We start from the raw sequence: 56,407 nt of genomic DNA on the forward strand, positions 1-56,407 counted from the left end.
TTCAGTGATGCCGTGTTCGCGGAAAAAGTCGTGGAACTGGGTCATTGCCATGCTGTTTTTTCGCCGTCACGCGGCGAACCTCCGGGTAAGGCCGGTTTCAGTCGTCAGCCGGCGTTCAGCTGACGACGGAAACGGGCCCGGTTTTGCAAGCCGGTGATACGCGCCGGAGCCGCTAGGCCACCGGGCGTATCCACTCAGACACGGCTTGCCTGGTAGCGCCGGCAGTCGTCGCCAAAGGCCTTGAACAGGCTCATCGACAAGGGGTTGCCGGCGTATTGCCACTCGGGATGCCATTGCACCGCGAGCGCAAATGCTTGCGCTTCCTTCACGGAAAACGCTTCAACCAGGCCATCGGGCGCGGTGGCTTCGGCGCGCAGGCCGTCGCCGAGGCGATCAACGCCCTGGTTGTGGATGGAATTGACGGGGTATTCAAGCAGGCCACTGACGCGGCGGATCACGCCGTCCTCAGCAAAATGCACCGGGTGTGCCGGGCCGTACTGCACTTCAATTGGCGCGCTGCTGTCTTCGCGGTGATCCATCTTGCCTGGCGTTTCGTGCACTTTCTGCAGCAGCGTGCCGCCATGCACCACGTTCATTTCCTGAAAGCCGCGGCAGATCGCAAACACCGGGATGCCACGCGCAATCGCCTGCTGCATCAGCGGCATGGCGGTCTTGTCGCGCGCGGTATCCAGCCCCTGCCCTTCCGGCAAGCTGGGACCGTTATAGAGTTGCGGGTCCACCATCGAGACCGAACCGGTGAACAGGAAGCCATCGACCATGTCGAGGATGGCCTCAAAATCCACCCGCTCGCCGAGCGCCGGCACCAGCAGCGCCATGCAGTCTGCACCGCCCATCACGGCGTCGATGTACTTCTCACCCACGCAGTGGAAGGGATGCAGGCCCAGTTGCTTGCGATCGGCCACCAGGGCCACGAGCGGTTTGCGTTTCATGATGCGGTTCTCAATAAACCGGCCCGCAAACGCGGGCCGTGGACTTCAGTTCAGGCTTCAGTTCAACAGGCTGTCTGCCGCTACATATTCATAGCCCAGGTCACGGGCGACGGCAGCATAGGTCACCTTGCCTTCACACACGTTCAAGCCATTACGCAGATGCGCGTCTGCCTTGAGCGCAGCCTTCCAGCCCTTGTTGGCAATGGCGACGGCATGCACCAGCGTGGCATTGGTGAGGGCAATGGTCGACGTACGCGCCACACCGCCCGGCATATTGGCCACGCAGTAATGGGTGATGCCATCGACTACATAGGTGGGTTCCTGATGCGTGGTGGCCTTCGAAGTCTCGAAGCAACCGCCCTGATCAATCGCCACATCCACCAGCACCGAGCCGGGCTTCATCAGCTTGAGTTGGTCGCGCGTCACCAGCTTGGGCGCCGCAGCACCCGGAATCAGCACCGCGCCGATCACGGCATCGGCCACCTTGAGTTCGTTTTCAATCGCATCCTGGGTGGAGTACAGCGTCTTGATGCGACCACCGAAGGCTTCATCGATTTCCTTCAGGCGCGGCAGCGAGCGATCCAGAATCGTCACGTCGGCGCCTAAACCGGCCGCCATACGCGCAGCGTGCGTACCTACCACACCACCGCCAATCACGGTGACATGGCCGGGCGCCACGCCAGGCACACCACCCAGCAGTACGCCCGAACCACCCTGCGACTTTTCCAGCGCGCGCGCGGCAGCCTGGATGGCCATGCGGCCTGCCACCTCGGACATGGGCGCCAGCAGCGGCAAGCCACCGCGTGCATCGGTAACCGTTTCGTAGGCAATTGCAATCGCCCCGCTCTTGACGAGGGCCGCGGTCTGCTCAGGATCGGGAGCGAGATGCAGATAGGTGTAGAGGATCTGGCCGGGGCGCAGCATGGCGCACTCAACCGGCTGGGGTTCCTTGACCTTGATGATCATATCGGCGCGCTTGAAGATCTCTTCGGCGCTGGCAATGATCTGCGCGCCGGCTGACACATATTGCTCATCGGGAAAACCGATGGCCGTACCGGCGTTGGTCTGCACCAGTACTTCGTGACCGTTGCGCTTGAGTTCCTTGACGCCCGCGGGCGTGAGGCCCACGCGGTACTCGTGATTCTTGATTTCCTTGGGTACGCCGATCAGCATGCTTGTCTCCGTATCCTTATATATGGATGTCTGGGCTGCTTTGGGGGACGCTGCACCGCCGTGATGCGTAAAACATTCTCAACGCACCACCGCCTTGCAATGTAAAACATATTAAACACCAGCCTCTTCATTTCACACAAGCCGCTTCGCTTGTGCGCTGCAATAAAAGCAATATCAAGGGGTTTGGGTCGTTTCCGGCGCATCCGGCATGACAAGACTGTATGATTTCGCCATCAGTATGTTTAGAATAATAGACACTCAAGCCTGCCACATTTAGCAAGGACAATGCCATGACGCTGGAAGTCAGCACCCGACTCAAGATCGTGCGAGAAAAGCACGGCCTGTCGCAGCGCGAGCTCGCCAAGCGTGCCGGCGTGACCAACAGCACCATCTCCCTGATCGAGCAGAACCGGGTCAGCCCGTCGATCTCCTCGCTCAAGAAAGTGCTCGACGGTGTACCCATGAGTCTGGCCGAGTTCTTCACGTTTGATATTGAAGAACCCGCCCGTCCGTCGCCTTTCTTCGGTACCGAGCAGATGCCCGATATCGGTGGCGATGGTGTGCGTCTATTGATGATTGGTCATGGCGTGCAGAATCGCCATATCACCATGCTGCGCGAGGTCTACGCGGTCGGCGCCGATACCGGCGCCGACATGCTGAGCCACACAGGCCAGGAAGTGGGCATCGTGGTGCAGGGCGAGATTGAGCTCACCGTGGGCGACCAGGCTCGCGTGCTCAAGCCCGGTGAAGGCTATTACTTTGACTCAAGCGTGCCGCACCGTTTCCGCAATCTGGGCAAGAGCGATGCCGAGCTGGTCAGCGCCAGCCTGGTCAGTCCGAGTTCGGCACCGAGTTTCTGATTCATCCCGATGCCGGCGCAACTCCGCGCCCGCACCAACCTCTGTATCTGATTGAGGGAGCCTCCCCATGAAGCGTTACGACAAGCTGTACATCAATGGCCAATGGGTCACACCCCATGGCAGCGGTTACACCCAGATCATCAACCCGGCCACGGAAGCGGCTTTTGCCGAGGTGGCCAATGCCGATCTCGATGATGTGAACGCCGCCTTCGCGGCCGCGCGCGCCGCCTTCCCGGCTTGGTCGCGCACCACAGCGGCCGAGCGCGCCGAGTGGATTCGCAAGCTGCATGCCGCGCTCGACAAGCGCAAGGACGAGCTCGCACTGGCAATTTCGCAGTCCATGGGCTGCCCGCTGGAGATCGCCAAGATCATTCAGGTGAACTGCGTGAAGGCCTTCGAGAAGTTCGCCGACCGGGCCTTCGAGATGGAGAAGGAAGTCCGCGTCAACAATTCGCTGGTGGTGCGCGAAGCGGCCGGCGTGTGCGCCTTCATCACGCCGTGGAACTACCCGCTGTACCAGCTGATCGGCAAGGTGGCGCCGGCGCTGGCCACAGGCTGCACCATGGTCATCAAGCCCTCGTCAGTCACGCCGCTGCAAGATCTGATCTTTGCGGAAGCGGTGGCCGAAATCGGCCTGCCGGCGGGCGTATTCAACCTGATTACGGGTCGTGGTGGCGTGCTGGGCGATGCGATGGTTACCCACCCTGAAGTGGATGTGGTGTCGTTCACTGGCTCCACCGCTACCGGCAAGCGCATCCAGAAGCTCGCGGCCGACAGCATCAAACGCGTGTGTCTGGAACTGGGCGGCAAGTCGCCGTTCATCATCACTGAAGACGCGCCGCTTGAAAAAGCCGTCACGTTCGGCGTGAAGGACGTGATGATCAACAGCGGCCAGACCTGCATTGCGCTGTCCCGCATGCTGGTGCCTGCCAGCCGCTATGAAGAAGCCGTACAGATCGCCAAGCGCGTGGCCGAAGGCCTCAAGGTGGGCGACCCGATGGACAAGGACACCTACATGGGTCCGATGAGTTCGATGGGCCAGCGCGATACGGTGCTGTCCTACATCCAGAAGGGTCTGGACGAAGGCGCCAAGCTGGTGACGGGTGGCCTGGATTACCCCGCTGGCATCAGCAAGGGCGCCTACGTGAAGCCGACCATCTTCCGTGACGTCAACAACAAGATGGCCATCGCCCAGGAAGAAATCTTCGGGCCGGTGATCTGCATGATTCCGTATTCGGACATCAACGAAGCCATCGCCATTGCCAACGACAGCATCTACGGCCTCTCCAGCGGCGTCTGGGCCGGCACGCAGGAGGCGGCGATTGCGATTGCCCGTCAGCTACGTACGGGTGGCTGCTATGTGAACGGTGGCGACTTCAACTACGACGCACCGCTGGGTGGCTACAAGCAATCGGGCAATGGCCGCGAGTGGGGCGACTTCGGGATTCACGAGTTTTACGAAATCAAATCCATGCAGCTGTAGTCGTGTGCAGCACCCCGCTAAGGCCGGCAATATGCCGGCCTTATTCATTGGAACCCCGTCACCCCGCCCGCCATGAAGAACCTGCAGACCACGCGGCTGCTGATCCGCCGCCTGACCCTTGCCGACGCTGGCTTCATGCTGGCACTGCTGAATACGCCATCGTGGTTACAGTTCATCGGCGACCGCGGCGTGCGCACACTGGCTGATGCAGAGCGCTACATCGCACAAGGGCCGATGGCCCAGTATGCCAGCCTGGGTTTCGGGTTCTGTGCCGTCGAGTCCACCGCAAGCGGCGAGGTCATGGGTATATGCGGATTGACTCAGCGCGATTACCTGGACGCGCCGGATATCGGCTTTGCTTTCCTGGATGATTACTGCGGCAAGGGCTATGGCTACGAGGCCGCCGCCGCGGTGTTAGAACATGCCTGGCGGGAACTGGGCCTGACGCGCATCCTGGCAACAACCCGGCTGGACAACCTGAACTCGCAGAAACTGCTGGTGAAGCTGGGCCTGCGTTTCAACCGTGTCATCCCCCACCCGGATGGCAACCGCGAATTGATGCTGTACACCATCGACAAACCCGCGCACTGAGCCCGCCTGCACCATCGTCGCGCAGCATGACCTGTGCGCACGCACCATCGCAGTGCCACGCTACAAGTGCAGTCTCACACGCAGCATGACAAACCGCTGATTTGTATCGGCATTTACTCTCTGGCACAGCCCTTGCAGTTGCACAGGCAAACCACTGCGGGATCTGCCTCATGCACGCGCTCACCCTCCCCGCCCACGGTCATTACGACGAGATGCTGCTGCAAAGCGGCGCACTCAGGCCGCATTACGCGCCGTTTGCCGCCTGGCTGCACGCGCAGACGCCGGAGGCGCTGGCCAAGAAGCGGGCTGAAGCGGACTTGTTGTTCCACAAGGTGGGCATCACCTTTGCCGTGTATGGCGATGAAGCGGGAGCCGAGCGGCTGATTCCGTTTGATACCGTGCCGCGCATCGTCCCCAGCGATGAATGGCGCATGCTCGAAGCCGGCCTGCGCCAGCGGGTAACGGCGCTGAACCGGTTCCTGAGGGACATCTACCACGATCACGAGATCATCAAAGCCGGGCTGATCCCTGCCGAGCAGGTGTTTGCCAACGCGCAATACCAGCCCGCCATGCAGGGGCTCGATCTGCCGCACGGCATCTACGCGCACATCACCGGCGTGGACCTGATACGCCATAGCGACGGCGGCTACTACGTGCTCGAAGACAATCTGCGTGTGCCCTCGGGCGTGAGCTACATGCTCGAAAACCGCAAGATGATGATGCGGCTCTTCCCCGAGCTGTTCGCGCGCTATCAGGTCGCCCCGGTAGCGCACTACCCGACCTTGCTGCTGAACACGCTGCGCCATGCCAGCGTGGCCGATAACCCCACGGTGGTGGTGCTCACGCCGGGGCCATTCAACTCGGCTTACTTCGAGCACGCCTTCCTGGCCCAACAGATGGGCGTGGAGCTGGTCGAGGGGCAGGATCTGTTCGTCAAGGACAATTACCTCTACATGCGCACCACCGTCGGCCCGCAGCGCGTAGATGTGATCTACCGCCGCATCGACGATGCCTTCCTCGACCCGCTGGCCTTCCGCGCCGATTCGATGCTGGGCGTGCCGGGGCTGCTGTCGGTCTACAAGGCGGGCAATGTGATTCTGGCCAATGCCATCGGTACCGGCGTGGCCGATGACAAGTCGATCTATCCCTATGTGCCCGACATGATCCGCTTCTACCTGGACGAGGAGCCCATCCTCCATAACGTGCCCACCTGGCAATGCCGCAAGCCCGAAGACCTTGATCATGTGCTGACCCATATGGCCGAGCTGGTAGTCAAGGAAGTCCACGGTGCGGGGGGCTACGGCATGCTGGTCGGGCCGTCGGCCACAGCGGCCGAGGTGGAGGCCTTCCGCGAGCGGGTGCGCGCCAATCCCGGCAACTACATCGCCCAACCCACGCTCTGTCTGTCGAGCTGCCCGACCTTTGTGGAGAGCGGCATCGCACCCCGGCATATCGATTTGCGCCCGTTTGTGCTCAGTGGCCGCGAGATCAGCATGGTGGCCGGCGGCCTGACACGGGTCGCGCTCAAGGCCGGATCGCTGGTGGTCAACTCATCGCAGGGCGGCGGCACCAAGGACACCTGGATACTGGAAGGTGCAGCATGAACACCCATGTGGATATCGAGATAGTCTCCGCCGCCAGCGGCCCGCTGCTGGTGCCCGAGCTGGCTGCCCTGCTGATTGATGTCGTGGAACACGACGCCAGCATCGGCTTTCTGGCGCCGCTGGGCATGGATGCAGCACGCCGCTACTGGCAGGGCGTGGTCGAAGAGTTGACGCACGGCAATCTGCGCATGTGGGTCGCGCGCGTCAACGGGCTGGTGGTGGGCACAGTGCAGCTTGATCCCTGCCCACGCGCCAATGGCCGCAACCGTGCCGAGGTCTGCAAGCTGATGGTGCATAGCGGCTCGCGCGGACAAGGCATTGCCAGCCTGCTGATGGCGGCACTCGAAGGCTGCGCGCGCAAGCTCGATCGCGGCCTGCTGTATCTGGATACCGAAGCCGGCTCACCGGCCGAGAAGCTGTATCAGTCGCTAGGTTACACGCGCGTGGGCACTGTCCCCGACTATGCCGCCAAGCCCGATGGCACGCTGATCGCCACGGCTTACTACTACAAGCAGCTGATCGATCGCAGCCTCAGCCCCATGCCGGGAGGAACCGTCTGATGCTGTCTCGCACCGCCTCGCAGCTCTACTGGATGAGCCGCTATCTGGAGCGCGCCGAGAACCTCGTGCGCATGCTCGATGTCACCCACTCGCTCTCGCTCCTGCCGCAATCGCGCGGCGCTGCTACCGAACTGGCCGCGCCGCTAGCCGTTACCGGCAGCCTCGATGCCTATCATCTCAAGCACGACAAACTGGCGGCCGACACCCTGTTCAACTTCATGGCGCTGGATCTGGACAACTCGGCCTCGGTGCTCAGCTGCCTCAAGTACGCGCGCGAGAACGCCCATGCGGTGCGCGGCCAGATCACGGCCGAGATGTGGGAAGCCATCAACAGTACCTGGCTCGAAGCGCGCGAGTTGCCGCGCCGCGGCATTCCCAGTGTGTCGAGCTTTTTTGACTGGGTGAAGGAGCGCTCGCATCTGTTTCGTGGCGCCACCTATGGCACCTTGCAACGCAACGATGCCTACTGCTTCATCCGTCTTGGCACCTTTATCGAACGGGCCGACAACACCGCGCGGCTGCTTGATGTGAAGTCGCAACTTATCTCCCCGGCACGCGACACCCTGATGCCGGTAGACGCCCCGGCCGAAAGCGCACCGGACTTCTATGCCTGGAGCGCGCTGCTGCGCTCATTGTCAGCGTTCGAGGCCTACCACGCCGTGTACCGCGACGCACTCGATGGCCGCCGTGTCACCGAACTCCTGATCCTGCGGGCCGATGTGCCCCGCAGCCTGCGCGCCTGCTGCGACGAGATCAACGCCATCCTGCCGCAGATCCAGTCGGTACACGGCGCCCGTGATGCCGGCCGCCATGTGAAGCAGCTCGCCGGCAAATTGGCGATCCAGATCGAATATGGCTCGGTGGACGAAATCTTCGATCTGGGTCTGCACGACTGGCTCACCGGCTTTCTGGAGCGCTCGGCACGCATCGGCGGCGCCATCCAGCAAGCCTATCTGGAGGCCGCATGACCGTACCCGTTTCAATCCGTCCTGCCAGCACCGACGATGCGGCGCAGATCACCGCGATCTACAACCCTTACGTGCTCGAAACCACCATCAGTTTCGAGGAGCAACCCGTCAGTGCCTCGGAGATGGTGTCGCGCATCCTGGCCGTGCAGGCGGAAGGCCTGCCCTGGCTGGTCGCCGAACAGGGTGGGCAGATCGTGGGCTATGCCTATGCCACACCCTGGCGGGGCCGGACGGCCTATCGCCACTCCGTTGAGACCACGGTCTACCTGACCCGTACGGTGTGTGGTCAGGGCGTAGGCAGGCGTCTGTACGAACAATTGCTAGCCACCCTGAGCGCGGGTGGCAAGCGCGCCGTCATCGGCGGAATCGCCCTGCCCAATGCGGCAAGCATCGCGCTCCATGAAGGGCTCGGCTTCAAGCCGGTGGCACGCTTTGAACAGGTGGGCTACAAGGCCGGTCGCTGGGTCGATGTGGGCTACTGGCAACTGTTGCTTGATGCCGCCTGAGCGAACCCGACCCATGCGCCTCGCCATCGAACACGACACCCATTACCGCTACGACAGCCCGGTGCGCCGCAGCATCCAGTACTTGCGGCTGACACCGCTGAGTTCAGCCCGCCAGCAGGTCTTGCAATGGCAACTGACCCTGCCCGCCAACGCCAGCGCCGGCATGGATGCCTACGGCAACACGCTCCATGTGCTCACGCTCGACCGCCCTCACAGCGAGATCCGCCTGCACGCCAGCGGCGTGGTAGAGACGCGCGACGGTGCCGCCCTGGCTGAGCCTGATAGCAGGCTGCCACCCGCCGTCTTCCTGCGCGACTCAGTCCTCACCCAGGCCGACGCCGCCCTCAGCGACTTCGCCCTGCCCTATGCCGGCAAACTCATCCGCTCGCGCCGCGAAGGCTTGCTGACCCTGATGGCGGCACTGGCAGCGCGCATGCCTTACACCCCGGGCAGCACCGACGCCGCCACACCGGCCAGCGCAGCGTTTGCCCGCGCCAGTGGCGTGTGCCAGGACCATGCCCAGGTTTTTGCTGCCTGCGCACGCAAGCTCGGTGTGCCGGCGCGTTATGTGAGCGGCTATCTGGCAGCGGATGCCGAGCATGTCGCGAGCCACGCCTGGACAGAAGTCTGGCTGGATGAGGGCTGGATCGGCATCGATGTCAGCAACCAGTGTCTGGCAGAGGCGCGTCACGTCAAACTGGCCATCGGGCTGGACTATCTGGATGCCTGCCCGGTGCGCGGCATGCGCGTCGGCGGCGGTAACGAGGCCATGCTGGCCGTGGCGCGCGTGGCCGCCAGCGAACAATGAACCCAGCCTTGCATACCGGCAAACCTGGCTTGCCGTACGCGCTCCCCGGCCTCGCCATGGACAGGCTACACTGCCGCATCCCTGTTTACGCGGCCGTCCTGCCATGACTTACTGCGTTGCCATGCGGCTCGATGCCGGCCTGATGTTTGCCTCGGATACCCGCACCAATGCGGGCGTGGATCACATTGCCAGTCACGGCAAAATGCATATTTTCGAGGTGCCGGGCCAACGCCTGATCGTGCTGCTGAGCGCCGGCAACCTGGCCACGACCCAGAGTGTGGTGAGCCTGCTGCGTCAGCGGCTAGGCAGGGATGCCGTCAACCTGCATAACGTTGCCACCCTTTACGACGCCGCCCAGCTGGTCGGCAGCACACTCAAGGAAGTCGTGGCGCGCGATGCCAGCGAGCAACAATCGCAAGGCGTGGATTTTGGTGCCAACTTCATTGTGGGCGGACAGATCCAGGGCGAGGCACCGCGGCTGTTCCATGTCTACCCGCAAGGCAACTTCATCGAAGCCTCGGGCGATACGCCTTACCTGCAGATCGGCGAATCCAAGTACGGCAAACCCATCATCGACCGCGTGATCCGCCCCGATACCCCGCTGGCAGAGGCCGCCAAATGCACGCTGATCTCCTTTGATTCGACAATACGCAGCAACCTGTCGGTCGGCCTGCCCATCGACATGCTGATCTACAACGCCGGCAGCTTTGCCCCAGCCAAGCCCCATCGCGTGGACGGTGACGACCCCTATTTCAACAAGTTGCGCAAAGGTTGGAGTGAAGGCCTGCGCCGCGTTTTCGCCAGACTCCCCGATGCAGACTGGTTTGATTGAGCGCTCCGCGCGCTGGGGCGCATCGCCAGGCAGGACGGCGCATCAGTACACTTTCTTGCACCGCCGTACTGGGAACAATACGCAACGTCCGTCGATCCATTTATCAGCGGCAGTCAATTATCTTCATCGCTTCGTTTTATATTGTTGACAGCCACACCGGGGGCGGGCCCGCACTCCGGTGGCATGGCCAAACACAGCGGGCCGTACTACCAGATCAACAACCCAGGAGAATTCGATGGTTGCAGTGCGCAAGCTGAAGCAGGCCCTGGCAGTAGCGGGTCTTTGCAGTGTTGCCGTGGCCGCCAGTGCTGCCGGCAAGCTCAATGTCTACAACTGGAACGATTACATCGCCGACGACACCATCGGCAATTTCCAGAAGAAGTTCGACGTCAAGGTGAAGTACGACGTCTACGACAGCAATGAGGTCCTGCAAGCCAAGCTGATGACGGGCCGCTCGGGCTACGACATCGTCGTGCCCTCGCTCGAATTCGCCGCCCGCCAGGTCAAGGCCGGCATCTACCAGAAGCTCGACAAGTCCAAGCTGCCGAACTACGTCAACCTCGACAAGACCATCCTCGAAAAGCTCAAGGTTGCCGATCCGACCAACGAGTATCTGGTGCCCTATATGTGGGGTACGACCGCTTTCGGTATCAACGTCGACAAGGTCAAGAAGGCCCTGGGCAATGAGCCCATGCCGGCCGATGCCTGGGAGCTGCTGTTCAACCCCAAGTACACCAGCAAGCTCAAAGGCTGCGGTATTTCCTACATGGATACGGGTAGCGACATCTACTCCATGGTGAACATCCACTTGGGCCGTGATGCCAACGACACCTCGGATGCGGCACTCAAGGCCGCCAACGAAGCGCTGGCCAAGGTGCGCAAGGACATCCGCGTGTTCAACTCCTCGCCGATCGATCTGCTCGCCAACGGTGACGTATGCGTGGCCATGGCTTTCAATGGCGACGTGTACATCGCCCGTGACCGCGCCGTCGAAGCCAAGAACGGCCAGAAGATTGACTATGTGGTTCCCGCCAAGGGCACCATCGTGTGGGTCGACAACATGGCTATCCCCAAGGATGCCAAGAACATCGAGAACGCCCACCACTGGATCAACACGATTCTTGACCCCAAGGTCGCGGCTGCCATTTCCAACAAGGTCAGCTACGCTAACCCCAACACCGCTGCCAAGCCTTTTGTTGACCCCGAACTGGCCAAGGACACCAAGGTGTTCCTGACACCGGAAGTACTGGCCAAGATGCAGGCCAAGATGCCGCTGGACACTGCTGCCCAGAAGCGCGTCAACAGCTACTTCAACAAGTTCAAGACCAACAAGAAGTAAGGCTTCTTGCGTAGTGAACAGCCGGTGACAAGGGGGCAGCGTGGCTGCCCCCTTGTCATGGCACTCCCGGCATTGCCGGACTCAAGGAGAACGCATGACTCATTACCGAATGCTGACACTGGCCCTGCTGGGCACCCTGTCACTGGCCGCCTCCGCCGCCGGCAAGCTCCATGTCTACAACTGGAATGACTACATTGCCGACGACACCGTCGCGAGCTTCGAGAAGCAATTCGACGTCAAGGTGAAGTATGAAACCTATGACAGCAACGAAGTGCTGCAGACCCGGCTGATGAGCGGGCGTACTGATTACGATATCGTGGTGCCCTCGCTGGAGTTCGTGCCACGGCAGATTGAAGCCGGCATTTACCAGAAGCTCGACAAGCGCAAGCTGCCCAACTACGTGCATCTGGACAAGCGCCTGCTGGCCAAGATGCAGTCCATCGATCCGGGCAATGCCTACATGATCCCCTATATGTGGGGCACCACCGCCTTTGCGATCAATGTGAACAAGGTACGTCAGGCACTGGGTAAGGAAGCCATGCCGGCGGATCGCTGGGAGCTGCTGTTCAACCCCAGGTACACCAGCAAACTGAAGCGCTGCGGGATCGCCTATATGGACACCGGCAGTGAGGTGTACGCGATGGTCAACCTGTATCTGGGGCGCAGCGCCAGTGATCTCTCGGATACCGCACTGCAGGCCGCCAACGCCACACTGGCCGGTGTACGCAAGGACATCCAGACCTTCAATGCCTCGCCGATCGACTTGCTCGCCAAGGGGTCGGTATGCATTGCCATGGTGCACAGCGGTGATGCCTATATGGCGATGGACCGCGCGGCCGAAACAAAAAGCCAGCAGGTCATCGAGTATCAGCTGCCCGCCAGAGGGGCCATCGTCTGGATCGACAGCATGGGTATCCCCAAGGATGCCAAGAACGTCGATAACGCCCATCGCTGGCTCAACATGATGCTGGACCCCAAGGTTTCGGCCAGTATTGCCAATGCGGTGCGCTATGCCACTCCGAACGTGAGCGCCCGCCCCCATCTGGACCCGGATCTGGCCAAAGACGACAAGATCTTCCTGCCGCCAGAACTGCTCGCCAAGATGCAGACCAAACAGCCGATCGATGCGATGACGCAGATCAGGGTGAACAGCTACTTCAATATGTTCCGATCCGGAAAATAGCGGCATCGAATCCCGACAAACAGGTGGCCATGGCCACCTGTTTTTTTGAGTCGGCAAACGCAAACCGCACCACCTGCAAGTTCACCCTGCCCCTGGCAGGAGCACCTCCCGAATCCAGACCAGACCCTCTCCAGCCAGCCACCGCCATCCCGGCCACCCTTGCGCGCTTGCCGCAGCCTCAGCCATTGCGGCCCCTGCCCAGCGTGCGCAGCGGCCTTCATCACGATGGCAAGTTGTCAAAATCCAACATCCGGGCAAGCCAGTCCACTGGCGGATTTGCCCCCGATTGTCGCCCACGGAAAGGCAACTTGTTGCAACGCAAGATACCCGCCCTCGCGCACCGCCCGTAGAGTCAATCAAGGTGGAGAAAACCCACCCTCCAGACCTCACCGGGAACCCGCCAGCAAGGCTGGTTCAAGAGGTCTAGGAGGCCAGCACCGACCCCGCAAGACGGTGGTCGGCAAGGTCATCAGAATCGGAGCGGACACCCATGAAAAAAGACCACTCGCCGGCCTGGCCGGCACGCTGCATCACCCTCGCCCTGCTGGGCGCGACGGCCCAGGCCAGCCCCTTGCTGGTGCAAAGCGACACCTGGTTCAAAACCAGCACGGCTGATTCGGCTTCGCTACCGGCGGCCAGCAAATGTCTGGTCACGGCCGGCACACGGCTTGAAGCCAATGGCGCCACCAGCCCCGCCAGCAATCATTACCAGGTCACCCTCTCTGCGGCACCGGCCGGTTGCGCCTTCAGCAGCGGCTATTTCTACAGTGCCCATGTGAGCTGGCACAACTGGCTCACCGGCCCCCTGGCGGTCGACACGCCCGTACCCAAGAGCGAGCTCAGCGCCTTCAATGCCGGCTATGGCGGATACCCGATCTGGAAAAGCAATAACCCCGAGAAATATTCCGGCACGGGCTGGCTGATGCAGAACGGCCGCGCCGATGCGGCGCGCGGCGGCAGTGCCACGCCCATCAGCGGCTGTACCAATGCCTATACCTTCCACATCAACAACACCGGGCGTACTGCCTATGTGCACCTGATGGCCAGCAACCCCAATGGCAGCGCACTCACGCTCAACGCCAAGGGATCGATGTACAGCAATACCGAAAAACCCCTGACCGGCAAGGCCGCAGGCCAGAGCTACTTTGTGGCCAAGGATTGGCTCAACGGTACATTCCGCACCAACATCAGCAACCGGAGCGTGAACGCCTACACCGCCACCGAGATCGCCAAGGTCACCGCCAATGTGAACAACATGATCGACGGCCGGTTCGAAGTCTGCACTGATCGCTCGGTGTACCTTTACACCGTGGTGACCTACAGCGGTACCACCACGGATGCGATCAATGCCACCCAGGGTGCTGCCGCCCCCGGTGAGATCTACTCCCCGGGCCCGGGCAAGTTTGGTCGGGAGGCCGGCATCTATGCGGCGTCAGTCGTGGGCGGGACCAGCGAAGTGATCCTGCCGGCTTCCGGCAAGTATCTGGGTCTCGCGTTCAACACCACCGCCAAGGGCGCCGGTCTGCAGGAACAGACCCAGCCCGCCACGATGCGGCTGGCCGATTCGTCCGAGCGCACCTACGGCAACTACGGGCACAAGTACGATGTCACCGTGCGCATGCGCAATAACGACAGCTATGCCAAAACAGTGAGGCTGTCGTTCGCGTCGAGCTTCACGGGCAGCACTGACACTCCCTCTTTCACCTTCAACTCACCCGCCAAGCTCAACGGCACCGCCATCGACCTGTGGACCACGCCCACCAAGCCCAGGCAGACACTGGGGACCTGGACCATCGGGGCCAACAGCTACTTCGATGCGCGCCTGACCACCTTTATCGCCGGTCTCGGGGTGACCGACCAGCAACTGGTGGTCGAGGTTCTCTAAGCCGCTGACCGTGCTCCCCTCAACGGGGGGCACGGTCACGGCCCGCCCTCAGTAACCGCTGTGGCGCCGCACCTCACCGGGCACGGTTTCCCCGCGCGCCAGGGCCCGCCACTTTGCTGCAATCTGCGCGACTGATTCCTCGGGTAGCGTCATGGCGGCGATATGCGGTGTCAGCACCACCTTGGGGTGGCGCCAGAACGGGTGCTCGGGTGCGGCCGGTTCATTGACCAGCACGTCAAGCCAGGCACCGCGCAGATGATCTCCCTCCAGGGCTGCCAGCAGCGCGGCCTCATCCACGGTTTCGCCACGGCCCGCATTGACCAGCGCACTGCCAGCGGGCAAACGGGCCAATCGCTCGGCGTTCAGCAGGCCTCGCGTCTGCGGTGTGTTCGGCAGCAGGTTGACGAGGATATCGGTACGGGCCAGCAGGGTAGCCAGCCCGGTATCGCCGTGATGACAGACCATCCCGTCAAGCGTACGTGGGGTGCGGCTCCAGCCCGCCACATCGTAGCCCATGCCCCGCAAGGCGCGCGCAACCGCCCCGCCAATCTCGCCCAGCCCCAGCACACCCACCCGCGTCTGCGCGGCCAGCCGGAAAGGCTGCGGCTGCCAGCGCCCCTGCGCCTGCTGCGCGGCGTAGACATCGAATCCGCGCTGGAAGTGCAGCACGCCGGCCAGCACATACTCGATCATCTGCTGCGCCATGCCGGCATCGGTCAGGCGAATCAGCTGTACCTCGGGGGCGAGATCTTCACGGTCGAGGAAACGGTCCACCCCGGCGCCGAGCGCGAACACGGCCTTGAGCCTTGGAAAGCGGCCAAACAGGCCCGCTGGCGGTTGCCAGGCGGCGAGGTACTCCACCTTGGCATCGTCTACCGGCTCGTCACCGGCCGTTACGGTGCACTCGGGCAAGGCTGCCGTGAACAGGGCGCGCCAGAGTTCGATCTGGCGCGGGGTGTGGAGATGAAATAACGGTCGTGTCATGCGTGTCCCTATCGTCCGCCACTCAATCGCGGCCCAGCAACATACTCGACGCAATCCAGCTGATCACGCTGTACACCATGGCGCCGATCACGGCCATGCCGAAGCTGCTGACGGCAAAGCCCTGCAGCACAGCCGCCACCAGCCAGAAGCAGAAGCCGTTGATGACAAAGGTGAACAAACCCAAGGTCAGCAGATTGACCGGCAAGGTCAGGATCAGCAGTACCGGGCGGATCAGCACATTGACGATGCCCAGCACAAGCGCAATCAGCAGGGCGGATACGAATCCCTGCACCTGGATGCCGGGTAGCAGCCAGGTCACAAGCAAGAGGCTGACCGCATTGATCAGCCAGACGGCGAACAGGTTCATGTCGATTCCAGTGCAGGTTTGGTGACGGTTTTGATGGCCGCAATGCGCGCCTGACGCACGGCGTCGGGGATGGTGGTCTTGTCGGCCTGGGCCATGGCAATCGCGCCCGCATCCACACCCGCGGCAGCCACGCGGCACGCCTGCAGATAGGCGGCTTGCGGATAGGGCCGTTGAGCGAAACCGGTGCGCCCGCGTGCATCGGCTTCACAGGCATCGAGCAGACGCGTAAAGCGTTCCGGCTTGCGCAGGGCATCGCAGCGGCCGAGCAAATCCACCACGGTATCGGGCCGCAGCTCGAGTGCACGATGCACATTGGTGTGTTCGCGGCTCACCAGCACAGCCAGTTCGCGGCAATCGTTTGGGGCGCGCAGGCGCTCGCACAGCGCCTCCACCAGCGCCACGCCGCGGTGCTCGTGGGCGATATGGCGAGGCCACTCGGCCGGCGGTGTGGTGCCCTTGCCCAGATCGTGGCACAGGGCGGCAAAGCGGGTATCGAGCGGCCAGCCCTGTGCGGCCGCATGGTCCAGCACCAGCATCACATGCACGCCGGTATCGATTTCGGGGTGATGCTGTTCAGGCTGCGGCACGCCCCACAGCGCGTCGAGTTCCGGCATCAGCCGGGCAAGTGCACCGCAATCGCGCAGTACCGCAAACATCCGCGAGGGCTGCGCCTCCATCAAACCCTTGGCCAGTTCAGCCCAGACGCGCTCCGCGACCAGATGATCGACCTCGCCCTCATCGACCATGCGGCGGCACAGCGCCTGCGTCTCACGCGCCACCTCAAAGCCGAAGCGTGCGGCAAAGCGTGCCAGCCGCAGAATGCGTACCGGGTCTTCAATAAAGGCTGGGCCTACATGGCGCAGTGTGCGCCGGGCAAGATCTTCCTGACCGTGGAACGGATCGATCAGTTCGCCGTCTTCACTCTCGGCCATGGCGTTGATGGTGAGATCACGGCGCGCCAGATCGTCCTCCAGCGTCACATCGGGCGCGGCATACACGGTGAACCCTTTGTAGCCCCGGCCCGATTTGCGCTCGGTGCGGGCGAGTGCGTATTCCGCCTGCGTGTGCGGGTGCAGGAACACGGGGAAATCCTTGCCCACAGGCCGGTATCCGGCCGCCAGCATGTCTTCGACAGTCGCGCCGACCACCACGTAGTCGCGGTCCTTTACCGGCAAGCCCAGCAGTTCATCGCGGACAGCGCCGCCGACGGTGTAGATCTTCATTGCCTTGCTATCTGGATAGGGTTTGCCGGCGATTGTAGCGCTTGCCGCCGCTTGGCCTAGAATCCTAGCCATCAACCCCACCAAGATACTTTCTGAGGAACGCCGCCATGCGCATCGCCAAAGACATCACCGCCCTGATAGGCAATACACCGCTGGTGCAGCTGAACCGCGTCAGCGCCGGCCTGCCGGGCCGCATCGTGGCCAAGCTCGAATTCTTCAATCCCTCGCATAGCGTGAAAGACCGCATTGCCGGCAGCATGATCGATGCCGCCGAAGCCAGCGGCGCTCTCAAGCCCGGCGACACGGTGGTCGAGCCGACCAGCGGCAACACCGGTATCGGCCTAGCCATGGTGTGTGCCGCGCGTGGCTACAAATGCGTGCTGACCATGCCGGAAACCATGAGCCGAGAACGCCGCGCCTTGCTGCGCGGCTACGGCGCGGAACTGGTGCTCACCCCCGGCCCCGATGGCATGGGCGGTGCCATCGCCAAGGCCAAGGCACTGGCCGAGGAGAACGGCTGGTTCATGCCGCAACAGTTCGAGAACCCGGCCAACCCCAAGATCCACCGCGACACCACCGCCGAAGAAATCTGGCGCGACACCGACGGCCAGGTCGATATCCTTGTGGCCGGCATCGGCACCGGCGGCACTATCACCGGTGTGAGCGAGGTACTAAAAGCGCGCAAGCCGTCTTTCCGCGCGATTGCGGTGGAACCCGATGCCAGCCCCGTGCTCAGCGGCGGCCAGAAAGGCCCGCACCCGATCCAGGGTATCGGTGCCGGCTTTGTGCCCGGCGTGCTCAATACCGGCATCTATGACGAGGTGATGCGCGTCAGCAACGACAATGCTTTCACCACCGCGCGCCGCATGGCCACCGAAGAGGGCTTGCTGGTCGGCATCAGCTCCGGCGCCGCCACCTGGGCCGCCCTGCAGATCGCCGCGCGGCCCGAGAATGCCGGAAAACTGATTGTGGTGATCATTCCCTCGTTCGGGGAGCGGTATCTGTCGACAAAGCTGTTCGAGGGTCTGGTGGATTGAGCCCAGCCCACCCTGCAATGCCTAAGGAGAGCCAACATGGCAGCACCTGCAAAGAACACGATCTGCCTTTGGTACAACGGTGAGGCGGAAGCGGCGGCTCGGTTCTACGCCGAGACGTTTCCTGAATCGTGCGTGCGCGCAGTGCATCGCGCACCGGGCGACTTCCCTTCGGGCAAACAAGGTGATGTGCTGACCGTCGAATTCACCGTGATGGGCATTCCCTGTATCGGGCTCAACGGCGGGCCGGCATTCACACATAGCGAAGCCTTTTCATTTCAGGTGACTACTCGCGATCAGGCCGAGACCGACCGATACTGGGATGCCATAGTCGGTCACGGTGGCCAGGCAAGCGCCTGTGGCTGGTGCAAGGACAAATGGGGTATTTCTTGGCAGATCACGCCCAACATGTTGTTGGACGCCATCACCCACCCCGATCCGGCGGCGGCCAAGCGTGCATTCGATGCCATGATGGGCATGAGCAGAATCGATATCAGTGCCATCGAGTCGGCACTGCGCGGCTGACCAAGCAGCAAGGAGCCAAGGCTTGGTCAGCCCGGGGCTAGATCAAGCCGGCACACCCAATCCCCGCTGCACCGCGGGCCGCGCCACAAACGCCGCCAGCACGCGCTGCACCTCGGCAAAATCAGCAAAGCCCACCAGATCGCCAGCGCCGTAATAGCCGACCAGATTGCGCACCCAGGGGAAGATCGCGATATCGGCGATCGTGTACTCGTCGCCCATCATCCAGGTGCGGCCTGCGAGATGCTGGTTCAGCACGTTCAGGAGGCGGCGTGACTCGTTGAGATAGCGGTCGCGCGGGCGTTTGTCTTCATATTCACGGCCGGCAAACTTGTGGAAGAAGCCCACCTGGCCAAACATGGGGCCGATGCCGCCCATCTGGAACATCAGCCATTGCAGGGTTTCGTAGCGGCGCGCCGGATCGGCCGGCAGCAACCGGCCTGTCTTCTCGGCCAGATAGATCAGGATCGCACCCGACTCAAACAGGGCCAGCGGCTCATCACCAGGACCATGCGGATCTATGATGGCCGGGATCTTGTTGTTCGGGTTCAGTGACAGGAACTCGGGCGAAAGCTGATCGTTCGTCTCGAAGCTGACCTTGTGGACCTCGTAAGGCAGGCCGGTTTCTTCGAGCGCAATCGACACCTTCACGCCATTGGGCGTAGCCAGCGAATAGAGCTGCAGACGGTCCGGGTATGTCGCCGGCCATTTGCGGGTAATGGGGAAGTCGTCGAGCGAAGCCATGCTTACTCCGCCGCCACGGCTTCAACCTGGATGCGCAGGGCCACGCTCATATCAAAGCCCCATGCCTTGCCGGCATCGATGCCGAAGGCATCGCGCTGGAAGGTGGCATAGGCATCCGCGCCGCACAGTTCGCGCTTGAGCATGGGATGCACAATGCATTTGAAGCGCTTGATCTCCAGATCCACTGGCTTGCTCACGCCGCGCAGGGTCAGCTCACCTTCAACCTTGGTCGGGGCGCCGTTCACAAAGCCGGCCAGCTTGCCGCGATAGGTGGACTGGGGGAATTTGGCGGCATCGAACAGCTCGGCACTCAGGGCCTTCTTGTTCATGGCGTCATGGCCAAAATCCACGCTGCCGATATCGATGCTGATATCCACGCTGCCCGTCCCCGCTGCCTTGTCCAGCACCACCTTGCCCGTGGACTGGTTGAACTTGCCACGCCATAGCGACACGCCCATATGGTCGGCCTCGAAGCTCGGGTAGGTATGCGAAGGATCGATGTTGTAGCTGACCGGTGCGGCGCTGGCGCCCGCGATCAGTCCAAGGCTGGCAAACAGGGAAAGCAGGATACGGGGCATGACAGGGTCTCCGTGTACGCAGAGGAATGGCAAGGATGCCGCGCGAGGATAACGTACGCGGCGGAGCGAGGGGGTATGTTCAACCAGCGTGGCTCAGCATCGGTCGCAAGGCGACGCTGACTTCATTCAGGACGCCATCCCAGTCGCCCGGCGCAGCCTGTCGGAACAGGCGAGCCTGCGGGTACCAGGGGGTGTCGGTCCGGTCCAGCATCCAGCGGAAATCCGGCGTATGCGGTATCAGTATCCATACCGGCTTGCCCAAGGCGCCAGCCAGGTGTGCGACCGAGGTATCCACGGTGATCACCAGGCCCAGCGGCTCGATCAGCGCAGCCGTATCGAGAAAATCGCCCAGCTGCTCGGCATGGTCGTGGACAGCCAGGGCTTGCAGCGCGGCGCGGTCGGCATCCCGGACCTGCGCTTGCAGGCTGTGGACTTCCAGTCCCTCCATCGCCAGCAGGTCCGACCATTTGGCCAGCGGTATGCTGCGAGCATAGTCGCCACGGTGCGTGGGGCTGCCCGACCACACAATCCCCAGGCGCAACGGCTTGCAACGGCCGGTATCGGAATCCATCGGGTACCTGAGTCCGCCAGCACTCAGATAGGGGATAGTCGCCGGAATCTGCGGGCAGCGGGTCAGCAGCACATAGGGCAGGCTCAGCAAAGGGCAGTGATGATCAAATCCGCTCAGCAGCACGGTGGCCTGATCCACCACGGCAATCTGTGGCGTAAGTGTTTGCATCAGTCGCATCAAGGGCTTGCGCACCGCCAGTGTCACCTTGGCACCGGCTTCCAGCAGCAGGCACGCGTAACGGCAGAACTGGATGGCATCACCAAAGCCTTGTTCGCCGTGCAGCAATATGTGCTTGCCCGCCAGGGCTGTATCGGGCGAGAGCATGGGCATGGGGAAACGTGCCAACTCGGCAGCGCGAGCCGGGGTGCGCAAACGGGCCTCGTAATGCTGCCAGCCATGCGCCATCTCCCCCATCAGCAGCAGGGTCATTCCCTTGGCCATCTCGGTATCCGGGTCGCCGGGCTGCAGCTTCAGGGCGCGGTCGTAAGCGGCCAGCGCCTCGTCAAATCGGCGCAGCTCGCACAATACATCCGCACGGCTCATGCAGATTTTGGCGTTATCGGTCTGTGCGGCCAGTGCTGCGTCATAGCATTGCAAGCCGGCCTCGGGCTGATTGAGGGCACGCAGCACATGGCCGCGCGTCAGCAAGGTTTCCGGCGCACCCGGCTGCAGGGTCAGCGCAGCATCACAGGCGGCCAGCGCTTCGGGTAAGGCACGGGCCTCCCACAGCGCCAGACCCAAGGCATGATGGGCATCCACAAAATCCGGCACCACGGCAATCACCTCGCGGCACAAGCTGATGGCCTCCTCATAGTCCTTGCGCATTACCTCCACATTGGCCAGATTGACCTTGGCCTGCCAGTAGTCTGGCTTGAGCGTCAGACACTGTCGCAGTGAGTCGGCTGCGGCATCCAGCTGTCGTAGTTCCCGCTGGGCGTTGGCCAGATTCAGCCAGGCATCGGGCTGCTTGGGCTGACGCTGCAGCGAGGCCCGGAACCCCTGCTCGGCAAAGGCAAAGTTGCCCACCTGCAAACCAATGGTGGCCAACAGGCTCATGGCCTGCCAGTGATTGGGATCGACAGCCAGCACGGCCCGGTAGCCCTGTTCGGCCGCGGGTAGATCGCCAGCCTGATGGCGGGCAAACGCTTGGGATAGACGGGATTGCAGATCGCTCATGGAATGGCTCGGTTAGTCAGCCGCGACGATAGCGGAGCAGTGCAGATCAAGCCACCGCACGGTGCTGACGTACCCGCTGGGCCGAGAGGCGATGCAGGAACCAGGTCAGTCCCAGTGCGGCTACGGTAAGACCCACCACCAGCGCCAGCCAGAAACCTTCGGCAGCCATGGGTTTGGCGGGCCTCCAGGGCAGCCAGTCCGGTGCCAGACCCAGCGCATAACCGAGTGGCAGCGAAAAGCCCCAGAACGCGAGCATATGGATGACCATGGGTGGCCGCGTCACCTTGTAGGCACGGATAGCGCAGCTGGTGGACACCTGCGTGGCATCGGACAACTGGAACACCGCGGCGTAGATCAGCAAATGTGCGGCCAGCGCGGCGACCGTGGCATCGCGCGTGTAAGCCGAGGCTATCGGGTAGGCGAACGCGGCAATGAAGCTGGCCGACAGGATTGCAAAGCCCAGACACAGGCCCACGCCCACCCAGGAACGGAAGCGCGCCGCTGCCGGATCACCCTCACCCAGCGCGTGGCCCACCCGGGTAATCATGGCCACGCCCAGGCTCAGTGGCACCATGAATACCAAGGATGAAAAGTTGAGGGCAATCTGGTGAGCCGCCACCTCGGCCGCACCGAACACGGCCACCAACAAGGCAATCAGGCCAAAGGCGCTGGATTCGGCAAAGTAAGTCACACCAATCGGCAGCCCCAGGCGCAGCAAGCGGCGTATCTCTGGCCAGTTCGGGCCTTCGAGCCGGTCAAACGGCCAGGTACGGTGATACTCGGGTGCGCGGTGCATCCACCAGACCAGGGCAAACAGGTTGAACCATACGGCAGCCAGCGTCGCCCAGGCGCAGCCTACGCCGCCGAGGCGCGGCAGACCGAACTGGCCGTAGATCAGCAGCCAGTTGATCAGCACGTTCAGGCCCAACGCGCCTAGCGCAATCATCATCATGGGCTTGGTCTGGTTAAGGCTGGCGCTGTAGCCGTAGAGCACGCGGTAAGCGGCAAAGGCCGGCAAGCCAAAGCTGATGATATGCAGGAATTCCTTGGCGATGCGGCGCACCTCCGGGTCTAGCTGCATGGTGTCGAAAATCAGCGTAGCCGCGTTGGCCAGCAGCAGCGCCACCAGCCCCACCCCCAACGATTTCCACAGCGCCTGTCGCACCACATGGGGTATCTGCTCGTATTCCTCGGCACCCACATGGTGTGCCACCATCGGGTTCACGGCCATCATCAGGCCCATCAGCGTCACCACGATGATGGACCACACCGAGGCCCCCAGCGACACGCCCGCCAGATCATTGGCACTGGCATTGCCCGCCATGGCCACATCGGCCACGGCCATACCCACGGCAGCCAGCTGGCCGATCAGCATGGGCCAAGCCAGCTGCCATAGCGCGGCGGCTTCGGTGCGGATGGCGGGTGTGGTCAGACGTTGCAGCGGCATGCGGGAGGACTCGGCAATCGGTTCAAGGATTGTAGCCAGCCAAATCGCCGCTGCCCCGACACAGTACGCGGCCAAACCACACCAGCCGTCTCAATGATGGCGTCCCTGCGTGGCGATATGCGCCTCGATGGTGATGCCTTCACCAGCTTGCCCCACCAGCCACAGCAGCTCATCGAGTGCCAGATCGGTAATGAACAGGCCGCCCTCGGCCGGCAGATGCGTGCTGGCCCCTTGGTCCACCGCCAACCGGGCCAGACGCTGCAGGGCAGCATGCCCGTCGGTAGCCGCATGCAGCCACAGCCAGCTTTGGCGTGCATGACGGCGACGCAGAGTGGCGAGTGGCAATGCGCCCTGATCGGGCGTGGGGGCCAGCGAGGGCAGGCAGGTAGTGGAATCGTCGTTGACGCAATCGAACATGGTGCGCTCCTTGAGGTCGGCGTGCCCCATGTCCGGGGCAACGCTTTAGCGGCTCCCGGCCTGTCCGGGTTCGACGGTTTTTCCGTCACGCGCCCCGCAAGTTGTCGATTAAATCGGCGCGTTGAAACTGCTACTGCATGGTGATCCGGCGGCAGAAAAACAAAAAACCCGCTGCCTCTGCGGCTAGCGGGTTGTCGGGGAGAGACGGTGTCTCATCCGGTACTGCACCACGCTTTAGCCGCATTTATTAAGCGCCCGCAAGCTGTATGCTCAAATCGGCGCTGGAGCGGAATTTACCCAATCTGACGGATTCGCGTCAACCACGGGAAAACCGCAAGGCGGTTTGACGGGCACGTAAGCAGGCGCTTAGATTGCCGGCACCTTCCCGGAAAGCCTGCGCCATGCACGATCACGACGACCTCCCCGCCACTCGCCTCACTCACCGTGGCCGCAACCCGAAATCCGAGGAAGGCACGGTCAACCCCGCGGTGGTGCGTGCCTCCACCATGCTGTTCCCGAACGCGGACAGCCTGCGCAAAGCCGATGGCACGCGGCGCAGTTATGGTCGCCATGCCACCGATACCACGCTAGCACTCGAAGACGCGCTATGCGCCGCCGAGCAGGCCGATGCCTGCCTGCTGACGCCATCGGGTCTCTCGGCGATCACCACCACGCTGCTGGCACTGCTGCAGCCCGGCGATCACCTGCTGATGACCGATTCGGCCTACGACCCGACACGGCTGTTCTGCGAAGGTCTGCTCAAACGCATGGGCATTTCGACGAGCTATTACGATCCGCTGATCGGTGCCGGCATTGCCGCGCTGATCCAGCCCAATACCCGGGTCGTGTGGGTGGAATCACCGGGCTCGCATACGTTTGAAGTGCAGGATGTCCCGGCCATTGCCGCGGCCGCCCATGCGGCCGGCGCGCTGGTCGTGGCCGACAGCACCTGGGCCACGCCGCTGGGTTGGGATGTGTTTGCGCTAGGTGTCGATGTGTCGGTGCATGCCGCCACCAAGTACATCGTCGGGCATTCCGATGTGCTGATGGGCGCCATCCTGTGCAAATCGCCACTCGAAAAAACCCTGCGCGCCACCTACCGGCAGCTGGGTGTTTCCATCGGTGGCGATGATGCCTACCTGGCCCTGCGCGGCTTGCGCACGCTGGCGGCGCGTTTGACCACGCATCGCGATAACAGCCGCCAAGTAGCGGACTGGTTGCGGGAACAGCCACAAGTGGCCAGCGTGCTTTACCCGCCGCTACCGGGTGCGCCGGGTCATGATCTGTATCTGCGCGATTTCAACCCGGCCTATGCATGTGGCCTGTTTGGCGTGGTCTTTGCCGAGGGCACCACGGCAGCACAGGTCAATAAACTGGTCGATGCCACACGCCTGTTCGGTATTGGCTACAGCTGGGGCGGTTACGAGAGCCTGATCATCCCATCCGACCCCGGCAGCCACCGTGCCGTCACTAGCGAGCGCTGGCGTGGCAAGGCGATGGTGCGGCTGCATATCGGGCTCGAAGACCCGGCCGACCTGATCGCTGATCTGGCCGCCGGGCTGGTGGCGATGAAAGCTTAACGGACAGCCGCGAGGCTGTCCCGGCCCACCCGAATGTGCCACGCGCATGGCCGCGCTGATCGACACCGAAGCACTCAAGCAGCGCCGCGAGCCCAGCGCAGGCCTCCGGCCACGAAAGCCGCAAGCAGGGTATGGCAGGTGCGTGAATGACTGGATGCAGGAAATTGCCACCCGCTTTGGCGTCCTGTGCGCCACGGCAGGTAGGGCCATCTAGGAGACTGAGATGTGCGATTGCAAGACCTGACCCCAGTTCTCCTTCTTCGGCAGCAGTACATTCTGGGTAGCGACTTCGGCCATATACCTCGAGTTTGGCGTTGTCCATCTCATTCGTCGCGCCACAACGACAGTACCAATGCGCCCTGAGCACCTTGGCCGATGGCTACAATTGCTGCCGCACAATCGGTGCTACGCTAGGAAAGCCTCCTATGAGCCCGCATCCCGCAGCCGGGTTGCCAGCGCAAATCCTGCATTACCAGCTAGGTGACAAACTAGGCGAAGGCGGAACTGGCGAGGTTTTTTCCGCCTGGGACCAACAGCTGCATCGCCATGTCGCCATCAAGCGCCTGAAGCCTGCACTTAGCGAGCTTGACGCGAATCTGCTCAGCGAGGCCCGCCTGGGTGCCAGCTTGTCTCACCCTGCCTTTGTACGGATCCATACAGTACTGACACAGGACTCGCGCACTTGGTTGGTGATGGAGCGCGTGCAAGGCCAGACTTTGACCAGCCTGCTGCAGCACGGTGCCCTACCTGCTTGGCGCGCAATCAGCCTGGTGGCTCAGGCCGCCAGCGCGCTGGCTACGGCGCATCAAGCCGGTCTGGTGCATGGCGATCTCAAGCCCGCCAATCTGATGCTGACCGATGACGACCAGCTGCGCATACTCGACTTCGGGCTGGCACAGCAAACAGACCCGCTGGCCACGCATACAGGCGGTGTGACCGAGCCTAGCGGTACGCTTGCTTATATGGCACCCGAGCTATTGCGTGGCCAGCCGCCCAGCCCGGCTTCCGATATCTATGCGCTTGGCCTGGTGCTATATGAGCTGTTAAACGGTGCTCGCCCCTATGCCGAGCTGCAAGGGATTGCGCTCGCCACGGCAAGGCTGCAGGCCAGCACGCCGCCACCGCTGCCTAAAAACCTCGCTCCAGACCTGCAGGCCCTGATCCAAGCCATGCTTGCGCCAGTACCCAGCGCACGGCAGGCCAGCATGGCGGAGGTAGCCCGCAAACTACAGCGCCATGCCGCCCAAGATACCGAGAGACCCAACTCCGTACCGGCGCCTAGGCGAACCTTCCATCTTTGGGGCGGTGTGGCCCTCTTGCTCACCCTCAGTCTGGCCATGGCATGGCGGCCAACGCCACCTGCACCTGCCACCGCATTAGAGCCACAACAACAATCTGATCAAGTACGCCTACAACGGGGCGAAGCGTGGTTACGTCACTTTGATCGCGACGGTGCGCTGGCTTCGGCTACCCAAGATTTCCAGCAAGTACTGGCTCATCAACCGCGCCACGCTGCTGCAGCTGCATTGCTCGCGTTGAGCTATGCACTGCGCTACACCAACGACGGGCGCGACGAGGCCTGGCTGCGTCTCGCCGAAGCAAGCGCCAAGCAGGCGCTGCATGAGGACGACCAGCTGGCACTCGCGCACGCGGCGAAGGCTTGGGTACTTGAGTACCAGGGCAAGCTGGATTTGGCCTTGCTGGCTTATGACCGTGCCTTGCGCCTTGATCCGAGCAACCTGTATGCGCTCAATGGCCGTCCGCGCACGCTGATGCAGCAATCGCGCTTCAGTGAAGCCGAGGCAAGCATCAAGTCGGCCATGCAACGCCACCCACGGGAGCGGTTGTTGGTCGATCTACTAGGCAGCCTGTATTACAAGCAAGCGCGTTACCAGGAAGCTGAAGCCACCTTTCGCCGAAGCATTGTCCTGGAAGCCGATGCCGTGTTTGCGTATGCCAATCTCAACGCCACGTTACTGCGGCTGAATCGACCCGACGAGGCGCTACAGGTGCTGCAACAGGGCCTGCGGATTCGCCCCGCCGGGGTGCTGTATTCCAACCTGGGCACGGTGCTGTTCAGCCAAGGGGACTATCTCGCCGCGGCCGAAGCCTTCGAGCACGCGGTATCGGCCAGCAAGGGCAGCCCGAACGACTATCTGAAATGGGCGAACCTGGCCGATGCACTGCGCTGGCTTCCTGGCCGGGAGCCGCGCTCGCGCGCCGCTTACCAACGCGCGCTGCAACTGATGGCCCCCTTGCTGGCGCGCGCTCCGGACGATCCGACCTACCTCTCACGCGCAGCCCTATATGCGGCGCGGCTCGGCGACGCCCCGCAAGCTCTGGCGCTATTGGCGCGCTTGCCAGCCGGCAGGACACGTAACCCAGACTTGCAGTTCCGCCTGTGCATGGCCTATGAACTACTCCACCAGCGCTCACAGGCGCTAAAGTCTTTGCGGCAAGCGCTCCTGCTGGGCTATCCAGTCAATCTGGTCGAGTCCGAACCCGACCTGATGGCTTTGCGGCGCGACGCGCGCTATCCACAACTGATCCTGAGGAGGACCTTGCCCCGTGACCAACACTCATGAAAAAAAGACCGACCGTGCCGCGATTGCTGTTTCCTTTGATCTGGAACAGAACACCCAGCAACTGACTTGGCGCATGGAGTCCGAACACCACCGCGATATCTATCAGGTTACCGGCCGTGCCGCGGGCAGTGTGCTGCTTGATCCGACCGAGCCCATTGACGTGCTGATTACCGCTGGTGGCAAGCTCAAGACCTTCGGGGCTTTCCGCTTCGAGATCGTACAGTGCTGCGTCGTGACTACTCCGCATGTGATCGACAGCAACCAGCAGCATGGCCGTCAATTCGCCCCGCCTTCCCCTTTTGTGGGCCAAGGATCTGTGCGCGTCGTCACGCCGGATTTCTGGCAGCTGCATGAAGAAGTCGACAAGGACGGCTACCGGCGCTACGTGCTGCTAGCGAAGGACGTGCTTTATGTGGGCGTCGCCCCAGGACGCTGGGAGCTTTCGGTGTTCCTTACCGTCCGGATCAGCTCCGAACAGGGTACGCTTGAGCGCACGTTCCGCTTCGACCCCGAAAGTGAAGTCGGCAATGGCACCCAGCCCAACTAAGTTCTACTGATCGCCATCAAGCCGGCCACCACTCGCGCCGACACCCTGCTTCAGCAAGCCAAACTGGTTCAGGCGCCGGCGCAGTGCCTCACGGGGTGCCTGCAAATGGTCGGCACAGGCATCCAGCGTCTGACCGCTGGCTTCAAAGGCTGCGCGTAGTTTCATCTCATCGAGCTGATCCGGCTTGCAGATCGCATTGCTGGCCGCAATCAGCGCATAAAGAGAGGGACGCGAAATGCCGAGATCGCTGGCCGCCTGCTGGATGCGCCAGCGATTTCGGCGTAGCGCGCCGATCAATGTCTGTTCGTGCAAAGCAGACGGCACGACTCGCTCCGGCCGCGGCGTCGCGGTCACAACATCTGGTGAGGTAGCAGCGTTGCACAGCTCGCGCAGCAAAGCCGCAAGGCCGGCTGCATCCTCGGCGGCCAGCAATTGCAGCGCGCGGCCCACCACATGCTGAAGCTGACGAACATTGCCAGGCCAGTCATACCTGCATAGCGCGGTCAGCAAAGGTAAGGGCATGACCAGCGTTGCTTCGCTGGCCAGCAATACCTGCCGAATCAGTAGCCCAATATCCTCACGCCGCTGCCGCAAGGGTTGAATGCGGATCACAAATGCCTCCAGGCGTCGCAACAGCGGCTGATTGAAGCCCGTTGCCTGAAGATCACGATCGGTGGCGGCGATCAGGCGCGCTTGGCTGGTTTCGACCTTGCTACTGCCCAACGGACGGTACTCGCCGTTTTCCAGCACGCGCAGCAGCATGGGCTGCACGCTGGCCGGCGCATCACCGATCTCATCAAGAAACAGCGTGCCATCGCCTGCTTCGGCAAAGTAGCCGCGCCGTGCCTGCTGGGCGCCGGTGTAGGCACCACGACTGGCGCCAAACAACTCGGCAGCCGCCAGCGATTCGCTCAACGTCGCCATATTTACCGCCACCAGCGGCAAAGCAGCACGTGCACTGGCGGCGTGCAGTGCTTGCGCCACGCGTTCCTTGCCACTCCCCGTTTCCCCCAGCAGCAAAACTGTTAGGTCCGTAGGGCCGACCTGCAGGACCTGATCACGTATCCGCTGCATGCCGGCACTGACACCCAACAAGCCCGGCAAAGGGTTAGCACGCGGCAACTGGCGCAGCCAGTGCAGGCATAGCAGCACGGCACCCCCAAGGCCCAGCACTGCTCCGGCTTCGATGCGTGCTGCTGGCACATGCATTGGCGCCAATACTGGCAATCCATCCAGCTCAATCGCCATACGGCTGTCCGGCGGACAAAGCCACAGGCTGTCGTCCTCCTCCCGCCGTATCCGCAAGCCAGCGCGGGCAATGGTCTGCCAGCCCAGCGGCAAACCCTCTGCAGCCCCAGGTGCATAGAAAAGCGGCGCGTAGCGTTGCAGGCTCAGCTCGCCCGGCCCGCACGGGCCGATCAACTGTTCACCAATCCGGTTCATCTCGGGGTGCCATAGCACTGTCAGCCCCAAGGCCGGCGGCCCCTGCTCAAACAACCTGCTGATCGGCGAAGTTTGTGTGGTGTCGTTGTCGTGCATGCGGCTAGGCCTTGTTGGTGAGCGCAGGCCGCGTAAGGGCAAGCGCTTTACATGTCAAATTGACAGATTCCTTACATAAATATCGGCAAAAACGCACAAAAAACAGCCAATCTCGACCATTTTCATCCTGGCACAGAACTTGAGATGAGGTACGTACGGCAGCGCTGACAAGCAGCTTTAGCCGTCTCAAGTACTTAAACCCAACCAGGAGGTATCACCATGAATCCCGCTGAATCCGGCCAAACCGCACTGCACGTCCAACATATCGCCTGTGTAAATAACGCCGGCTTTGTCATGGACTTCAAAGTCAGCAACCGTGATGGCCACAAAGCTGGCGACTCCGGCGGTTATCCGATCAACCAAGTTCGCAGCATCGACGTAGCCACACTCCAGTTCAACGGCCGCGGCGCCGAAGTGGGCGAGGAAATCCACCCCGTCGTGCATGCCCATGCCGGTGTCACCAAGGAGGGCCCGACCGTGCGGTATGCACCTAATGGCCAGACCGCCACGTACACAGTCACAGGCACTACGCTGATCTACAGCATTAACCGCTGAGACAAGGGGCTAATCATGAAACAGTTGATTTCTGGCGATCCGGTAGATTGGCTCAGCGACCGCGACAATCTGCATGTGCGCTTCGGCCTCAATGTTGCAGACAGCGAAGGCCAGCAGCGCAACAAGGATGCCACCTTGCAGATGTTGACACAGGCACGCTTCAACTTCGCTCCGGATCGCATCTTCCCACAGGCTGTCATCGTCTCGCCCGGTGCCGCACTCTCGATCCAGGTCAAAAGTCGCGCGGACGTGGGGTTTGGTTATCGGGTCAGCACCGGCGCCGGTCCAGTCGCCGACCGGCTCTATGCGGTGGATGAACCCGATGCGAAGGGCTTTCGCACGAGCACGCTACGGCGATTTCAGGCAGATCAGCATCTGATAACGGTCGACCGGCTGGCCGACAAAATCAATGCCTCTCGCGATGTGCAGCAGCTGCTGCCGCTGTGGTCCTGCGATATCTCGAGCTGGGCGGTACGGCAGTTCATGGAGCCGATCTCCAGCGGCGTCTTCAATGCGCAGAACCCACGCTTTGCGCGTCGCCCGCCACTGCCGGCGGCCAGGATATGGCATGCCGCTGACGCGCTTGACGATGGAGGTGTCGCGACCCTGCAAGCGACGGCCGGCGTAGGAACGGCCGTGCGCGCCGGGGTGATCTGGGCTGATGGTGCTGCCGAACAGCAGTTCGAACGCATCGAGGTCCAGATCGAAGACGACCCAGTCAGCCAGCGTATCGGCTTGATGCAAGTCCACTTCTTTGTGCTCGAGCCCAACTAAACCGCCGCCCCCATCCGTACTTGGTCTGGGCTGCCAACGCACGCGCTGGCAGCCATGGCCCCCGGCTTGCCTAAACCAGGCCGGCGAGACGGGTGGCAACGGCAAGGAGATTCTCATGTTGATCACGATTGTTTTTGAAGGCGACGAGCAGCGCGGCCTCGCCTTGCGGATACCAGAAGACGCAAAGCTGGCTGATCTGCGCAAGGAGCTACAGCGGCAGGCCAAGCTGGAAGCGGATGAATATTTCCGCTTTGGTGGCCACAATCTGGACGTCAGTGCGGAGGCGGAGACCACAGCGAAGGAGATCATGGGTGACAGCAACGTCATCCACATCCAGCCGCGCGCCAAGTCGGTTGTCGTGACGGAGCAGGCCTACACCCTGCTGCGCGCCAGCGACCAGAAGAGGCGCATGCTCAAGCTCAAGCCTGACCTTACCTTGGCCGACTTGCGCACTCAGCTCGGTAGCTGGATCAGCGCAGACGATACCTTCAGCGGCGAAGACGGCAGCGTCATCGAGATTGGCGAGGAAGGTAGCTGGCGCATTGCCGACCTGGCCGAGGCCGGCGGCACCCTGGTTGTCGGTACGGCTAAATCCATCACCCCCCCGGTTGAGAAGGAACCAAAGACACCTCGCGACCCGGTCAAGCCGAACTTGCCGGACACAGACCCTAGCACCATTACCTGGGGTCTGGAGTCTGGCGGGACACCGCCGGACATGCTGGACAATCTTATGCAGACCATCGGAGACGCTGAAGTAGAGGAACCCAGCGCCTTCAGTCTGCTGTCGCTCAAGCAGGTCAAAGCGGTCTTCACCGCGCTGTACCTGAATCGCGGCCTGCGTTTCGGTACACAGGAGGCCCGGTTGGCATGGGCCGAGCGCTCACCGATGGCGCCGGTGAGCTATGAACCCACAGGTGACAACGTGCATGCAGGCGGAAGTGCTTCGGCCGCGGAGTGGACGACGTCAGCTACAGCCAGCCGGATATTGCATGAGCTGCGCGAGCGTACCGTACACGTGGCAAATGCTTCGGGCGGCTACGAAGGCTTCGGCCTGGCCAGCCAGTTCCGCCAGGAACTGGAAACGCTGCGACGCAACGAGATCACCACCATCCACCTGCTCGACGAACTGAGCGTGCCCAAGGTAGTGCTGTTCCTGGACCAGGATGCTGACCTGACCGCATCGCCGGCCTTGATTCAAGCAGTTCAGAAAGCGCTAAGCGGGAAGCCGGACCGAGCCGCTCAATACCGCGCCTTGCACCGCGATGTATTCGATCGCTTCGGATACTTCTTCCCGTGCGAAGTGGTGCTTGGTGGACGCTGGACACGCAGCCTGCAAGTCAGCAGCGAATCGCAGGAGCAACAGGAGCAGTTGCTGCGCGCATTCAGTTTCTCTTTGGCAGCCGATGTACAGACCGACAAGGGTCGTTTCACCGGCGACGTTGGCTATGGCAACCGCTCAGAGCAGTTCGAGAACAACACCACTATCCAGCAATTGCGCCAACAGGCTATTCGCATCGTCGGTGGTAGCACGGCCAAAGGCATGGCTGATGGCGGGCTGGCTGCCTGGGTGGGCAGCGTTGCCAGAGTGCGTTTCTGGGCGGTGATCGAGAATCGCAAGCTACGCCCGATCACTCGTTTCCTACCCCAGGCCTTGGCCGACCAGTGCCACAGCCTGATCGACGAATTCGCCCTGAGCGCCATCACCAAGGAATACACGGTGCTCGACATGCGCGAATACGTCGCATCCGCCAATGCGGAGCTGCTCGGGCAACTGCTGTAAGCCACACCTAACTGCACCCAAGCCTTTATCCAACTTTCAGGAGTCCATCATGAACACGCGTCTCAACACACGTTTCGCCCTCGTCCTTCTCAGCCTGGCCGGCATTAGCGCTTGGGCAGGCAACAATACCGTCACGGCTGGCATCACCAAGATCGTGCGCGGCTATAACGGGGGCTCCCCTTGTGCCGCTGCCACTGTCGGTGCCGGTTCCATGCCCAGTGCAGGCCCCAAAGAAGACATGAGCAATCTCAGCGTCAGCTGCAGCGACGACAAGAAGGTCACGTGGGCGCAGCTACGCGAACCACTGCCAAATAACCATGCCTGCGTGACCACGCTGGATGATCTGCGCAAGCAGAACAAGTACGTCACCATCGTGAAGGACAAGACCCCAGACAATGCGTACCACTGTGTGCTGTCCAATATCACACCCACGCAGTTTGTCAACGCAGCAAAGCACCAGCAGTAGGCCCTTAGCCATAGGCGGAGGGCAGCCCTAGGGCTGCCCTTCCTACTTACTCCCCCGGAGTCAGTATACAAACTGCGGAAAAGCCAAGCCGTCGCTGCGCTGCCTCGTGGGCTGGTTGGCCGCCTGGCTGGAAACATCAGCGCAGGGCAGTCGGCACCGTGTTGGCGCTCTGGGTCAGGCGCCATTTGCCATCAACCCGACGCCAGGTGGTGGCAAAGCGCACCATGGCCGTGGGCTTGCCTTCGGCAGTGACAGGCACATGGAAGTAGGCCGTGGCCAGCTCACCCTTCTGGCGGATGTCCAGGTCCTGCACCGGGCCGACGGCAGCTTTTTTCCAGAGTGCGAAGTCCTGCGACATCAGCTGGCGCACGCCGGCCTCGCTACTGACCTTGGCCGCAACGTCGTTGCCGAACAGCACAAAACCACCGCGATCGAGCATGCCGACGACCTTGTCGGCATCGTTGGCGGAGTAGGCACCCAGCAGGTTATCGACCGCTTCATTCACGCTGGGTGAACGCGCCTGGTTGACCGAGTGGCCGTCGGCTGCAATGACGATGGCACAGCCGCTCAGGCCGCTGGCAGCCAGGGCGATGGCAATACTGAAGGTACGCAAATTAGACATGGTGATTCCTTGGGTTTGACCGGGTAAACGGCAGTTTCATTCAGGGGCTTTGGAGTCCAGCCATACGGTGATCGGGCCATCGTTGACGAGGTGGACCTGCATGTCGGCACCAAAAACACCGGTCGGCACCGGCTTGCCGATCTCGTGCGACATGGCGGCCACAAAGGCATCGAACAGCGGTTGCGATACGGCACCCGGCGCGGCGCGGCTCCAGCTCGGGCGGTTGCCTTTCTTGAGGCTGGCAAACAGCGTGAACTGACTCACCGCCAACACACCGCCACCCACATCGCAGACCGAACGGTTCATCACCCCGGCGTCATCGTTGAACACCCGCAGCTTGGCGATCTTTTGTGCCAGCCAGCGGATATCCGCCTCGCCGTCCTCGGCCTCGGCACCCACCAGCAAGAGCAGGCCGGCGCCGATTTCCCCCACCACGCGGCCATCCACCCGGACAGCTGCTTCCGATACGCGTTGCAGCAAGACTCGCAATCACAACCCTTTCACTTTTCGATAGCGCTTATTTCTCGATATAACGCCCGTCACCGAGGTGGATGGCGCCCTTGATCACGCGATACAGGGTCCACACCCAGGCACCCGCCACCAGCAGAATGGCCGCGGGGATGCCGATGATGGTGATGCACAGGCCCACCGCAATCACCGCACACAGAATGGCCGTCCAGAATGTGGTGATCAGATAATCGTAATGGCTGCGCATCCAGCCGCTGGCTTCGCCGCGCTTCACGTGGGCAATGATCACGGCGATCAGGCCGGTAGGCAGTGCGGTGAACAGTGATATGCCCAACAGTACATAGTTGATCAGGGCGAGATTCTTCAGCGATTGATCAGCAGCGTCGTCGTCGATGGTCATGGTGTGTGACATGGTGTGGCTCCCCTTGATGAATGACGATTGCAGGATCGCATCCGCGTTATCGCAAGGGGAGCAGGTGAAGATGCATTGCAGCGGCTGTGGGATGAAATGCATCCAGGCGCGATAGTCCGCGGCAGGGCCACTATCGCCCCGAGCATCAGCGAGGCTCCCGCCAAGACCGTGCAACTTGGACTCCGTCGCGGCGATGCCCAGAGTTCTTGGCGCTTCGCGCCTGGAACCTGGTTCATGCAGGGCTGGCGGGGGGTAGACTAAATCAAAAGCGCCGCTGCTTGATCATCAACCGCCGTTTAGCGCACGGGTTTCCCGAGTGGGTGCTCCGAACTATTCGAACCACGAATCTCAAGCGTTACGCATGGGCGCTCAGCACTCGACAATGTTGACCGGGACCTCGATCACATTGATCGCCAGCCCGCCGCGCGCGGTTTCCTTGTACTTGGCGTGCATGTCGCGCCCCGTGTCACGCATGGTCTTGATCACACGATCCAGCGAAACAAAGTGATTGCCGTCACCCCGCAGTGCCATGCGCGCGGCGTTGATGGCCTTGATGCTGGCCATGGCATTGCGCTCGATGCACGGTACCTGTACCAGCCCGCCTACCGGGTCGCAAGTCAGCCCCAGATTGTGTTCCATGCCGATCTCGGCCGCGTTCTCGGCCTGGCCGGGCGTGCCGCCCATCACCTCGGCCAGCGCGCCAGCTGCCATCGAACAAGCCGAGCCGACTTCGCCCTGGCAGCCCACTTCAGCCCCCGAGATGCTGGCATTGGTCTTGAACAGGATACCGATCGCCCCGGCCGTGAGCAGAAAGCGCACGATGCCGTCCTCGTTCGCGCCTGGCACGAACTTGACGTAGTAATGCAGCACTGCCGGGATGATCCCGGCCGCGCCATTGGTGGGTGCCGTCACCACCCTGCCGCCGCCGGCGTTTTCTTCATTCACGGCCAGGGCATACAGGTTCACCCAATCGAGCACCGTGAGCGGATCGCGCAAGGCGGCTTCGGGGTGGCCGGCGAGCTGGCGGTGGATATCCGGCGCGCGGCGCTTGACCTTCATGCCGCCGGGCAGGATGCCTTCGGTACGGATGCCTCGCGCTACGCAAGCCTGCATGACCTGCCAGATCGCCAGCAGTTTCTCGCGCACCTCGGCCTCGCTGCGCCAGGCCAGCTCGTTTTCCAGCATCAGCTGGCTGATCGATTTGCCATGGCGCTCGCACAGGGCCAGCAACTCGGCACCGCTGCTGAATGGATGCGTCAGCACTTCGGCGGTGGGCGGCTGAAAACCCCCTTCCACCGCCGCCTCGTCCACCACAAAACCACCACCGACCGAGTAGTAGGCGCGCTTGGACAGCTCGCTGCCATCGGCCGCGTAAGCCGCGAAGATCATGCCATTGGGGTGATAAGGCAGCGATTTGCGCTTGTGCAGTATCAGGTGCTCGGCTTCGACAAACGCGATCTCGTGCTGGCCCAGCAGGCTCAGGCGCTGCGTGTCGCGGATGCACGCAATCAGCCCGGGCACGGCATCGGTATCGACCAGCTGGGGTTCTTCGCCCAGCAAGCCCAGCATCACGGCGACATCGCTACCGTGCCCCTTGCCGGTTGCGCCGAGCGAGCCATACATCTCGGCACGAAGGCTATGTACCTGATGCAACAGGCCATCGCGCTCCAGCCGCGCCGCAAAGGTGCGCGCTGCACGCATGGGGCCGACGGTGTGCGAACTGGATGGACCGATACCGATCTTGAACAGATCGAAAACACTGATTGCCATGAGCTTGGGCTCCTCTGGCCGCTTGTAGCGGCTCGATTATGGGATAGCGGTGGGGTGGCGGGATCGCCGCGCCCCGAAGTGTAGCAGCGTAGTCACCGACTACACCTCGCCCCTTCGGTACCACCGCGTAGGGTGCGATAAGCGCAGCACATTGCACCAGGCACCCACCGACACGCCACGTGCAATGCGCTGCGCTCATTGCACCCTGGTGCCAAGATTCAGGCCGGCAGATACACATCGAAACGCACGCTATCGCCTTCCAGTGCATAGGCGGGCTTCAAGCCTGCCAATAGCGGCGCATGGCGCGGTCGTTTGACGACGACCTTGGCACGGGCCAGTGCGCGCGCAGGTGCCAACAAGGCATCGGCATCCTCGTCGGCCCCCACCACCGCCTGAAACGCCTGCATCTCTTTCTTGGACAGCGCGCTCTTGCGTTTGGTGTCCGGAAACATCGGATCGAGATAGATCACATCGGGCTGCTCACCCTGCCAGTTCGCCATCAAGCCGGTGGCCACGCCGCGATGCAGGTGCAATTTCGCTGCGATTGTGGCGACTTCGGGATGCGCGGCAGCGCGTAGCAGGCCATCCTCCAGCAGTGCCGCGGCAATCGGTGAGCGTTCGATCAGATCGATCTCGCAACCCAGCGAGGCCAGGGCAAAGCCATCCTTGCCCAGGCCGGCGGTGGCATCAAGCACGCGAGGTGTCGCCCCACCCTTGAGTCCGCAGGCGCGGGCAATGGCCTGGCCGCGACCACCGCCGTGCTTGCGCCGCCACTCTGCCGCGCCCGACGCAAAGTCCACACGGACCGGGCCGGGGGCGGCGGGACCCAGTGTGAGCAGCGCCAGACCGTCTTCAGCCAGCTGCAAAGCATGGCCCTGTAGCGGCAACGCATCCAGCAGCGCAAAACCGTAGCGCTCGGCCAGCAGCAAGGCATGCGGGCGCAAGGCGACGTCGGGGCAATGCAGCGGAACTGTCACAGACTCATCCAGAGGTAAACATGCAGGCAGCGATTATCGCATTCGTCCTCGCCGTCGGCTGCTTGCAGATGCAAGCCAGCCTGCCGGTGCTGTGGCCATGCCTGCTGGCGGTAGCGGGATTGCTGGCCTTGGTATGCTGGCAAGCGGACTGGCGATGGTGGATCGTCCCGCTGCTCGCGGGCCTGCTGGGCTTCAGCTATGCCGGCTGGCGTGCAGAAAGCCGCTTGCAGCAATGGCTGGCACCCGAGCTGGAACAGCAAACGCTGAGCATCACCGGCACGGTACTCGGCCTGCCCCAACCCAGCCGCTACGGCCCGCGTATCCGTTTTGCCGTGGAACAGGCACCCGCCGGCGTGCCCGACAAAATCACCCTGACCGATTACGCCAAGCCCGCAGCAGACTGGCAGCCGGGCCAGCGCTGGCAGCTCAAGGTGCGGCTCAAACGGCCGCACGGCAGCGCCAATCCCGGTAGTGGTGATTACGCGGGCTGGCTGCTCGGTGAGGGCATCGGCGCGACCGGCAGCGTAGCCAAGCAGGATCGCCAACTGCTCGACGCCTTTGTCGCCACGCCGATCAACCTGCTGCACGCCAGCCGCGCTGCACTGGCGCAGCGCGTGCACAGCCAGCTAGGCGCGCGGCCTTACACCGAGATCATCGTTGCGCTGGTCGTGGGTGAACAAGCCGGTATCGGCCAGGCGCAATGGCAGCTGTTCCGCGATACCGGCATCACCCATCTGGTATCGATCTCGGGCCTGCATGTCACGCTGGTAGCCGCATTGGTCGGCAGTCTGGCCGGCTGGCTGTGGGGGCGCTCCACGCATTGTCTGCTGCGCTTGCCACGGCGCAAGGTGGCAATACTGGCGGGGATCGCAGCAGCCCTGGCTTACAGCCTGCTGGCGGGATTTTCCGTGCCCACTCAGCGGACCTGTTTCATGGTGGCCATTGCCGGGCTCGCCATGCTGTCGGGTCGATCATTGGCTGCCAGCACGATCTGGCTGCTGGCACTCGCATGCACCGTGTTGCTGGACCCTTGGGCGGTACGCTCGGCAGGCTTCTGGCTGTCTTATCTGACTGTAGGTGCCATGTTGTGGGCCGCATCGGCGGCGCGATTCCAGACCGAGAACTGGCGCGCCAAGCTCGGTGAATGGGGCGTGGCGCAGTGGGCGGCGAGTCTGGGCTCCCTGCCCTTGCTGGCGGTACTGTTCCAGCAGTTTCCGCTCGTGTCGCCGCTGGCCAATGCGGTTGCGATTCCAGTGATCGGCAGTCTGGCCACGCCGCTGGCGCTGGCCGGCGTTCTGGACCCGACCGGCTGCCTGCTGACACTCTCCCACGCCCTGATCGCTGCAACACTGGCGCTGATCGGTCCGCTGGCACAGGCCGGCTGGGTCTGGACGCAAGCTGCACCGCCCCTATGGGCACTGCTGCCCGCCTTGCTGGCGACTGCCCTTCTGCTGCTGCCACGCGCCGTGCCCGGCAAGTTGCTGGGCGTGTGTCTGCTTTTGCCGCTGCTGTGGCCCGCCACCAGCAGCCGCACACAGGGCAGCTATCGCGCTACCGTATTCGATGTCGGCCAAGGCCTGTCCGTGCTGGTGGAAACCGCCCACCACCGCCTGCTGTTCGATACCGGCGCGCCCGGTGCCGGTGCGCGCGTGGTGCCGCCGGCCTTGCGCAGCCTGGGTGTTCGCCAGCTCGATATGCTGGTGCTCAGCCATGACGATGACGACCACGCCGGTGCCGCAGCCGATGTGCTTGCGGCTGTACAGGTAGACCGGATCATCGGCGTATCGCCACGGGCCCGACCCGATCAGCCGATCACGCAAGCCCCGCCGGTCACCGCCTGCCAGGCCGGACAACGCTGGGAATGGGACGGCATACGCTTTAGCTTTCTGCACCCCGGTGCCAGGGTGGATGCCAAGGCCAAGGACAACGCACGCAGCTGCGTGCTGCGGGTGGATGGTCCTGGCGGCAGTCTGCTGTTACCAGCGGATATCGGACGACACGAGGAAGCCTCACTGCTCGCCGAAGGCAGCCCGCTCAAGGCCGATGTGCTGGTAATACCCCACCACGGCTCCGCCTCGTCCTCATCGCCCGAGTTTGTGGCCGCCGTAGCGCCCACGCTGGCGATTGCCACAGCCGGCTATCGCAACCACTTCCGCCATCCTCGTGCCGAGGTGATCGCACGCTATGAAGCAGCCAACGCCACCGTGTGGCGCAGCGACCGTGATGGCGCAGTGATCGTGGATGTGGGTCTGGATGGCTGGCAAGCCCGGCGCTGGCGCGCCGAGGAGCCACACTATTGGGATGTGTTGCTGGGCGCCAATCGCATTGTCGCCACCACACGATTGCCGGGGGAGAAGTAATCCAGCGCATCAAAGCTCATTGCGCGCGCCATCGAAATCCCCCGGCCATTCGGGTCGTAGGCCCGTTCGGGGTCAAAGTTCAGATAGTGCTGCCAATCGAAACCGCTGCCCTCGTCCACGACTTCGACGGCCAGATTGGCACCACTGCGCCGGGTTGTGACACGAACACGCTTGTTCACATAGGCGGGTTCGCGCTGCATCGCCTCGATCGTGTCGCGCCAACGGCCGGCCTGCATCAGCTGCTTTTTGTCGTTGTAACCCATGCCCAGATTGCCATGCTCGATGGCATTGACGATCAGCTCGGTCAGGCCCAGCGCCACCCTCTCGGGGTTACCGCTGAGCCGGCCGATCAGCGCAGCAAGGCGCTGAGCTTCATCCAGCGTGGCCAGCGAGAAATGCGCTTCGTCGAGCAACTGCAAGCCATCCAGCGGCTGCGCGGCAGCCTGTTTGACGGCCCGACGCGCGCGGTGCTGCGCCACCGCAGCAGCCACAATCGCCAGCAAGATATCCTGCTGGAACGGCTTGGTCAGGTAGTAATAGGCGCCCGCCTCCATGCCCTCGCGCACCGCGCCGGGCGAGCCTTCGGCGGTCTGCATGATCACCGGCAGGCTGGATAACTGCGGATGCGCCTTCATGCGCCGCAGCAGGCCCATGCCATCGAGACCCGGCATCAGGCGATCCAGCAGTACCGCATCAAAACGGTCGCCAGCCTTGGTCAGCCAGGTCCACGCGGCTTCGCCGTCCTCGGCCAGCTCCACGGCATAGCCGGCAGCACCGAGGTACTCGGACAGGATTTCCAGATTGAATGGCTCGTCGTCAACGAGCAGCAGCGTGGGTTGCACGCCGGGCAAAGCTGCCATCTCCCGCTCCCGGATTCTTGATCGTATGCAGGGATTGTAGACAGCCGGCAGCCAACCGGCTGGCGACTAGGACTTCGATTGCAACTCGGCGTACAGCGCCGTGAACTCCTGGCTCAGTTTGTGGCGCGCATCCAGATGGATCATCGGCAGGCCGCGCTCATGCGACTCGCGGATCTTCACCGAGCTGGAGAGCTTGCTGTCCAGCACCGGCAGTCCCTCGGCAATCAGCTCGCCCACCATGCGCACCGGCAGGCTGGCACGCGGCTGGAACTGGTTGACGACAATGCCTTCAATCGCCAGATCACCGTTGTGATCAGCGCGAATTTCTTCCACGTTGTTCATGAGGCTGTACAGCGCTTGGCGCGAGAAGTCGTCGCAATCGAACGGGATCAGGCAGCTATCGGCAGCGATCAGTGCCGATTGAGTGAAGAAGTTATAGGCCGGCGGGGTATCGAGAATGATCTCGTCATATTCCTTGGCCAGCTCGTTGAGCAGATCTCGCAGCTTGTAGATCTTGTGCCGCGATTCGAGCTTGGCCTGCAGCTCGCCGATCTCGGGGTGCGAGGGAATCAGGAACAGGTTGTCAAAGCGGGTCGGGTGGATGAAGGCATTGCCCGACTTGGAGAACAGGCTGAAATTCAGCGTCTGCTCAAAAAATTCGGCCAGCGTGGGGTCCACTTCCTTGGCCGCATCGCCAAGCAGATAGCGGCTCGAATTGCACTGCGGGTCCATGTCGATCAGCAGGGTCTTCTTGCCTGCGTGGGCCGCAATGGCGGCGAGGTTCACGGCGATAGTGGATTTGCCCACCCCACCCTTCTGATTGAAGATGACGCGCTTCATGCGGCTGCCCCGAAGTGATTGATTTGCTTGGATTCTATCAGCATGTTGCAGCACAGCATTGGTGCATGGGGACGCAGTGTCGCGGCGGACACGATTCAGTGTCGGATTTTGGTGCATGGCCATCATGCCCCTGTCGCGGGCAGGGTCTTGAAAACCGCCATGCAGGCCACATCTAGCGGCATGTCCCTTCTTCAACCCTGTTCATAGCAAGGTGAACCGCATGAGCAAGCAAACCCTGGGCTTCCAAGCCGAAACCAAACAACTGCTGCAACTGATGATCCATTCCTTGTATTCCAACAAGGAAATCTTCCTGCGCGAACTGGTCAGCAATGCCAGCGACGCCTGCGACAAGCTCAAATTCGAGTCGCTCAATAACGACAGCCTGTTCGAGGGCGATGGCAGCCTGCATATCGATGTCAGCTTCGATAAGGACGCACGCACCGTCACCATCAGCGACAACGGCATCGGTATGACCCGTGACGAGGTGATCAACAATATCGGTACGATTGCCCGCTCCGGCACCAAGGCTTTCTTCGAGCAACTGAGTGGTGATGCGAAGAAGGATGCCAACCTGATCGGCCAGTTCGGAGTCGGCTTTTACTCGGCCTTCATCGTGGCAGACCGCGTCAGCCTGACCACCCGCCGCGCCGGTGAAACCACCGCTACCCGCTGGGAAAGCGAAGGCGCTGGCGAGTACACGCTGGAAGACGTGGAAAAGGCCGGCCGCGGCACCGAGATCGTGCTGCATCTGAAGGAGGGTGAGGACGAGTTCCTGGATGACTGGCGCATCAAGTCCATCATCAAGAAGTACTCCGACCACATCACCCTGCCCATCCGCATGAAAAAGGGCAACAGCTACGGCGAGAACGGCGAAGTCATCGTCTCGGACGAACTCGAAACCGTGAACAAGGCGAACGCCTTGTGGGCGCGCAGCAAGAACGATATTTCGGAAGACGAATACAAGGCCTTCTACAAGCATGTGAGCCACGACTGGGAAGAGCCACTGGCCTGGAGCCATGCGCGTGTCGAAGGCCGGCAGGAATACACCGAGCTGCTCTACGTGCCCAAGCGTGCACCGTTTGATCTTTACGACCGTGAGCGCCGCCACGGCGTGAAGCTGTTCGTGCGCCGCGTGTTCATCATGGAAGACGCCGAAAAACTGCTGCCGCAATACCTGCGTTTTGTGCGCGGCGTGATCGACAGCAACGACCTGCCGCTGAACGTGAGCCGTGAGATCCTCCAGCACAGCAAGGATATCGACGCGATCAAAGCCGGCTGCGTGAAGAAGGTACTGAGCCTGCTTGAGGACATCGCCGAGAACCGCAAGGACGACTACACCGTGTTCTGGGGCGAGTTCGGCAAGGTGCTCAAGGAAGGCGTGGGCGAAGACCACGCCAACAAGGATCGCATCGCCGGCCTGCTGCGCTTTGCGACCACGGCAGCGGATACCAGCGATCAGACTGTCTCGCTGGCCGACTACATCGCCCGCATGAAGGAAGGCCAGGACAAGATCTACTACGTGACAGCCGACTCGTTTGCTGCTGCCAAGAACAGCCCGCACCTCGAAATCTTCCGCAAGAAGGGTATCGAAGTGTTGCTGCTGAGCGACCGCGTGGATGAATGGTTTGTCTCCAGCCTCACCGAGTTCGACGGCAAGCCGCTGGCCTCGGTCGCCAAGGGTGGCCTGGATCTCGGCGCGCTCGAAGACGAGGCCGAGAAGAAGGAACAGGAAGCCAAGGCCGATGCGTTCAAGGAACTGATCGACAAGGTACAGGCCAGCCTCGGTGACAAGGTCAAGGAAGTGCGCGTGACCCACCGCCTGACCGACAGCCCGGCTTGTCTGGTGGCTGACGAGCACGCCATGAGCGGCAATATGGAGCGCCTGCTGAAGTCGATTGGCCAGAATGTCGGTGGCAGCAAGCCGATTCTGGAAATCAACCCGGACCACGTGCTGGTGGGCAAGCTCAAGGCCGAAGTGGGCGGCGAGCGCTTTGACGACTGGAGCCACATCCTGTTCGACCAAGCCCTGCTGGCCGAAGGCGGCACGCTGGAGGATCCGGCGGGATTTGTTAAGCGTCTCAATACCCTGATGCTGGCAATCGCCGCTTAAGTCCCGAACCGGACCGCATCCTGTAACGCCCGGCCAATTGGTCGGGCGTTTTGTTTTCCGGTTTCATCGCGAGGTGAAGCCAACCGGGCAGCGTATGCACCTCACGTCGCATGCGTTTGGGTTTTGCTGTCGGCTTACTATGCTGAATGGCTGGTCCTGGCCGCTGTCTTGTGCTGTCGTGGCATAGGCACTCCGGGCGCTCTACCCCCACCCCTTGCAGAGAACCTGATCGTGTTGCGATGCCTTCCCTTGCTGTGCTTGCTGCTTGCCACCTTCAGCCAGGCCAAGGAGATCGAAGTCTACGCATCCGAGCAGGCGAGTTATCAGTACCAAGGGGCCGATGGCGAAGCATCCGGCTTCGTGGCAGAGCTGGTGCGTCTGGTGCTCAAGGAAGCCGGTGTCAAAAGCCGTATCCAGATCATGCCTTGGCCACGCGTGCAGGCCACCAAGCGCAACCGGCCGAACACCCTGTTCTTTACCGTGTACCGGAACAAAATGACCGAGGGCCAATACCGTTGGGTGGGCAAGGTCGTGAAGTACAAGATTCACGCCTATCGCCTCAAGTCGCGCAAGCACATCTCGGTCAGCAAGCCGGAGGACTTTGCCCGCTACTCGGTAGGCGTGCTGCGCGATGGTGGTCGCTGGCGCTACCTGATCGACCATGGCTTGCAGATGAGTGTGGACATCGCCCCGAATGATGAGGTGAACATCCGCAAGTTCTTCGGTGGGCGTATCGATATCCTGCTGGAGGACCCGATCATGCTGAAACACACGGCCAAGCGGCTGGGTCTGGATTTCCATCAGGCCGAAAAGATTTATGAAATCCCCGAGCTGGCCGGGGAAGGCTATCTGGCATTCAGCCTGACCACGCCCGATAGCGTGGTGCAGCAGTTTACCCAGGCACTGGCCAAGGCCAAGGCCAACCCGGGTTATCGCTCGTTGATGAAGTTCTACGACATCAGTGAATAGACATCAGTGAGTAGCCCAGTGCCTTATCCATGCCCCACGGCAACCACATCATGAAATATATGATGTACAAAAACAGCCAGTCGGCTCGTCGGCAGCAGCCCATCCGGTTTGCGCTTCGCTCGGCTTCGCTGGGCATGACCATTGGGACCTTGCTGTCCGGGGCAGGCGTGTGCGCGCAGGCTGCCGAGCCGATCCGCCCGCAGCTCGCAGCCAGCGATCTGGTCGAAATCACCGGCAGTCGCCTCCGGCTCAAGCAGGATCAGCTATCCGGTATCGGCCCGGTCACGGTGATAGACCGCGATGCCATCCAGCGTAGCGGTGCCACCACGGTAGAAGGCTTGCTGCAGCGGCTGTCGGCGTCGGCCGGCTTTGCAGGCAACCAGAACAACAGCTACTGGGTACGCAATGGTTATGGCACTGCGCAGGTGAATCTGCGCGGCCTGGGTATCAACCGGACCCTGGTGCTGCTCAATGGCCGCCGGGTAGTCAACGGGGGAACCGGCGCCAATAGCTCGGTGGATCTGAACAGCATTCCGCTGGCACTGATCGAACGCATCGACGTGCTCAAGGATGGGGCGTCGGCTCTCTATGGCGCCGACGCGGTGGCCGGCGTTGTCAACATCATCACCCGGCAAAGCCGTCCAGGCACGGAGTTGATGGTCCGTTATGGGGAATCCGTCCGGGGGGATGGTGAAGATGCCGCGGCATCTCTGAGCTGGGGCATGCGTGACGAGCGCGCGTCCCTGATCGCCACGCTAGCTTATAGCGAGAACCGCGCAGTGAATCTGGGTTCGCGCGCCGCCTGCCCGCTGGCCGAGTCTGGCGGCAAGCTGGTGTGCTCGGGTCATTCGGCCACCATTGGTGGGCGCGCCCACTATGTCAGCGGCCCGGAGACCGGCAAGTTCATCAATTTCCGCCAATCACTCGACACCGACCCCGCTTTCTTCGAGCCTTATGTCAATGCGCGTCACGGCTACAACACCAATCCCTCACTGAATGCCGTGAACCCCAGCCAGCGAACCAGCCTGGGCGTGCTCGGCACGCGCCAGCTCAGCGACCAGGCCACCCTGTTCGGCGAGCTGCTGTATACCCAGCGGCAATCGTCGCAGCTGGCCACACCGGGCATACTGGGCCTTAATCGCAGCATCCGCCTCGGGGCCAGCCATCCCAGTAATCCCGTGGGCTATGATCTGGTACTGGACAGACGCCGCCTTGCCGAGGCCGGTCCGCGCACTTTCTTTCAGGAAACCGATACCTGGCGTGCGGTGCTGGGCCTGCGCGGACAGATCAACGACAACTGGGACTGGACGCTCGCGGCAAACTGGGGCCGCAATACCGGTATCGACGGGTCGACCAATGTCGCGAATCTGGATCGGGTCGACGCCACGCTCGATACCCGCCGATGCGCAAACACCGCCAACGCCGCCATCCCCTGTGCCAACTATCTGGGTTACGGCAATGTCACGCCCGCGGTGCTGGACTACATCCTGACGCAGGTGACCGATACGGGTGGCAATGCCCAGAAAAGCATGGCCGCCCATGTACGCGGGCAGATCTATCCGTTGGCGGCGGGCATGGTGGGCTTGGCTTCAGGCATTGAAATCCGCCGTGAAAGCGGCTGGCGCACCCCTGATCCACTTACGGCCCGCGGCATTGCCAACACCAATGTCCAGCAGGCGGTCGATGGCAGCTACACCGCCCGTGAGCTGTATGGCGAGTTGTCGATCCCCTTGCTGGCAGACCAGCCCATGGTGCAATCCCTGCACCTGCACACCGCCGCACGGTACTCGGACTACACGACATTTGGCAGCAAGCACACCCGCAAGCTCGGGCTGGATTGGCGGCTCAACCCCGCCCTGAAGGTGCGCCTCAACACCTCTACCGCGTTCCGGATTCCCAGCATTCCCGAACTGTTCGGCGGGATTTCATCCGCCAACCTGACCACTACCGACCCCTGCAGCGGCTGGAGCAAGCTGCCTGACAGCTCGGTCATCAGCCAGAACTGCCGCAGCAGCGGGGTGCCCGCAGGGTTCACCCAGCTTGGCAACACCCTGCTCACGACCGGCGGCGCCAACCCCGACCTGAAGCCGGAGCATGCCGATACCCTGACCGCAGGCTTGGTATGGACACCCTCCCCCATGCTGACCCTGAGCGCCGACTACTACAGGATCAAGGTTGCCAACGCGACTCAGGCCCTGGGCGGCTCTACCCGGCTGGCGGTGTGCTACAACACGCCCGGACTGAACCATGTGTTCTGCAGCCCAACCAGTTTCAGGCGGGATACAACGACCGGCGAGATCAACTTCCTCTCGGCGCAGCCAGCCAATGTCGCCAGCGAGGATCTCGCGGGGGTGGATCTGGGCCTGCTCTATCACTTCAAGCTGGGCAGACTTCCCTTCTCCCTCAATGTGGACGCGTCACGGCTGCAACGCTATGACATCACCCCCTTCCCCGGCGCTGCGACCCTGCACTATGGCGGCAAGCTGCCCAGCGGACGGGGCAGCTATACCCATAACCGGGCCATGGCCACACTGGGCATGACGGCGGGGGTCTGGTCCGGCGCTTACAGCATGCAGTACATCGGCTCCGCGCAGGATCCCGATGCGCCCGCAGGCAGTCTGGGCAGCCGGATACCGGCCTTGCACTACCATAACCTGCAAGTCCGGTATGCCCCGTCCAGACACTGGGATGTGGCGGCCGGCATCGATAACCTGTTCGACAAGGCAGCACCCTTTGTACGGAACTGGACCGACGGTAATACCGACACCATGACCTACGATCTGCAGGGAAGACGCTGGCATCTGCGCGCAAGCTATCGCTGGTAGGTGGTGCAAGGCTGGCGATCCGGACCGGATACTCGCTACACTCTGCCCCGAGCGCCCGGCATATGGCCGGCTGCGTGATTGCCCCTTGCATGATGGCGTGGCCCACAAGCGCGCCCGCTTTTGGAGAGAAGCCGATGAAAGCCGCCCTGCTGCTTGCCTTGTTTGCCGCCACCCTGCCCGCTTACGCAGCCAAGCCGGTCGAAAGTCTGGCATTTATCCGGCTGGATGGTGGCCAGAGCAAGTTCAACCAGGTATCCAGCGATACCTGGATGGCTTCGCTGGGCTACAACGTCAATCGCCATCTTGCAGTCGAAACGGCCTACCGCAAGCTGGCGCGCGTCACCGGCGCCACCGTGACCGATAGTGCCAGCGGCCAGGCTATTAGCGATGCCCGTGTCGACCTGACCGCGCTGCAACTCAACTTGCTGGCCAGCCTGCCGGTGACCGAGCAGTTCTCCCTCCACGCACTAGTCGGCTGGACGCGCAATCAGCTTGAGCTGTCCCGCCCCGGCGCTGTCATCCAGGTGCCGAATCATCAGTCTGGCGCCGTAGTCGGTGCGGGCCTGCGCTGGAAGCTGGAGAACGGCGTCTCGATCTATGCCGAACATACTGTCTTTCCCTCGGTGGACGAAGTCGGGATCGACAAGGTCAAGGTGACGTCGCTGGGTCTGGGCTTCGGGTTCTGAGTCCGGCAGCCACACGCGCCATGGCTGCCATCCAACCTGGCTGGCTGATCGCCCTGCTGGTCTTGATCAGCCCTGTCACACTCGCTGCGCCACGCTGCCCGATCAGCGCTACCCAGCTGACCGGCAGCTGGCAGCATGTGGACGGCCCCGGCCATTATGAAGAAATGGCTTTCGAGGTTGAGGGCGGTACCCGGCCGTTCCGCACCTGGCTACATGCCCGACCCGAAATCGTTGATGCCAGCTGGCAACTTGCCGCCTGCAAACTGACCCTGAGCGGCGGCAGCCTCGCCTCTCCGGAGACTTACGATATCCTGCGGCTGCGCGGCAAGGTGCTCACCCTGCGTGCCGCCGGTACGCGTGCCCTCATACGCTATCGCAAACTATAAGACACCACCTTCGATAGCAATTTAGCTATCACGACATAATAAACAATCAATTTGAGCAATTGTTGGCCGCTCACTAAGATGCACTCCGTCAAGCAGCACCCTCAACACCAACGGAGAAAATCCCATGAGCGTTTCCCTGATCAACACCGATATCAAGCCCTTCAAGGCCACCGCTTTCCACCAAGGCAAGTTCGTTGAAGTCAGCGACGCCAGCGTCAAGGGCAAGTGGTCGGTGTTCTTCTTCTACCCGGCCGACTTCACCTTCGTGTGCCCGACCGAGCTGGGTGATCTGGCCGACCATTACGCCACCTTCCGTGATCTGGGCGTGGAAATCTACGGCGTGTCGACCGACACCCACTTCACCCACAAGGCCTGGCACGACACCTCGGAAACCATCGGCAAGATCCAGTACCCGCTGATCGGCGATCCCACCGGCACCCTGACCCGCAACTTCGGCGTGATGATCGAAGAAGCCGGTCTGGCCGAGCGTGGCACCTTCGTGGTGGACCCACAGGGCAAGATCCAGATCATCGAAATCAACGCCGGTGGCATTGGCCGTAACGCCGAAGAACTGCTGCGCAAGGTCAAGGCTGCCCAGTACGTAGCCAGCCACCCAGGTGAAGTGTGCCCGGCCAAGTGGCAGGAAGGCGCTTCCACGCTGGCACCGTCGCTCGACCTCGTCGGCAAGATCTAAGCACCCTCTGTTGTGGTGAATGGCGCGCTCATCAACGTTCCGCGCGGGCACCCGGGAAACCCGGGCGCTCACCACCGGTGAAAGCTCAATCGGGGTGCTTCCCTGATTGAGCCCACACCCCCCCGCCTTCGTTGCTGCGACGGAGTCCAAGTTGCACGGTCTTGGGGGGAGCCTCGCTAACGCTCGTTATCGCACTGGATAGTCGCCCCGGTACCCAGCGACAAGGCCGCTCGCAAGCAGCCTTCTCACTGTGAATCGCCACGTCTATCGCATCCTGGAGAACACCATGCTCGACAGCACCATCAAGACCCAGCTCAAGGCTTATCTCGAACGCGTCAGCCAGCCCATCGAGCTGGTCGCCTCGCTCGACGACAGCGCCGCCTCGCGCGAGATGCGTGAGCTGCTGATCGAGATTGCCGAACTCTCGAACCAGGTCACCGTGCGCGAAGACGGCAATAACGCGCGCCGCCCCTCGTTTGCCATCGTGCGCCAGGGCGATTTCCCGCGTGTGCACTTTGCCGGCATTCCCATGGGCCACGAGTTCACCTCGCTGGTGCTTGCCCTCCTGCAAGTAGGTGGTCACCCACCCAAGCTCGAACAGACCCAGATCGACCAGATCAAGGCGATTGAAGGCAAGTTCGTGTTCGAGACCTTCATCTCGCTGTCCTGCCATAACTGCCCCGATGTCGTTCAGGCACTGAACACACTGACCGTGCTCAACCCCGGCTTTGAGGCCACGATGATCGACGGCGCGCTGTTCCAGGCCGAAGTCGAATCGCGCCAGATCATGGGCGTGCCCTCGGTGTATCTGAACGGCGAGCACTTCGGCCAGGGGCGCATGGGGCTGGAGGAAATCCTCGCCAAAGTCGATACCGGTGCCGTGGCGCGCGAGGCCGAAAAGCTGAACCAGAAAGACGCCTTCGACGTACTCGTCGTCGGCGGTGGCCCCGCCGGCGCATCGGCCGCCATCTACGCGGCGCGCAAAGGTATCCGCACCGGCGTGGTGGCGGATCGTTTCGGTGGTCAGGTGCTCGATACGCTGGGTATCGAAAACTTCATCTCGGTGAAGGCGACCGAGGGCCCCAAGCTGGCCATGTCGCTGGAACAGCATGTGCGCGATTATGAGGTGGACATCATGAACACCCAGCGCGTCGAGAAAGTCATCCCAGCTGATAAAGTGGGCGGTCTGCACACCGTACAACTGGCATCCGGTGCCACGCTGCAAAGCCGCAGCTTGATCTTGTCCACCGGCGCACGCTGGCGCGAGATGAATGTGCCCGGCGAGCAGGAATACAAGACCCGTGGCGTGGCCTTCTGCCCGCATTGCGACGGCCCGCTCTTCAAGGGCAAGCGTGTGGCCGTGATTGGTGGCGGCAATTCGGGCGTGGAAGCGGCGATTGATCTGGCGGGCATTGTGTCGCACGTCACGCTGCTGGAGTTCGGCGACAGCATGCGCGCCGATGCGGTGCTGCAGAAGAAGCTGCTGAGCCTGCCGAATGTGACCGCCATCATGAGCGCGCAAACCACCGAGGTGGTCGGCGATGGCCAGAAGGTAACCGGCTTGCGCTACACCGATCGGACCACGGGCGAGAGCCGTCTGGTCGAGCTGGAAGGCATCTTCGTCCAGATCGGTCTGCTGCCGAATACCGACTTCTTCAAGGAGGCGGTCAAGCTGTCGCCGCGCGGGGAAATTGAAGTCAACGACCGCGGTGAAACCTCGGTGCCGGGGATTTTTGCGGCGGGCGATGCAACCACCGTGCCTTACAAGCAGATCATCATTGCGATGGGTGAGGGTGCGAAGGCGAGTTTGAGTGCGTTTGACTATCTGATTCGCAACTCCGCTCCCCAGTAAGCGGATAGATCAGCGAAAGGCTTGGCAGCGCAGCTGCTGTAACGGTTCGGCCACTGCGCCGACCAAGGGGACATCTCTTGTCAGGATGTCCCCGATGCTTTCCCGTTTCGTCCGCTCACTCTCTATACCCCTGTGCATCCTGCTCATCACGACTGGCAGCCACGCTGCCGGCAAGATCGACATGGAGGGCGCACGGCAGGCCAGCCACCAGCGCAGTCTGGTCGAACGCATGACGCGCAGCTATGCCTTGCGCTGGCTGGATGCCACGGATGCCGGTGCCAAGCGCCAATACACCCAGGCTGCCGGCGAGTTCTCGGCGCAACTGGGCAAGCTGCGCAAGGCCACGGCAAGCGATCCGGAACTCAAGGAAAACTACGACCTGCTCGCTCAACAATGGGCTGACTATCAAGCCTTGATCGCCACCCAGCCCAGAGCCGCAGATGGCCGTGCGTTACTGGAAGCCTCCGAGGACATGGCCTGGATCGCGCAAAAGGGCGCGCAGCTGCTGGAGGCCAAGCTCGGGCCGGCACAAAAATCGGTACAGCTGGCTGAAGACATCGGCGCGCTCTCGCAGCGTCTGGCCAAAATCTACCTGATGCGCAGTGCTGGCCTGACCCTGCCCTTCCTGGAAAAAGACCTCGCCAGCGCCCGTAGCGAGTTCGAGGCGGCCAGTCGTCAGCTTCGGGCGTATCCGGGCAACACGGCAAGCATCCGAACGCAACTACAGCTGCTGGATACCCAGTGGCATTTCTTTCAGCAGGCGATTGATGAGTTGGCGAAGCAGAATCGGGATCGCCAGTTGCAGCGCAATGTTTTCACGACCAGTGACCGCATCTACGAAGTGGCTACCGACCTCGCACAGCGGTATCGGGCACAGATGCGCTGAAACCGGCGTCAACGCCTTGTCACAATCCACGGGCATGCTCGCCGGCCATGAGCGAGCGCCCGATCCAACACTTCCGCAGCATCTGGATTTCCGATATCCACCTCGGCACGGCCGGTTGTCAGGCCGAGTACCTGCTGGACTTTCTGCGCCATACCGAATCGGATCACCTCTACCTCGTCGGTGACATCATCGACGGTTGGGCGCTCAAGCGTTCCTGGTACTGGAACCAGCACCATAACGATGTGGTGCAGAAAATCCTCCGCAAGGCGCGCAAGGGTACCGAGGTGGTCTACATCGCGGGCAACCACGACGAGGTGGTGCGCCAGTTCATCGGCCTTGCCTTTGGCGGCATCGATATCCAGGACGAAGTGATCCACACCACGGCCGATGGCCGACGCTTTCTGGTACTGCATGGCGATCTGTTCGACGGCGTGATCCAGTGCGCGCGCTGGCTGGCCATTGTGGGTGACCACGCCTACACCTTCACGCTCAAGCTCAACCAGTGGTTCAACCATATCCGTGCCAAGTTCAACCTGGGCTACTGGTCGCTATCGCAGTTCCTCAAGCACAAGGTCAAGAAGGCGGTGAACTTTGTCAGCCAGTTCGAGGAAGCGGTGGCCAAAGAGGCCAAGGCGCGCGGGCTCGATGGCGTGATCTGCGGCCATATCCACAAAGCCGAGATGCGCGAGATAGACGGAGTGCTCTACTGCAATGATGGCGATTGGGTAGAGAGCCTGAGTGCGCTGGTGGAAACGATGGAGGGCGAGCTGAAGATCGTGGTCTGGTCTCAGCGTGGTCACGCTAGCGAGGATGCACCCAAACGGCACGCCAAGACCCGCGAGGCGGTCACAGCCGGGGCGGCACCCTAGCGGGCGGCGTCAGGTCCGGATGCGGGCCCGCATCAAGGCAGCTTCAGTTGCTGGTTGATCCGGTTGAGCAAGGTATCGGGCACCTGCTTGCTGCAGTAGAGATAGCGCACGGTGACCGGCGGCGCATCGGTAAAGCTGTGGATGCGCAGGTTCGTCTCCCCCAGCGCACGGATCATGGCCTGCGCTTCTTCAAGGAACAGGAAATAGCCGTCGACAATATTCTCGGCTACCTGCCGGGCCAGCGCGCGATTCGTGTAGGGCTCCCTTTTCAATCGGGCACCGTGCTGCATCAGCAGGGCATCCGCCTCCGCCCCATAGGAATAACCCTCTTGAGCGAGCAGCCGCAAATCCGCCTGCTTGAGGGTAGCCTCGAGCGTGGCCGGGACGGGCTTGCCGTTGCGAGACACCAACAAGACCAGCGGCCCGTCGCGAAACAGCGGGGCGCTGTATTTACCTACGGCCTCACGCTCAGCGGTGTGGAAGCGGCCAGGGGCACAGCCATAAACCAGATTGCGGGCGATCAGGGTCATATGACGCTGGAAGGGCACGGTTTCCACACGGTAGGCGATACCTGCTCGCTCCAGCGCCTCGCGCGCAGGCTTGCCGACCAGGCCACCAAGACGCCCTTGATCCATCGAAAAATACGGGTCCCGTTCCTCGATGTAGACCAGCAGAGGGGAGTCTGCCGCGCCCTGTGACGGCACGGCGGCCACCGTAAACAGGCCCGCCAGGCAGGCCGACCATGACTTCATCCACATAGCTTCACCCTGTTACGCCCCGCTTGTACTCAGCAATCACCAATGCGCTTGGCACTGAACTCGTTGGTCATCCGCATTTTGCCCTGCGGCCCTGCCGTGGTATCGATCACGGTTTTGCCCTTGTAGCTGTTACCGGCATAGCTGACTTCGCCGGCAATATCGGATTGATGCGGACCTTCACAGCGCATTCTGAACTTCACGGTCGCACCGCTGACGCTGTTTTCCAGCATCTTGCAGTCCTTGCTGGGCGCACCTTGCGGCCCGCCCATGGCCTGCTTGGTCAGGTCTTTCACCTCATTGGGCTTGATGCAGAACTTGACCGTATTGGGCGGGATCGCCATTTTCATGCCCGACATGCTGACCTTGCTGGTCATTTCCCACTGGCCCGGCGTGGCCTGTGGCGCAGCTTGCAAAGTGCCTGCCAAGAGGCAGGCCAGGGTGGCGAGGCAGTAACGCATGGCAATGCTCCCAAATGACTATCCGCTTCCAGTGTAGGCAGCGGCCCTTGAGATTGCTGGCCGATGCCTGCATCTGGCCTGTATTGCCCCGTTGCGAAACATCATGCTCGATTTCCTCAAGCGTAAACCTGCCGTCGATCCCCTCGCCTCACCCTATTGGCCCAGCGTAGGCCACCACATGCCGCTGCTAGATGGACTGAGCGAGGAAGAATGGGGCTTGCTTGAGGCACGCATGCGCCACTTTCTTGGTACCAAACACATTAGCGGCGCCCATGGCGCCGCCGTCAGCGAGCAGCAGCGTCTGGTCATCGCCGCGCAAGCCTGTCTGCCGATCCTGCACCTGGGCGACGAGGCGTATGCAGGCTGGCATGAACTGATCGTCTACCCCGGCGCCTTCAAGAGCCGTGATAGCTGGCGGGATCGCAACGGGCTGGTGCACGAGGGTGAGCGTTCACTGGCCGGTATGGCGCGCACCGACGGCCCCATGCTGGTCTCCTGGAAGGACAGCCAGCATGGGCCCTGGCTGGATGGCTGGAACGTGGTGATTCACGAGTGTGCACACAAGCTCGACATGCTCAATGGCGATGCCAACGGTGCGCCGCCCCTGCATGCCGGCATGTCGCAAGAAGACTGGTCTCGGATCTGGGATCGTGCTTACCGGGATTTCTGTTACAGGGTGGATGCCGGTATAGCAACCGGCATTGATGCCTATGGTGCTGAAAACCCGGCCGAATTCTTTGCCGTGCTGTCCGAATGCTTCTTCGAGCTCCCCCATCGCCTGCACTTGGTCTACCCGGCTGTGTATGAGCAGTTGCGCCAGTTCTACCGCCAGGACCCCGGCATGCGCCTGCCGGTTGTGGGAGTGGACGACATAAGCTGGTAGCCGAATGCCCCCGCTTGGCACGGCTACGCCATGCCGCCGTGTCCGTCTGCCTGACGCAGCGCCTCATACTGCCGCGCGGCATCCAGCCGCTGTTGCTTGCGCAAGGCCGCCTCGCGATAGCGGCGGTGCGCCTCTTCGCCTACGGGCACCAGGGGCGCCAAAGCGATGGGCTTGCCATCGTCACCCACGGCCACCATGGTAAAAAAACAGCTATTGGTATGGCGTACACTGCCTTCGCGCACATTCTCGGCCACGACCTTGATGCCCACCTCCATCGATGAGCGGCCCGTGTAATTGACGGTCGCCATGAAGGTCACCAGTTCACCCACATGGATGGGCTGCTTGAAGGTGACCTGATCCACCGACAATGTCACCACATAGGCGCCCGCATAGCGGCTGGCGCACGCATAAGCCACCTGATCCAGCAAACGGAGTATGGCCCCGCCGTGCACGTTGCCGGAGAAATTGGCCATATCCGGTGTCATCAGTACCGTCATGGTGAGTTCATGGCTAGCAAGACCATGCGGCATGGCGTATTCCTAGATTGCAGCGCCCAGATTGCCCAGAAAACGGTCGACGCCGCCTCGCAGGCTGGCGATGGAATCCACCCCCAGCACAAAGGCCAGATAGCCCTCGATCCGGCGCGTCTCCAGCAGGAACTGCACATGCAGGAACAGCACCTGGCGGGTGTCGTCATCGTCTGGATGATTGATGACATCGAGCCCGGCACCGCTGGCAATGCTGGGCACAGAGTAGGTGAAGTCATCACCGATCAGATCGGCCAGCGCTGACAGGCAGGCCGAGAGCAGCACATTGCCGATCTCTCCCAGCGCATCGGCCAGCAGGGCCTGCATATCAGGTGAGCCGCGGCTGGGCAGGGCACCCACCATCAGCCTGACTACTTCCTCGCCATCTTCATCGGCAAACATCAGCATGGCGTCGCCCGTGAAGCTGCCGGTGAAGTGCTGGGTCACCGCATCCACATGCCGCCACTGCGACCAGCCGATCCGGTCATGCAAGGCCGCGAACGAGCAGAAGCGCATGACCGGCACCGAGAGGCTGACCTCCTCACCGACCAAGCCGCTCATCGC

General features: G+C 62.2%; 56 protein-coding genes (2 of these 56 only partly in view). 33 read left to right on the top strand and 23 right to left on the bottom strand.

Annotation, left to right across the window (positions count from 1 at the left end; translation table 11 throughout):
- The 3 genes from O9X62_RS00800 to ald all read right to left on the bottom strand — a co-directional run.
- Positions 1-45, bottom strand: the beginning of a protein-coding gene (locus tag O9X62_RS00800) for a glutamine synthetase family protein (protein WP_269531829.1). The gene continues 1,284 nt to the left of window position 1, outside the view; 45 of the gene's 1,329 nt are visible here — the first part of the coding sequence; its start codon is at positions 43-45; its stop codon lies beyond the left edge, outside the window.
- A 149-nt stretch (positions 46-194) separates the two neighbouring features.
- Positions 195-950: a gamma-glutamyl-gamma-aminobutyrate hydrolase family protein gene (locus tag O9X62_RS00805; RefSeq protein ID WP_269530872.1), complete on the bottom strand. Its 756-nt coding sequence runs from the start codon at positions 948-950 to the stop codon at positions 195-197.
- Positions 951-1,007: 57 nt separating this feature from the next.
- Positions 1,008-2,123 (bottom strand): alanine dehydrogenase, encoded by a 1,116-nt coding sequence (gene ald, locus O9X62_RS00810; protein WP_269530873.1) that lies wholly within the window; start codon positions 2,121-2,123, stop codon positions 1,008-1,010.
- Positions 2,124-2,419: 296 nt separating this feature from the next.
- Here ald and O9X62_RS00815 point away from each other — a divergent pair, with 296 nt between their 5' ends.
- The 12 genes from O9X62_RS00815 to O9X62_RS00870 all read left to right on the top strand — a co-directional run bounded on the left by O9X62_RS00815 (position 2,420) and on the right by O9X62_RS00870 (position 14,742).
- Positions 2,420-2,983, top strand: coding sequence for a cupin domain-containing protein (locus tag O9X62_RS00815; protein ID WP_374708382.1), 564 nt, complete (start codon positions 2,420-2,422; stop codon positions 2,981-2,983).
- A 67-nt stretch (positions 2,984-3,050) separates the two neighbouring features.
- Positions 3,051-4,466 (top strand): aldehyde dehydrogenase family protein, encoded by a 1,416-nt coding sequence (locus tag O9X62_RS00820; RefSeq protein ID WP_269530875.1) that lies wholly within the window; start codon positions 3,051-3,053, stop codon positions 4,464-4,466.
- Positions 4,467-4,538: 72 nt separating this feature from the next.
- Positions 4,539-5,057 (top strand): GNAT family N-acetyltransferase, encoded by a 519-nt coding sequence (locus O9X62_RS00825; protein ID WP_269530876.1) that lies wholly within the window; start codon positions 4,539-4,541, stop codon positions 5,055-5,057.
- Positions 5,058-5,227: 170 nt separating this feature from the next.
- Positions 5,228-6,661, top strand: a complete 1,434-nt coding sequence (locus O9X62_RS00830) for a circularly permuted type 2 ATP-grasp protein (protein WP_269530877.1) — start codon at positions 5,228-5,230, stop codon at positions 6,659-6,661.
- Positions 6,658-7,221, top strand: a complete 564-nt coding sequence (locus tag O9X62_RS00835; RefSeq protein WP_269530878.1) for a GNAT family N-acetyltransferase — start codon at positions 6,658-6,660, stop codon at positions 7,219-7,221. Before O9X62_RS00830 ends, O9X62_RS00835 begins: the two co-directional genes overlap by 4 nt.
- Entirely contained in the window at positions 7,221-8,189 is a 969-nt protein-coding gene (locus tag O9X62_RS00840; protein WP_269530879.1) for an alpha-E domain-containing protein, read from the top strand. Before O9X62_RS00835 ends, O9X62_RS00840 begins: the two co-directional genes overlap by 1 nt.
- On the top strand, positions 8,186-8,695 hold the full coding sequence (locus O9X62_RS00845; RefSeq protein ID WP_269530880.1) for an arsinothricin resistance N-acetyltransferase ArsN1 family B: 510 nt from the start codon (positions 8,186-8,188) through the stop codon (positions 8,693-8,695). Before O9X62_RS00840 ends, O9X62_RS00845 begins: the two co-directional genes overlap by 4 nt.
- Before the next feature lie 13 nt (positions 8,696-8,708).
- The gene (locus O9X62_RS00850; protein WP_269530881.1) at positions 8,709-9,503 is read left to right on the top strand and encodes a transglutaminase family protein; all 795 of its coding nucleotides are present in this window, start codon (positions 8,709-8,711) and stop codon (positions 9,501-9,503) included.
- Between the two features lie 103 nt (positions 9,504-9,606).
- Positions 9,607-10,335, top strand: coding sequence for a proteasome-type protease (locus O9X62_RS00855; protein WP_269530882.1), 729 nt, complete (start codon positions 9,607-9,609; stop codon positions 10,333-10,335).
- Between the two features lie 235 nt (positions 10,336-10,570).
- Positions 10,571-11,674 carry a polyamine ABC transporter substrate-binding protein gene (locus tag O9X62_RS00860; protein ID WP_269530883.1) on the top strand — a complete coding sequence of 368 codons (1,104 nt, stop codon included), beginning with the start codon at positions 10,571-10,573 and terminating at the stop codon, positions 11,672-11,674.
- 94 nt (positions 11,675-11,768) lie between these two features.
- Positions 11,769-12,857, top strand: coding sequence for an extracellular solute-binding protein (locus O9X62_RS00865; RefSeq protein WP_269530884.1), 1,089 nt, complete (start codon positions 11,769-11,771; stop codon positions 12,855-12,857).
- Positions 12,858-13,347: 490 nt separating this feature from the next.
- Positions 13,348-14,742, top strand: coding sequence for a DUF3370 family protein (locus tag O9X62_RS00870; RefSeq protein WP_269530885.1), 1,395 nt, complete (start codon positions 13,348-13,350; stop codon positions 14,740-14,742).
- Between the two features lie 48 nt (positions 14,743-14,790).
- Here the strand turns inward: O9X62_RS00870 and O9X62_RS00875 are convergent, their stop codons facing one another.
- The 3 genes from O9X62_RS00875 to O9X62_RS00885 are packed head-to-tail and all read right to left on the bottom strand — an operon-like array spanning position 14,791 to position 17,316.
- A complete protein-coding gene (locus O9X62_RS00875) occupies positions 14,791-15,726 on the bottom strand; it encodes a glyoxylate/hydroxypyruvate reductase A (protein ID WP_269530886.1) in 936 nt (311 codons plus the stop codon).
- 22 nt (positions 15,727-15,748) lie between these two features.
- Entirely contained in the window at positions 15,749-16,093 is a 345-nt protein-coding gene (locus O9X62_RS00880) for a phage holin family protein (RefSeq protein ID WP_269530887.1), read from the bottom strand.
- A complete protein-coding gene (locus O9X62_RS00885) occupies positions 16,090-17,316 on the bottom strand; it encodes a multifunctional CCA addition/repair protein (protein WP_269530888.1) in 1,227 nt (408 codons plus the stop codon). The genes O9X62_RS00880 and O9X62_RS00885 overlap by 4 nt, the downstream gene beginning before the upstream one ends.
- 107 nt (positions 17,317-17,423) lie before the next feature.
- Between O9X62_RS00885 and cysK the strand changes: the two genes are divergently transcribed.
- Positions 17,424-18,353 carry a cysteine synthase A gene (gene cysK, locus O9X62_RS00890; protein WP_269530889.1) on the top strand — a complete coding sequence of 310 codons (930 nt, stop codon included), beginning with the start codon at positions 17,424-17,426 and terminating at the stop codon, positions 18,351-18,353.
- Positions 18,354-18,389: 36 nt separating this feature from the next.
- Entirely contained in the window at positions 18,390-18,875 is a 486-nt protein-coding gene (locus O9X62_RS00895) for a VOC family protein (protein WP_269530890.1), read from the top strand.
- Between the two features lie 42 nt (positions 18,876-18,917).
- Here O9X62_RS00895 and O9X62_RS00900 read toward each other — a convergent pair whose 3' ends face one another.
- The 5 genes from O9X62_RS00900 to O9X62_RS00920 all read right to left on the bottom strand — a co-directional run bounded on the left by O9X62_RS00900 (position 18,918) and on the right by O9X62_RS00920 (position 23,835).
- On the bottom strand, positions 18,918-19,616 hold the full coding sequence (locus tag O9X62_RS00900; RefSeq protein ID WP_269530891.1) for a glutathione S-transferase N-terminal domain-containing protein: 699 nt from the start codon (positions 19,614-19,616) through the stop codon (positions 18,918-18,920).
- A gap of 2 nt (positions 19,617-19,618) precedes the next feature.
- Entirely contained in the window at positions 19,619-20,194 is a 576-nt protein-coding gene (locus O9X62_RS00905) for a YceI family protein (RefSeq protein ID WP_269530892.1), read from the bottom strand.
- A gap of 79 nt (positions 20,195-20,273) precedes the next feature.
- Entirely contained in the window at positions 20,274-21,941 is a 1,668-nt protein-coding gene (locus O9X62_RS00910; RefSeq protein WP_269530893.1) for a tetratricopeptide repeat protein, read from the bottom strand.
- A gap of 46 nt (positions 21,942-21,987) precedes the next feature.
- Positions 21,988-23,388 (bottom strand): MATE family efflux transporter, encoded by a 1,401-nt coding sequence (locus O9X62_RS00915; protein ID WP_269530894.1) that lies wholly within the window; start codon positions 23,386-23,388, stop codon positions 21,988-21,990.
- Between the two features lie 90 nt (positions 23,389-23,478).
- Positions 23,479-23,835 carry a hypothetical protein gene (locus O9X62_RS00920; protein ID WP_269530895.1) on the bottom strand — a complete coding sequence of 119 codons (357 nt, stop codon included), beginning with the start codon at positions 23,833-23,835 and terminating at the stop codon, positions 23,479-23,481.
- Between the two features lie 371 nt (positions 23,836-24,206).
- On the opposite strand from O9X62_RS00920, the gene metC reads away from it, so the two are divergent.
- The 4 genes from metC to O9X62_RS00940 all read left to right on the top strand — a co-directional run bounded on the left by metC (position 24,207) and on the right by O9X62_RS00940 (position 28,517).
- Positions 24,207-25,385, top strand: coding sequence for a cystathionine beta-lyase (metC, locus tag O9X62_RS00925; RefSeq protein WP_269530896.1), 1,179 nt, complete (start codon positions 24,207-24,209; stop codon positions 25,383-25,385).
- A gap of 46 nt (positions 25,386-25,431) precedes the next feature.
- On the top strand, positions 25,432-25,599 hold the full coding sequence (locus O9X62_RS00930) for a hypothetical protein (protein WP_269530897.1): 168 nt from the start codon (positions 25,432-25,434) through the stop codon (positions 25,597-25,599).
- Between the two features lie 211 nt (positions 25,600-25,810).
- Entirely contained in the window at positions 25,811-27,970 is a 2,160-nt protein-coding gene (locus O9X62_RS00935) for a protein kinase (RefSeq protein WP_269530898.1), read from the top strand.
- The gene (locus tag O9X62_RS00940; protein ID WP_269530899.1) at positions 27,954-28,517 is read left to right on the top strand and encodes a hypothetical protein; all 564 of its coding nucleotides are present in this window, start codon (positions 27,954-27,956) and stop codon (positions 28,515-28,517) included. Before O9X62_RS00935 ends, O9X62_RS00940 begins: the two co-directional genes overlap by 17 nt.
- A gap of 3 nt (positions 28,518-28,520) precedes the next feature.
- On the opposite strand, the gene O9X62_RS00945 is transcribed toward O9X62_RS00940, so the two are convergent.
- The gene (locus O9X62_RS00945; RefSeq protein WP_269530900.1) at positions 28,521-30,056 is read right to left on the bottom strand and encodes a sigma-54 dependent transcriptional regulator; all 1,536 of its coding nucleotides are present in this window, start codon (positions 30,054-30,056) and stop codon (positions 28,521-28,523) included.
- Positions 30,057-30,275: 219 nt separating this feature from the next.
- On the opposite strand from O9X62_RS00945, the gene O9X62_RS00950 reads away from it, so the two are divergent.
- From O9X62_RS00950 to O9X62_RS00965, 4 genes are all read left to right on the top strand, one after another.
- A complete protein-coding gene (locus tag O9X62_RS00950; protein ID WP_269530901.1) occupies positions 30,276-30,611 on the top strand; it encodes a hypothetical protein in 336 nt (111 codons plus the stop codon).
- Positions 30,612-30,626: 15 nt separating this feature from the next.
- Positions 30,627-31,385 (top strand): hypothetical protein, encoded by a 759-nt coding sequence (locus O9X62_RS00955; protein ID WP_269530902.1) that lies wholly within the window; start codon positions 30,627-30,629, stop codon positions 31,383-31,385.
- Between the two features lie 115 nt (positions 31,386-31,500).
- Positions 31,501-33,165: an MAC/perforin domain-containing protein gene (locus tag O9X62_RS00960; protein WP_269530903.1), complete on the top strand. Its 1,665-nt coding sequence runs from the start codon at positions 31,501-31,503 to the stop codon at positions 33,163-33,165.
- 49 nt (positions 33,166-33,214) lie between these two features.
- Positions 33,215-33,631 carry a hypothetical protein gene (locus O9X62_RS00965; protein ID WP_269530904.1) on the top strand — a complete coding sequence of 139 codons (417 nt, stop codon included), beginning with the start codon at positions 33,215-33,217 and terminating at the stop codon, positions 33,629-33,631.
- Between the two features lie 136 nt (positions 33,632-33,767).
- On the opposite strand, the gene O9X62_RS00970 is transcribed toward O9X62_RS00965, so the two are convergent.
- From O9X62_RS00970 to O9X62_RS00990, 5 genes are all read right to left on the bottom strand, one after another.
- Positions 33,768-34,253 carry a nuclear transport factor 2 family protein gene (locus O9X62_RS00970; protein ID WP_269530905.1) on the bottom strand — a complete coding sequence of 162 codons (486 nt, stop codon included), beginning with the start codon at positions 34,251-34,253 and terminating at the stop codon, positions 33,768-33,770.
- A 36-nt stretch (positions 34,254-34,289) separates the two neighbouring features.
- The gene (dtd, locus tag O9X62_RS00975) at positions 34,290-34,733 is read right to left on the bottom strand and encodes a D-aminoacyl-tRNA deacylase (protein ID WP_374708378.1); all 444 of its coding nucleotides are present in this window, start codon (positions 34,731-34,733) and stop codon (positions 34,290-34,292) included.
- Positions 34,734-34,770: 37 nt separating this feature from the next.
- Complete coding sequence (locus tag O9X62_RS00980; protein ID WP_269530907.1) at positions 34,771-35,133, bottom strand: hypothetical protein; 363 nt, start codon at positions 35,131-35,133, stop codon at positions 34,771-34,773.
- 369 nt (positions 35,134-35,502) lie between these two features.
- Entirely contained in the window at positions 35,503-36,903 is a 1,401-nt protein-coding gene (locus tag O9X62_RS00985; RefSeq protein ID WP_269530908.1) for an L-serine ammonia-lyase, read from the bottom strand.
- Positions 36,904-37,121: 218 nt separating this feature from the next.
- The gene (locus O9X62_RS00990; protein WP_269530909.1) at positions 37,122-37,880 is read right to left on the bottom strand and encodes a class I SAM-dependent methyltransferase; all 759 of its coding nucleotides are present in this window, start codon (positions 37,878-37,880) and stop codon (positions 37,122-37,124) included.
- Between the two features lie 20 nt (positions 37,881-37,900).
- Here O9X62_RS00990 and O9X62_RS00995 point away from each other — a divergent pair, with 20 nt between their 5' ends.
- Complete coding sequence (locus O9X62_RS00995) at positions 37,901-40,240, top strand: DNA internalization-related competence protein ComEC/Rec2 (RefSeq protein ID WP_269530910.1); 2,340 nt, start codon at positions 37,901-37,903, stop codon at positions 40,238-40,240.
- Here O9X62_RS00995 and O9X62_RS01000 read toward each other — a convergent pair.
- The gene (locus O9X62_RS01000; protein WP_269530911.1) at positions 40,174-41,100 is read right to left on the bottom strand and encodes a response regulator; all 927 of its coding nucleotides are present in this window, start codon (positions 41,098-41,100) and stop codon (positions 40,174-40,176) included. The genes O9X62_RS00995 and O9X62_RS01000 overlap by 67 nt on opposite strands.
- A 66-nt stretch (positions 41,101-41,166) precedes the next feature.
- Positions 41,167-41,940, bottom strand: a complete 774-nt coding sequence (locus O9X62_RS01005) for a ParA family protein (RefSeq protein ID WP_269530912.1) — start codon at positions 41,938-41,940, stop codon at positions 41,167-41,169.
- Positions 41,941-42,160: 220 nt separating this feature from the next.
- On the opposite strand from O9X62_RS01005, the gene htpG reads away from it, so the two are divergent.
- From htpG to O9X62_RS01050, 9 genes are all read left to right on the top strand, one after another.
- Positions 42,161-44,050 carry a molecular chaperone HtpG gene (gene htpG, locus O9X62_RS01010; protein ID WP_269530913.1) on the top strand — a complete coding sequence of 630 codons (1,890 nt, stop codon included), beginning with the start codon at positions 42,161-42,163 and terminating at the stop codon, positions 44,048-44,050.
- Positions 44,051-44,281: 231 nt separating this feature from the next.
- Positions 44,282-45,019: an ABC transporter substrate-binding protein gene (locus tag O9X62_RS01015; RefSeq protein WP_269530914.1), complete on the top strand. Its 738-nt coding sequence runs from the start codon at positions 44,282-44,284 to the stop codon at positions 45,017-45,019.
- A 50-nt stretch (positions 45,020-45,069) separates the two neighbouring features.
- Positions 45,070-47,844, top strand: coding sequence for a TonB-dependent receptor (locus tag O9X62_RS01020; RefSeq protein WP_269530915.1), 2,775 nt, complete (start codon positions 45,070-45,072; stop codon positions 47,842-47,844).
- Positions 47,845-47,978: 134 nt separating this feature from the next.
- Positions 47,979-48,530: a porin family protein gene (locus O9X62_RS01025; protein WP_269530916.1), complete on the top strand. Its 552-nt coding sequence runs from the start codon at positions 47,979-47,981 to the stop codon at positions 48,528-48,530.
- Between the two features lie 20 nt (positions 48,531-48,550).
- Positions 48,551-48,916, top strand: coding sequence for a hypothetical protein (locus O9X62_RS01030; protein ID WP_269530917.1), 366 nt, complete (start codon positions 48,551-48,553; stop codon positions 48,914-48,916).
- A 124-nt stretch (positions 48,917-49,040) separates the two neighbouring features.
- Complete coding sequence (gene ahpC, locus O9X62_RS01035) at positions 49,041-49,610, top strand: alkyl hydroperoxide reductase subunit C (protein ID WP_269530918.1); 570 nt, start codon at positions 49,041-49,043, stop codon at positions 49,608-49,610.
- Between the two features lie 286 nt (positions 49,611-49,896).
- Positions 49,897-51,462 (top strand): alkyl hydroperoxide reductase subunit F, encoded by a 1,566-nt coding sequence (ahpF, locus tag O9X62_RS01040; RefSeq protein WP_269531830.1) that lies wholly within the window; start codon positions 49,897-49,899, stop codon positions 51,460-51,462.
- Between the two features lie 94 nt (positions 51,463-51,556).
- A complete protein-coding gene (locus tag O9X62_RS01045; RefSeq protein WP_269530919.1) occupies positions 51,557-52,348 on the top strand; it encodes a hypothetical protein in 792 nt (263 codons plus the stop codon).
- A 47-nt stretch (positions 52,349-52,395) separates the two neighbouring features.
- Positions 52,396-53,217 carry a UDP-2,3-diacylglucosamine diphosphatase gene (locus O9X62_RS01050; RefSeq protein WP_308446403.1) on the top strand — a complete coding sequence of 274 codons (822 nt, stop codon included), beginning with the start codon at positions 52,396-52,398 and terminating at the stop codon, positions 53,215-53,217.
- 32 nt (positions 53,218-53,249) lie between these two features.
- Here O9X62_RS01050 and O9X62_RS01055 read toward each other — a convergent pair whose 3' ends face one another.
- A complete protein-coding gene (locus O9X62_RS01055; RefSeq protein ID WP_269530920.1) occupies positions 53,250-53,969 on the bottom strand; it encodes an ABC transporter substrate-binding protein in 720 nt (239 codons plus the stop codon).
- Positions 53,970-54,004: 35 nt separating this feature from the next.
- Positions 54,005-54,433, bottom strand: a complete 429-nt coding sequence (locus O9X62_RS01060) for a DUF3617 family protein (RefSeq protein ID WP_269530921.1) — start codon at positions 54,431-54,433, stop codon at positions 54,005-54,007.
- 103 nt (positions 54,434-54,536) lie between these two features.
- Here O9X62_RS01060 and O9X62_RS01065 point away from each other — a divergent pair, with 103 nt between their 5' ends.
- Positions 54,537-55,316, top strand: a complete 780-nt coding sequence (locus tag O9X62_RS01065) for a zinc-dependent peptidase (protein WP_269530922.1) — start codon at positions 54,537-54,539, stop codon at positions 55,314-55,316.
- A 23-nt stretch (positions 55,317-55,339) separates the two neighbouring features.
- On the opposite strand, the gene O9X62_RS01070 is transcribed toward O9X62_RS01065, so the two are convergent.
- On the bottom strand, positions 55,340-55,846 hold the full coding sequence (locus tag O9X62_RS01070; RefSeq protein WP_269530923.1) for an acyl-CoA thioesterase: 507 nt from the start codon (positions 55,844-55,846) through the stop codon (positions 55,340-55,342).
- 9 nt (positions 55,847-55,855) lie between these two features.
- Positions 55,856-56,407, bottom strand: the 3' portion of a protein-coding gene (locus O9X62_RS01075; protein WP_269530924.1) for a chemotaxis protein CheX. It continues 78 nt past the right edge of the window; the window shows 552 of its 630 coding nt (coding positions 79-630); its start codon lies beyond the right edge, outside the window; the stop codon is at positions 55,856-55,858.

The sequence above is a fragment of the Chitinimonas sp. BJYL2 genome (assembly GCF_027257935.1).
Taxonomy (GTDB): domain Bacteria; phylum Pseudomonadota; class Gammaproteobacteria; order Burkholderiales; family Chitinimonadaceae; genus Chitinimonas.

Coding starts and splice junctions, on each gene's coding strand:
- O9X62_RS00805 (WP_269530872.1), bottom strand. CDS start 950: ATGAAACGCAAACCGCTCGTGGCCCTGGTGGCCGATCGCAAGCAACTG.
- ald (WP_269530873.1), bottom strand. CDS start 2,123: ATGCTGATCGGCGTACCCAAGGAAATCAAGAATCACGAGTACCGCGTG.
- O9X62_RS00820 (WP_269530875.1), top strand. CDS start 3,051: ATGAAGCGTTACGACAAGCTGTACATCAATGGCCAATGGGTCACACCC.
- O9X62_RS00825 (WP_269530876.1), top strand. CDS start 4,539: ATGAAGAACCTGCAGACCACGCGGCTGCTGATCCGCCGCCTGACCCTT.
- O9X62_RS00830 (WP_269530877.1), top strand. CDS start 5,228: ATGCACGCGCTCACCCTCCCCGCCCACGGTCATTACGACGAGATGCTG.
- O9X62_RS00835 (WP_269530878.1), top strand. CDS start 6,658: ATGAACACCCATGTGGATATCGAGATAGTCTCCGCCGCCAGCGGCCCG.
- O9X62_RS00840 (WP_269530879.1), top strand. CDS start 7,221: ATGCTGTCTCGCACCGCCTCGCAGCTCTACTGGATGAGCCGCTATCTG.
- O9X62_RS00845 (WP_269530880.1), top strand. CDS start 8,186: ATGACCGTACCCGTTTCAATCCGTCCTGCCAGCACCGACGATGCGGCG.
- O9X62_RS00850 (WP_269530881.1), top strand. CDS start 8,709: ATGCGCCTCGCCATCGAACACGACACCCATTACCGCTACGACAGCCCG.
- O9X62_RS00855 (WP_269530882.1), top strand. CDS start 9,607: ATGACTTACTGCGTTGCCATGCGGCTCGATGCCGGCCTGATGTTTGCC.
- O9X62_RS00860 (WP_269530883.1), top strand. CDS start 10,571: ATGGTTGCAGTGCGCAAGCTGAAGCAGGCCCTGGCAGTAGCGGGTCTT.
- O9X62_RS00865 (WP_269530884.1), top strand. CDS start 11,769: ATGACTCATTACCGAATGCTGACACTGGCCCTGCTGGGCACCCTGTCA.
- O9X62_RS00870 (WP_269530885.1), top strand. CDS start 13,348: ATGAAAAAAGACCACTCGCCGGCCTGGCCGGCACGCTGCATCACCCTC.
- O9X62_RS00875 (WP_269530886.1), bottom strand. CDS start 15,726: ATGACACGACCGTTATTTCATCTCCACACCCCGCGCCAGATCGAACTC.
- O9X62_RS00880 (WP_269530887.1), bottom strand. CDS start 16,093: ATGAACCTGTTCGCCGTCTGGCTGATCAATGCGGTCAGCCTCTTGCTT.
- O9X62_RS00885 (WP_269530888.1), bottom strand. CDS start 17,316: ATGAAGATCTACACCGTCGGCGGCGCTGTCCGCGATGAACTGCTGGGC.
- cysK (WP_269530889.1), top strand. CDS start 17,424: ATGCGCATCGCCAAAGACATCACCGCCCTGATAGGCAATACACCGCTG.
- O9X62_RS00895 (WP_269530890.1), top strand. CDS start 18,390: ATGGCAGCACCTGCAAAGAACACGATCTGCCTTTGGTACAACGGTGAG.
- O9X62_RS00900 (WP_269530891.1), bottom strand. CDS start 19,616: ATGGCTTCGCTCGACGACTTCCCCATTACCCGCAAATGGCCGGCGACA.
- O9X62_RS00905 (WP_269530892.1), bottom strand. CDS start 20,194: ATGCCCCGTATCCTGCTTTCCCTGTTTGCCAGCCTTGGACTGATCGCG.
- O9X62_RS00910 (WP_269530893.1), bottom strand. CDS start 21,941: ATGAGCGATCTGCAATCCCGTCTATCCCAAGCGTTTGCCCGCCATCAG.
- O9X62_RS00915 (WP_269530894.1), bottom strand. CDS start 23,388: ATGCCGCTGCAACGTCTGACCACACCCGCCATCCGCACCGAAGCCGCC.
- O9X62_RS00920 (WP_269530895.1), bottom strand. CDS start 23,835: ATGGGGCACGCCGACCTCAAGGAGCGCACCATGTTCGATTGCGTCAAC.
- metC (WP_269530896.1), top strand. CDS start 24,207: ATGCACGATCACGACGACCTCCCCGCCACTCGCCTCACTCACCGTGGC.
- O9X62_RS00930 (WP_269530897.1), top strand. CDS start 25,432: ATGGCCGCGCTGATCGACACCGAAGCACTCAAGCAGCGCCGCGAGCCC.
- O9X62_RS00935 (WP_269530898.1), top strand. CDS start 25,811: ATGAGCCCGCATCCCGCAGCCGGGTTGCCAGCGCAAATCCTGCATTAC.
- O9X62_RS00945 (WP_269530900.1), bottom strand. CDS start 30,056: ATGCACGACAACGACACCACACAAACTTCGCCGATCAGCAGGTTGTTT.
- O9X62_RS00950 (WP_269530901.1), top strand. CDS start 30,276: ATGAATCCCGCTGAATCCGGCCAAACCGCACTGCACGTCCAACATATC.
- O9X62_RS00955 (WP_269530902.1), top strand. CDS start 30,627: ATGAAACAGTTGATTTCTGGCGATCCGGTAGATTGGCTCAGCGACCGC.
- O9X62_RS00960 (WP_269530903.1), top strand. CDS start 31,501: ATGTTGATCACGATTGTTTTTGAAGGCGACGAGCAGCGCGGCCTCGCC.
- O9X62_RS00965 (WP_269530904.1), top strand. CDS start 33,215: ATGAACACGCGTCTCAACACACGTTTCGCCCTCGTCCTTCTCAGCCTG.
- O9X62_RS00970 (WP_269530905.1), bottom strand. CDS start 34,253: ATGTCTAATTTGCGTACCTTCAGTATTGCCATCGCCCTGGCTGCCAGC.
- O9X62_RS00980 (WP_269530907.1), bottom strand. CDS start 35,133: ATGTCACACACCATGACCATCGACGACGACGCTGCTGATCAATCGCTG.
- O9X62_RS00985 (WP_269530908.1), bottom strand. CDS start 36,903: ATGGCAATCAGTGTTTTCGATCTGTTCAAGATCGGTATCGGTCCATCC.
- O9X62_RS00995 (WP_269530910.1), top strand. CDS start 37,901: ATGCAGGCAGCGATTATCGCATTCGTCCTCGCCGTCGGCTGCTTGCAG.
- O9X62_RS01000 (WP_269530911.1), bottom strand. CDS start 41,100: ATGGCAGCTTTGCCCGGCGTGCAACCCACGCTGCTGCTCGTTGACGAC.
- O9X62_RS01005 (WP_269530912.1), bottom strand. CDS start 41,940: ATGAAGCGCGTCATCTTCAATCAGAAGGGTGGGGTGGGCAAATCCACT.
- htpG (WP_269530913.1), top strand. CDS start 42,161: ATGAGCAAGCAAACCCTGGGCTTCCAAGCCGAAACCAAACAACTGCTG.
- O9X62_RS01020 (WP_269530915.1), top strand. CDS start 45,070: ATGAAATATATGATGTACAAAAACAGCCAGTCGGCTCGTCGGCAGCAG.
- O9X62_RS01025 (WP_269530916.1), top strand. CDS start 47,979: ATGAAAGCCGCCCTGCTGCTTGCCTTGTTTGCCGCCACCCTGCCCGCT.
- O9X62_RS01030 (WP_269530917.1), top strand. CDS start 48,551: ATGGCTGCCATCCAACCTGGCTGGCTGATCGCCCTGCTGGTCTTGATC.
- ahpC (WP_269530918.1), top strand. CDS start 49,041: ATGAGCGTTTCCCTGATCAACACCGATATCAAGCCCTTCAAGGCCACC.
- ahpF (WP_269531830.1), top strand. CDS start 49,897: ATGCTCGACAGCACCATCAAGACCCAGCTCAAGGCTTATCTCGAACGC.
- O9X62_RS01045 (WP_269530919.1), top strand. CDS start 51,557: ATGCTTTCCCGTTTCGTCCGCTCACTCTCTATACCCCTGTGCATCCTG.
- O9X62_RS01050 (WP_308446403.1), top strand. CDS start 52,396: ATGAGCGAGCGCCCGATCCAACACTTCCGCAGCATCTGGATTTCCGAT.
- O9X62_RS01055 (WP_269530920.1), bottom strand. CDS start 53,969: ATGAAGTCATGGTCGGCCTGCCTGGCGGGCCTGTTTACGGTGGCCGCC.
- O9X62_RS01060 (WP_269530921.1), bottom strand. CDS start 54,433: ATGCGTTACTGCCTCGCCACCCTGGCCTGCCTCTTGGCAGGCACTTTG.
- O9X62_RS01065 (WP_269530922.1), top strand. CDS start 54,537: ATGCTCGATTTCCTCAAGCGTAAACCTGCCGTCGATCCCCTCGCCTCA.
- O9X62_RS01070 (WP_269530923.1), bottom strand. CDS start 55,846: ATGCCGCATGGTCTTGCTAGCCATGAACTCACCATGACGGTACTGATG.